Raw genomic sequence first — 57671 nt, forward strand, 5'->3', positions numbered from 1 at the left:
AACTCCGCTATAGATTTCGCCTCTATAGCGTGTTGTGGTCTCTCCAAATCTCCTACCGAATTATTAACTTGTCACCATTATAACACTGTTTATGATTATTTGAAAGCTTTTGTTGCTTCAATTGCTTTTTTCCATCCAGCATATAGCTCTTCGCTTGTTTCCGCTTCCATCGTTGGTTCAAAGCGTTTGTCCATATGCCACTGTTCTTTAATTTCATCTTGGTTTTTCCAATATCCAACCGCAAGACCAGCTAAGTACGCTGCACCTAAAGCTGTCGTTTCGTTGATCACTGGACGCTCTACAGGAACAGCTAAAATATCACTTTGGAACTTCATTAAGAAGTTATTTTTAACTGCTCCACCATCAACGCGTAATGTTTTTAGTTCAATACCTGAATCTGCTTCCATTGCGCATAATACATCTTTCGTTTGGTACGCTAAAGATTCTAGTGTTGCACGAATGAAATGCTCTTTCGTCGTACCGCGCGTTACACCAAACATAGCGCCGCGTACTTCACTATCCCAGTACGGTGTACCTAAACCTACGAATGCTGGTACAACGTATACACCTTCAGTTGATGCAACGCGTGATGCGTACACTTCACTTTCGCTTGCATCTTTAAACATGCGCATTCCGTCACGTAACCACTGAATTGCAGAACCTGCTACGAAAATACTTCCTTCTAATGCATAGTTCACTTTACCATCTATTCCCCATGCAATTGTTGTTAATAGACCATGCTCAGAAGCTACTGCTTTTTCACCTGTGTTCATTAACATGAAACAACCAGTTCCGTACGTGTTCTTCGCCATACCTTCACCGAAACAAGCTTGTCCAAATAATGCTGCTTGCTGGTCACCAGCTACACCTGCAATCGGTATATTTTGACCGAAGAAGTGATAATCAATTGTTTCTCCATATATTTCAGATGATGGACGTACTTCTGGAAGCATGCTCTTTGGCACTGTTAACATGTCTAGAAGCTCATCATCCCACTGTAAGTCGTGAATGTTAAACATTAATGTACGTGATGCATTTGAGTAATCCGTTACGTGCGCTTTACCGCCAGACAATTTCCATACAAGCCACGTATCAATCGTTCCGAATAATAGATCGCCGTTTTCTGCTTTTTCTCTTGCACCTTCAACGTTATCTAAAATCCATTTTACTTTCGTACCAGAGAAGTATGCGTCAATTAAAAGACCTGTTTTTTCGCGAACCATTTCGCTATACCCTTTTTCTTTTAACTCATCACAAATTTCAACTGTTTGACGAGATTGCCATACGATTGCGTTGTAAATTGGTTTTCCAGTCGTTTTATCCCAAACAACCGCTGTTTCACGTTGGTTCGTAATACCGATACCAGCGATTTGTTCTGGTTTTACATCTGCTTCGCTTAAGCAAGTTGCGATAACTGCTAAAATAGATCCCCAAATTTCTTGTGCATTATGCTCTACCCAACCTGGCTTTGGAAAATGTTGTGTAAACTCTTTTTGAGCTGAATGAACAATTTCACCTTTTTTATTGAACAGAATTGCGCGTGAGCTAGTTGTTCCTTGGTCTAAAGAAAGAATATATTTTTTCATATCGGTTTCCCCCTATGCTACTTTTCTACTATTTGTATTGCTTTCACTTTTTTTACTTGTCATATAAGAGATTGCTAGTACAATCACAGTTGCAATAATCACATAAATAAGTGCTGCATTTTGTTTTCCTTCAAATACAACTTGATGGAATAATCCTGCAAGTGATCCACCTAGAATTGGACCAACTACTGGAATCCATGCATACTTCCAGTTCGAACCGCCTTTTCCTGCAATCGGAAGGAAGAAGTGTGCGATACGCGGACCTAAATCACGAGCCGGGTTGATCGCGTATCCTGTCGTTCCACCTAATGATAAACCAATACTTACAATTAAGAAACCTACGATAAATGGATTTAATCCATCTGCAAATTTATTTGCTCCAATTGCTAATATACCAAATACTAAAACGAATGTTCCAATCATTTCACTTAAAAGGTTTGTAAATGTGTTCGGAATTGCTGGGCCTGTTGCAAATACACCTAATTTTGTTCCTGGATCTTCTGTTTCTTTCCAGTGTGGTAAGTAATGTAAATATACAAGAACTGCCCCGATAATTGCCCCAATCATTTGTGCTGCGATATAACCTGGTACGTCACTCCATGGGAACGCTCCCTTAAATGCTAATCCTATCGTTAAAGCCGGATTCAAATGTGCCCCACTAATTGATCCAACTGCATACGCTGCCATAGCAACTGCTAAGCCCCAGCCCATTGTAATAACAATCCAACCAGAATCTTTCGCAAACGATTTCTTTAAACTTACACCAGCGCAAACGCCGCCACCAAGTAAGATTAACAACGCAGTCCCTACTAACTCTCCTAAAAATGCTGACATAGTATCCCTCCACAATCAATTTAAACGCTTCCAAATGTGATAGAGGTAAAATGAATGGCCATTCGTTTTTGTCAAAAGAAAAAGACCCACAGCTTTGCACGCTTCTATATAAATTTATATAGAAACAATGAAATGTGGATCTCTTCTTTTCTCCGTCACGTTTATTAACTTGTCTATAATGTTAACCTTTCATGAAAGCGGTGTCAACAGAATTTTTTCACATTTTCGTCACTTTTTTTGGTAATGTTTCCATAGTTCTTTTTTTGATGTCGTAATTGCTGTCGCACCAGCACTTAAAGCTCTTTCAACATCTTGCACAGTACGAATGAAACCACCCGCTAAAATCGGGACACCAGTACGCTCTTTCACTTCAGCAATCACATCCGTTAGCGCACCAGGAAGCACCTCTATATAATCCGGCTTCGTCTTTTCTAGCAAATTACAGCTCTTTTCCATCGCGCTAGAATCAATTAAAAAGATGCGTTGAATTGAGACGACACCCTTTTGCTTCGCCTTCATAATCACGCTCGCCTTTGTCGACAGTAACCCGTACGGTTTATATTCTTGGCATAAAAACTCCGTCGCATGCCCATCACTTTGTAATCCATGAATCAAATCAACATGTAAAAACACCTTTTTACTATGCTGCTTCGCAAGTGACACAACACTCTTCAATTGACCAACATGAATATCTAAAATAACAATATACTCATACGAACTATGTAATAGCTTCTCCAAATCTTTAATTTGCCTCACTGCCGGCAAAATCTTCTGTTCATGAAATTCCATTCTAAATGTCCCCTTCTTTATGTCATCCTATCCTTTATAGTACACAATTTAAGTGAAAAGAACAGCTAGTGTAGGGGATTTCTTTCAAATCTTTCCTCTATCTATATATTTTCTTCAACTTATCAGAAGCCGTGCCACCTATAACCATTAATATGAGGGGTAAAAAATTCATTACATACGGTGCATCTGCTACAAGTGTGATGCTCGCTCCGGCAAACTTATTTAGCATCCATACAACGATTTTTGTAATAAATAAAAATACGCCCATCATAAATAAACTATCGAAAAACACCTTCCATTTTGGATATGCTAACTGTTTACTATCATTAATTACTTTTTGCGTCAACTCTTCATCACTCCTTAGCAACTCATCAATCGTAATACCGAACAGATCACTTAGATGAATAATAATTTCAATGCTCGGATAGTTCTTTCCCGTCTCCCATTTCGAAACAGATTGTCTACTTACATGAATTTTTTCAGCCAAATCATGTTGCGACCAATTTCGTTTTTCTCGTTCTCGTTTCAAGCGTTCACTAAAAATCATACTGTGTTTATCACCTCTCTACGTCTAGTATGGTCAAATAACTGATGAAGAGTAAAGCGAGTTGTCGTTGCGTTAGCTGTGCAACTTTTACGTTACAGGTTGTAATGGTGCTATGTAGTGTGTATATTTCATATGCTATGCTCCTATAATAATTTCCCGAACAATAATCGTGCTTCTTAACATTGTCGCTTTGTGTCGGTAAGTCGATATATTGAAAAAATCGTTGATATATTTTAGGAAATAAAAAGTGGATAACAAGACGTTATCCACTCTTCTCAAATTATAATAAAACCGAATCTTTATCACTATCCTGATTACCCTCCTTATCATTCTCCAAAAAGAAAATCGTTTTGTTGATTTCTCAACTTATACTAATATGGATAGCGCCAGGGAAATTAATGAAGAAATACAATTAGAACGAACAAAAAACCCTGTAAAATTTATTACAGAGTTTTTTGCTAAGTATTTATTGTTTTGCATAACGAATACGAACATTATCATCCATATGATAAATTTGTAATGTGTTTCCATCATAGTTTTGTAATTTATATATCATACTATCGTTTGTTAACTTTACTTCTTGACCGTCTTTAACTGCTTTTGTTACTTTTAAGGACAACTGGAATGACGGAACATCTACCGCATATGTTCCTGTTAAGTAGTTATCTTTATTCGGATAAGAACCATTCGCATAGGACTCAAATGTTTTATCACCTTTTAGTACTAACGTAGTTTTTATACCACTACCGTAATCAATACCCCAATTACCAATAATCTCAGTACCATCTTTGATGTTCTTCTCCATGTTTCCATAATTAATTCCTAACTCTTCACTTGTACCAACTGTACCTACAAATACCCCCGTTTTAGCTTGGCTTTTATCTGTTTGAGCCTGACTACCCGTAGTTGGGTTTGTCGGTGTAGAAGTACTTGTTGTACTAGTAGATTTTTCTGTGGCTGTATCACCTTTTATTTCGGATCTTAACTTATCGAATGTAGGTTTCCAAATACGTTTTGCTTCCTCTAGTTTTGCATTTGCTTTATTTAAGATTTCCTTATCGGTCTCTAAGCTGAAGCCTTTATCGTTAAATAACTTCTCTATTTCACCGAATGTTTCTCTTAGTTTACCTGTCGCTTTTTCAATCTCTTTTTGTTCTTCTTTATGTTTTTGCGGTGCGTAAATCTTCTCTATCTTATCAAATACTTTATAGATGTCTTTAATACTATCTAATACCTCAGCTTTTGATTTACTTCCATTTCTCAAATCTCTTACAGAAGCATCATAGTAATCAAATCGTCTTAACATATCCTGTTCAATGTCTAATAAATATTGTGCATAATCTTCATCTAAAACTCGAACCTTTTGAACATCTTTACTTTCTTCTTTCGAATTAGTTGATTTTTCTTTCGTTTCAGCAGCCTTAGATTTACTCGTTTCTTCTGTCTTCTCTTCTTTATTTGCCGAATCTTTTACTGTAACACAACCACTTAATAATATGGCAACTGGAACTGCAGCAGCTATTAGTTTTTTCACTTTCATACCTCATACCCCTTTAAGTAATTTATTCTTAGTTAGTTTTGCTACCGATACTCTTCGCTGCTTCTTCAAACAGTTTTGAGCCTTCTTGTGCTTTACTTAATGATTGATGCATTTTACTCTCGTCTTCTTGGTCTAATGCATCAAAGAGAAGTTGAAAACAATCCGCATACAGTTCCATCGATTGCTTTATCTTCGCTTGTTCTCCCTGTAATTCAGGAGGCGCTTGTAGATTCTTCAGTTTCGTTGCAGTTGCCTTTGCTCCACCTAAACTCAGTTGTACTTCACTTTTCTTTTGTTTGTATGATTTTACGTCTGAATCTGCTATTCCTTCAATTAATTTCATTGTATCTTCAATTTGAGTGGCACTGTTTATAATATCTGCCTTGTATCTTTCAACATCTGAACCAGTTACCTTACCAGTTGAAGAATTAGAAGAAGTAGAATTATTTGAAGAAGAACTTTGTTGACTACTTGAGGAACTACTGTTTGTATCTTCACCTTTCGCTACAGATAAGCTATCCTCTTTCTTGCTATCAGTTGACTTACTCTCTTTTTCAGCAGCCTTACTCTCTTTCTCTACCTTTTGCGTTTCTTCTTTCTTTGGTTCGGCTTTCTTACCATCAGTTTCAATTGTAATACAACCACTCAATAACATAACTGGTAACGCTAAACTTACTAATTTCTTTGCTTTCATGATTACTAATACCCCTTTATATGTAAAATTCAGTGCAAACAAGTTAATATACTTAACTAATAAATCCCCCCGAATAATTTATTAGAATCTACTATCCATAGATTTCCTGTATATTCATAATCTTTCCATATATATTATTTTACAGAGAATTACATATTTGGTCAAAGGGATTTATGTAGTCTTCACAGGGAAATTTACTAAACGAAAAGAAATTTTAATCACAAAGAAAAGAAGCTAACAATAAATTGTTAACTTCTCAGCCGAAAGTAAAATATTATCTTTCCTTATCTTCTAATATCTAGGTTGGGATTGAATATTTGTAAGATGAACATCAAACATATCAATTATTTCAAGAAATCTATCAGCTTCACGGAAAACATGGTCTGCTAATAATGGATGAATGATACTCTTTATTTTACATTGCTCAATTAAATCACGTGCTGTTTTCTTAAAATCCCGAAGAGATGTAACCGACACACGATTTTGATCTAAAAATTGATCTAAAAGTGGGACTGTTTGGGATTGTGGTTTCATAGATTCTAAGTCAATTGCTTGATACATCAATTCATCAAAATCATTGCTAAAATTCCGCGCTGTATCTACAAGCTTTCTTTCCGATGGATCAAGAAGATGACCAATAAATTTAGCATGGTCTGCCATAATCCTTAAAAAGAAAACATTTTCTTTAATAATAGCATCAGGAAGAGCATCTAATTTACCTTCATTTAATTGTATTAAACGTTTTCTAAAATAATCAGCTTCCCTACTCGTATGGTCAACTAACAATGGAAAGTTATTTTGTCCTGGCAATTTACATGTGAGAATTAATCCTAAAATTTTTCTTTTAAATCCCCAAATATTAGTTGCGGCTTGTTGTACTTCTGAATTAAATCTTTTTATTTGCTCAGGATCTGTTTCATTTGTATAGGAATGCGCTATTTGTTCGATATGTTCAAACAATCGATAAAATTGATTAGCCTCTTCGATTAGTTGCGTATCCTCACATCTAAACCCTAAGCGAAGAAAAAAAGAATGCTCCTTCATGATTCTAGACCAAAAACGAATTTCATTTAATGAACGCTCAACAAACATTACAGATGTAACACCTGTATCAGGATGTAATGATGTTTCATCCCTATGCATTGTTAATCCCCCCCAGTAAATACTGCGCTAGTTCCATTCTTATGAGTAGAAATATATATAAATACCACTTATAAAAGTCCATGATAAATTTCGTATACATGCTCCCCAAAAAGAAAAAAGGCTATCACCTAGATATAAAGTTCTCCTAGTTGGTAGCCTTTCAAAATGTCTATTAAAGCAGCACCGAATCCTTATCACTATCCTGATTGCGCTTCTCTCGCTCTTCTTCTAAACGCTTCATATACACTTCGCCTTCTTTTTCAATAAACTCATTATCCATTTCTTGCTCTTTTTTTGAAGTATATAAAACCATGTAGCCACTTAATACGATCCCAACGATTACAAGATACACCCACCATGGTAAAGTTTCCACTGTACTTCATTCCTTTCCTTAGACAAGCCTTATTAGTTTCACTGTATGAGGAAAGAAGTGGATTTATGCTTTAAATTTTTATTGTGGATTCTTCGCGAAGAACGCTTGTACATATTCCATAAACTCTATTGGTTCCTGACGAAACGGTGCGTGGTATCCTTTTTCAATGATATGGAACGTACTATTTGCAAATAGCTCATGATACAGTTCACCATTTTTCCAAGAAACGCTCTTATCGTGTCGTCCCCATATAATTAAAGTCGGCACCTTAATTTTGTCTGCTTCCATCGCGATGCGGCGCTCTCTCATTTTCGTCAACTGATCATAATGCTCTTTATCGTCGCGACTATTTTTTACTGCATTTTTATTATAATCTGTAATCTCTGTTACAGTTTGTAAGTCCGTTGATAGCGGCGGCACTTCATAACTTTCTTTTTGCTGGAAAGACTCAATCCCTGTAGAATCCGCTAAAACGAGATGCGTTACTGCATCCGGATATAAATACGCTAAATTTAGAGACATCTCTCCGCCCATCGAATGACCAAGTACTGCGAATTGATCGTACCCGAGTCTCTTCATTAACTTATAATATAAATTCACTTGCGCAGGAAACGAATACTGAAAATCAACCGGCTTCGAAGAACGTCCAAATCCTAAAATATCAACCGCGATAATCGTATGGTCCTTTACAAGTTCCGGATAAATATCACTAAACCCATCTGAAGAACCACCAAACCCGTGAAGCATAAGTAAAGGCGGCTTCCCCTCACCAATTTGCTTAAAATAAATCGTCTGCCCATCAATCTGTGCCATACTCTCTTTCGTATTCAGCTTCATCATAACAGTATTTTTCACTTCTCCAACCTTCGCAATCGGCTTATCAACGAAGTTACATACGATTAACAAAACGAGCACAATACCGCTAATGAAATAAAATTTAAACCGTTTCAACATTCCCGTCTCCTTTCTCTTGTTGCTATTTAAAGTTTTTACATTATTTGGTTGTTTTATGATTAATTTTAATTGTAACCATGATAGTTACAATTATACTAAAAAAATATTACTCATTGCCACTAGTGATGGTTACTTTGTAACTATTATAGTTACATATTTAAAGTAAGTCAATTCTTTTTATGACCAAAAAGAAAAGGGACCTCGTTATGAGGTCCCTTCACTTTATTATTTAATTTAAAAATGGTCAGCGTGTGAGTCTTGCTTGCTAATACCGCCACCGTCACCTTTATTGAAGTTGGCCGGTGCTCCTCCATCGCCTCTATTATCTGCTGGTGCTCCACCAGTATCTCCAATGTTAACGTAGTCTGGTCTTGCTGGTGCTGGAACATCACCGTGCTCCGCTTGTTGTACAAAAGAACTATTTAAACCGACAGATACAATACCAACTAACACTATACCAGTTACAGCCATACCTATTTTTTTAAACATTATTTTAATGCTCCTCTCTCTATCTTCTTCTCTTTTGCCTGTAATGCTTTGTAAAAATAATCACTTGCTTTCATGTAATTAGCATCCTCACGAAACTTTATTGCAAGTTTTTCCACATATTCCTGAGTGTAACTATATAAAGATTCTTTATCAAAATAAGTAATTCCTTTAAGGATAATCTGCTCTAATTCTTTAATAGGAACATTACCATTTACTGCTTTTAAAATACTAAAATGATGTATATACTCTTCATTTTCTAACTCCATACAAATATTTAATCCTCTATCAATTAATTCTTCAGCAATGTTTGTTTCTCCCAGTTTAAAATGTTCCCTAGCTTGTAGGAAAATCGCTTTGAAATGTGCTGGGAATTTCTCTGTTACTTCCGAAAGATGTCGAATAGCTAGTGCAGAAAGGTTTTGACTTGCGTATAGCCATCCTAAATTATGACGTACCCTTAAAAGCAATATAGCGTTATCCTGTTTTTGTAGAATATCTATCGCTGAATTTAGACACTCTTCTGCTTGTTCATATTGCTTTATTTGTATGGCAGTTAGTCCTAAAAGATTTTGAGATAAAGCAATATTCATATCTTGTCCTGATTGTTTTGAAAAAATTTCTTTAGCTTTATTTATATATTTTATTGTATTCATTGGTTGCCTTGTATTGTAGAAAAATGCAGAAAGACGATAACAGAATTCCCCATATTCTAATTCATCAGGAATATATTTTATTAGTGTTTTGGCCTTCTCATAACATCTACTTGCATCATTGTAATTTGATATTAGAGTTGCATGCATTGCCTTAAAAAAATAATAGTAATATGACAAACGATTTTCAGACGTTTTATAAATTTCATCAATTTTATCAATTTTATCAATTTTATCAAAACTATTTTTAGTAATTTGTAAGCCATCCGCCAGCACTTTATATCTAAAATCTAATAAAGAGTAATATAGCCATAAATCCCCATCCTCTTTTACATTAGAAAATTCACTCTCAATATCTTCCTTCATTTCCCTAGCTTTCTCTATATCTTGCTGCAACATTACACGATACCAATCATCTAAAGAATGTTTCATTTGCTCCCGTGTTACTACATCTGCTCCCATACACCCGCATCTCCTTTTCTCCAAACTTACAAAATTAGGATATTTATACAATTATTCAAATTGTATATCACCACCTCTTTTCTATGTATTGAAAAACAATTGTCAGAAAATTTATAATTTAAATGAATTATACCAAATATTTCTATTTGAAAAACTTGAGAAACATTTTTCAGAAAATTTTATAGCCCAAATAAAAAAGCAAGTAGTTCCAGCGATTCGCTAGAACTACCTGCTCTCCTACTTATTATCTCTATTTTACTCTTTAATAAATTCCTTCGTACTTCTCACTGTATCAATCGGACGAACTAATTTTTCGATTTCTTCACGTTTTGGCTCTAGGAATGGAGGTAAAGATAATTTTTCGCCAAGTGTTTCGTATGGCTCATCCCCCATAAATCCTGGGCCGTCTGTTGCAAATTCAAATAAAATTTGCGGTGCAACTCTTGCGTATAATGACTCGAAGAAGTGACGATTTACATAGCCAGATGAAGGAAGCCCTACGCTACCGATTCTCTCAATCCATTCTTCTAGTACAGCACGATCTTCTACGCGGAATGCGGCATGGTGCACTGTACCAAAGCCTTGTTGCGCTTCTGGAAGAACCGTATTATGTTCTACAATGACAGAAGCACCGTTTCCGCCTTCGTTTACTTCAAATAAATAGAATTCTCCTTCTTGAGCAATCTCTTTAAATAATAAAACTTTTTCTAACACTTCTTTGAAGAAACTAAAGTTTGCGATACGAATAAATACAGGTCCTAAGCCAGTAATTGCATATTCTAATGGAACTGGACCGTTTTGCCATGGTGTACCTGATTCGATCCCTTTATCTAATTCATCAGAGATTAATTGATAGTGTTGATCATCGAAATCAACGAAAGAAAGAGTTTTCTTACCAAATTGCTCTTTAATGCCTGTATGTTCTACTTCAAGACGGTCAAAGCGTTTTACCCAATATGCTAACGCTGCATCAGTTGGCACTCGGAATGAAGTTTTTGAAATTTCATTTGTACCGTGTACTCCTTTTGGAATACCTGGGAAGTCAAAGAATGTCATATCTGTTCCTGCACTACCTTTATCATCTGCAAAGAATAAATGATACGTTTGAATATCATCTTGGTTTACTGTTTTTTTAACTAAACGCATTCCTAAAACGTGAGTGAAAAATTCATAGTTCTTTTCTGCACTACTTGTAATTGCTGTAACGTGGTGAATTCCTTTTAATTGGTTCATTTTATATTCCTCCAATGGTTTTTAAATTTATATTTTCTCTTCTATTATTTCTCTTCAATAGGTGCTAATTTCGCTTCAATTTCTGCTCGCTGATTTTCTAAGAACGGCGGTAAATCAAGTTTTTCTCCTAAATGCTCTACATCTCCATCAACTGTAAATCCTGGTCCATCTGTCGCAATTTCAAATAGGATTCCGTTTGATTCGCGGAAGTATAAGCTTTTAAAATAGAAACGGTCGATAATGCCAGAAGAATGGAAACCTTTTTGTATTACCTGTTCTTCCCAGTAAGCAAGCTCTGCATCGTTCTTTACACGAATTGCTAAATGGTGAATGCTACCGCGGCCTGGTTTTTCAGTAGGACCATCCAAATATTTCACAACGATTTCTCCGAAGGCTTCTCCTTTAATGGACTGGAAAATCGCTTCTTCGTCGCTTCGGCTAACTTCTGTATAACCAAATATATCTGTTAATGTACTCGCCAGTTTATCAAGTCTACGCACCGTCATTTCCACTGAACCCATTCCTTGAATTTGATGCTGTGCAGGAACTTCGGATTTCTCCCACGTTTCCCAGTGCTCTACTTTTTCTCCATTTGAAACGAGTAGTACGAGACGAAGACCTTCAGCATCCTCAAATTGTAAAGCAGAACGATTTGCATATGTTGTCATTTCACTATGTTTCACATCAAATTTCTCAAATCGTTCTTTCCAGTAATGTAAGCTTTCCTCTGACGGAACGAGTAATCCAATTCGCGTAATTGCATTCGTACCACGGTACGTTTTCCCTACTAAAGGCATTTCAAAAAATGATAATTCCGTACCTGGACTTCCTGTTTTATCTCCGTAAAATAAGTGATACATAGACGGATCATCTTGGTTTACCGTCATTTTCACACGACGTAACCCAAGCACGTTTTTATAAAAATGGTTATTCTCACTTGCGTTTTTTGTAACCATTGAAATGTGATGATGCCCTTTAATTTCATACATTGTTTATTCCTCTGTTTCATTTTACTAGTCAAGTGATAACTAAAAAATAACATTTCCAACAAATAATATGGTTATTAACTTTTCAATTTATGCTTATTATGTTTTTGTAAATTCATCTTAGTTTTTACTGAATAAGTTACTTCGTTTTTTTAATCGAAAGCAATTGAGTGTATGTTTTTCATATGACTCAATCACTTTCGTTACTATCACTTTACAACTCAAGTGATTAAAAAGCAAGTTATTTATCTCAAATTCGAGATATTTTTTATTGCATAAAATTTTGGACTACAAACACAAGAAATTCTTGGTTTGGAGACATTATAAAATTCATAAGTTGATGGATGTAGGATATCGCCAGCATTAAAAAAACACGCTAAGAGTATGCAAGGTTTTATACAGTTTTTCAGCTAATTCAGTAACAAACAGAAATCTTAAAATCCCCTTCAGGATAGAAATGTATAAAAAAATGTATAGATCCATAGAACGTAAAAAGGAGGTTCCCTTGTGAGAGCAGGCTTCTCCTTTTTCCTTGCTACCGATAATGAGACATTATGTTAACCTCATATGTATAGAATATACAGTTAACTAAAAATGAAAAGTTTACATTTGAAAATGAACAATAAAAAACAGTAGTGTATAAAATCACTACTGATTTTTATTGTTTCTTATAAGTGAATTATTTGTATTCCTGTCTATATAATTTAAACGAATAAATAGCTCCAACGAAGAATACAAAGGCTTCAAATAATATAAAGATTTGACGGAAATTCTCGATATCTTTACCAACTAAAGAAATAAATATGCAATTCATTAGAATTTGAGTAGTAAACATACAAGAAATAATTTTAAAATAAATAGCATTTGTTCTTTCATCTGGTTTACCAATTTTTTTATAAATAATAATAAGTGCAATTACTGAACCCAAAAATAGAAGTGCTGTAAGTCCTACAACGATATTGAAATTGCCTGTACTTTCTAACATCCATTTGTTTAATAGATCAATCATTATTATCTTCCTTTCCTACATAAGAGAATATTTCGTTCTTCTTTTTCACTATAATAAAAAAAGAAAAAGGAAAACATCGAACTTTCTTACAAACATTCGTGTATTCTTACAGTTTTGTCATTTTGTAAATATATTCACCGCCTTGCCTTTCGCTAACTGGCGGTTCAGCTTGGCGAAAGCTAAAAACCCGCCGAAAATAAGAGCCAGCAAATGAAATTTATATTGCCTAATGCTTAAAACTACTTCCTATATCGATAATTATGTAAATAAGCTGCCCATATGGACAGCTTATTGTATTTTTTCTGAAATGCTGGCGCGTTACTCAACTAAAAAGTTGATATGCTCCCATTCTAGTGGCAAGATATGTTTTATTAGTTCTTCGTTACACCCATGCGTACTTCTTAACTATTTCATTTCATTTTCAATAAAAAACAGCCCCACTAAGCTTTTAACACTTAATGAGGCCATTTGATTCACATTATTAATTATGGAACGTCGGCTTATAGAACGAACGATTATCAAGTGCAAAGACACGCTCAGTGTATTCGCCTGGTTTTGTGCGTCCTAATGCACGGTCCATCATGTTCATTTTTGCATCTAAGTTATCGATGTAGTGCAGAATTTCTGCTTCTTTTACTAATGGTGGTTTTGGGCTACCCCATTCTGCTTTTCCGTGGTGAGAAAGCACGATGTGTTGAAGAATTAATACTTCTTCTGCATCGATTTGTAGCTCGTCTGCTGCTTTACCAATTTCGTTCACCATAATTGAAATGTGGCCAAGTAAATTCCCCTCTAACGTATAAGTTGTAGAGATTGGGCCAGATAGCTCAATTACTTTACCAAGATCGTGTAAAATAACGCCCGCATATAGTAAGTCTTTATCTAACGATGGGTATAAAGCCGCAATAGCTTTCGCTAAATCAAGCATCGATACGACATGATAAGCTAGTCCAGATACGAACTCATGATGATTTTTCGTCGCTGCTGGATATTCTAAAAATTCGTTTTGATGCTTATTTAACAAATGTCTTGTTAGACGTTGAATGTTTGGGTTTCTCATTTCAAATATGTATTGCGTAATTTTTTCAACCATATCTTCTTTTTTCACTGGTGCTTTTTCCACGAAATCCGAGATATCTGTTACTTCATTTTCATTCGCAACACGGATTTGTTTCACACGTAATTGAATACGTCCTTTGTAGTTTAAAATATCACCAGCTACTTTAACGATTGTTTCTGCTACATATTGTTTCTCAACTTCTGGCGATACGTCCCATAGCTTCGCTTCAATATCTCCACTTGGATCTTGTAAGATTACTGTTAAAAATGGTTTCCCATTGCTTGCTAAACCTTTTGTCGCTGTTTTAATTAACAAGAAAACATCGACTTGTTCACCAACTTCATATTCTGCAATTTTCTTTTTCATTCGAATTCCTCCACCATATCAATTACTTTTAGTATAGCATACTACAACTCATTTGCTTTACGCTTATGCGTTAATTTTATAATCTGTTTTTCTGTAAAATACGTTAATAAATGCGCATGACATGTAAAGAAGATCACTTGTCTATCTTGCGCAATTTCCTTTATTAGTTCAATTGTGCGATTCGTCCTTACCGCATCAAAATGTACGAAACTATCATCAATAATAAATGGATAATCATGCTCAAACGTTTTCGCTAACGCAAATCGTAACGATAAATATAACTGCTCTGCTGTCGCTTGGCTTAGTTCATGACTGTAAAAACGCATACCGTCGTTACGTTCCACAATAAAAGGTTCCGCCTCTGACGGTGAAAAGATTTTACTATATCGTCCGCCTGTTAAATAGACGAAATACTCTTCTGATTTTTGTAAAATACGAGGAAGATGTACCTCATGATAATATTGCTTCGTTTTCGTTAACACTGTCTTTGCGGCCGCATAAGCAGCCCATTTCTTCACTTGTTCACGCACTTGTGCTTTTTTCATTTCCCATTCGTGCATTAAATCACCGTACGTACTCCCTTCTTCTAAATTCGCGATTTCCATACGATGTTTCGCAATACGCTCTGTCAGTTCTTTTTCCTTTGTAAGACTGTTTTGCATGACTGCAATTTCTTGCTTTAATTTTTCATCATAACCGTCAGCCTCATAATGTTCAGCTAATGATAAACTCGTTAAACGCTGTTCTAACAAATCAATTTGCGGTAATAAACGCCCTACTTGCTTCTCAGCATCTTCACGTTTTTCTGCCAGCTTACCTGCTTCTAAAAACATCTCTTCATCTGTAGAATGTGCAATATGCCATAAACTATCTCGTTCTACTAACAGTTGTTTCAATTGCTCTTGCATGAACTCATACTCTTCTTGCCATTCCGCCAGCTTCTCTTTTCGCTGCTTACAAGTTTGGCGCTTTTCTTTCTCATTTTGCATACGACTTTGTGCCTCGTGCAACTTACTATACTCCGCACTGCCGATAACAGTTTCTAGTTTATGTTCAAATTGCGAAATCATTTCATACAATGAAGATTTCCGAGTGCCTTGTTTCTCTAACTCACGATATAATTGCTGCATTTTTTCCATACGCTCGAACGCCGGTAATATGTGTGCATACGTATAAAATTCAGGGAACATATAGCGCATTTTATACACATTTACTTGTTCGCTAATGCGGAACGTTTCTCTCTCCCATTCCTCATACGATGAAACGACTTTATCATACGCTCGTTCCATTTGCTGTAACTTATACGACTCACGCTCAAATAATTTACGTATCTCTTCATCTTTTTCTAATTGATAACGAACTGACATTGCTTCTTCACTTTGTCTCCCACCAGCACTTTGCTGAAGAGTAAGAAGCTCTTCTTGTAATCCACTTGACGGATCTTTATATAAAACGAGGGCAAGAACAATTCCTACAAAAATAATGACACTAATAAATAAAAGCAGGCGGTTATCTATAAATAAACTCGTGAATAAAACAACTGTGTTAATAAGAAGTAACAGAAGACAAACTCTTTGCCACTGCTTTTTCTTTTGCACTGCCGCTCCTGCTTTTTCCTCATACTTGCGCTTCATTCGCTCTGCGCCCATACCGATAAACGCCGCATCTTGGAATGACTTTTCTTTCTCAACTAGCGTATTTCGTTCTTCATCCGCTAACATTTGTTGCTTAACCTGTTTTATGTTTTCTTCTTGTTCTTCTAATTGCTCCTGTGCTACTTTAAAACGATCGTCAAGCTGTACTTTTTGCGTTTCTAGTTCGCGCGCCTTTTGCACCGTTTGCGTAATTAACTCTTTCGTTGCCAAACTCATATCAAACGAAAGAACTGTTTCTTTTTCAAAAGTAGCACCGATTTGTTGCTCTAGTTCTGCCAGTTCTTCTTTTATATTCGTAATTGTTCCTGTCATACCACGCATTTCTTGGCGTGCATTTTCGTAAGACATATGCTGCATACGAAGTTCTTCTACATAACTTTCTTTTTGTAAAAACGCTTCATCTATTTGAATCGATTCAATTTCCGATTGCACATTCTCTATTTTTTTATGAAGCGAATCAACTTGTAATTGGAGCGGCTCCAGCTTCGCCTTAATCGCTTCATAGCGCGCCATCCCGTTTACAGGAAATTGCCCGCTCTCGTTTTGTAACACTTTCTCATGCGCACGCTTTTCAATAACGAGAGGCTCAAGCGCTGCTAATATTTCATAATCCTGCTTTCGCTTTTCTGCATTCTCTTTTTCCGCACGAACAGAAGCAAGTTTCTCTTCACTTTCTTTTAACTGCTCCACTTGCTTTTCATACGTGCCAATTTTCCCTTGCCACTCTTTCATCTTCTCTTCAAGCTTCTTCATTTCTTGCAGTGATACGTTAATTTCTGGTTTACGACCGCTCGGCTTAAAGCGCTGATCCATTTCTTTCTCTAGCTTTTTATCTAGCTGTAATAACGCATCGCTTCCGACTGCACTTGCCGAAAACAAATAATTTCCGATATCCGCTTCGCCGAGCTGATGAATATTTTGAAGACCGTGCATATCAAATGAAAAGACCGATTCAAATAAACTTTCATTCATCCCGCTTAATATATCGTGTAAAATTTCCTCGCCGCCCGTTTTCCCGTCTTCAAAATAAACGGTCACCTCGCCAGCTGCCGTCTTTGGCAATCGTTCAATTTTCAAAAGGCCGTACTTCTCTGTTTGTACAGTCATCGCACCGCCATACTTGCCGCCTTCTTTCGGCTCATAACGGCGTTGTCCTCTCGTCGGAAAACCGAATAAAATACTTTTCATAAATGAGCGAATTGTCGATTTCCCCGCTTCATTTTCACCGTATAAAACAGTCAGCATTGACAGATCCATTTCCACATTTTCTAATTTTCCGTACCCATAAATATGGAGTTTTTCAATTCTCATTTCTTATCCCTCTCTTGCTGGAATAATTGCTCTAAAATAATATTTTCTGCTTCTTTTTGAATCTCTTTCTTCTCTTCTTCTGTAAAAGATTCAATACTATTACGCGCTACAGGAGATGTCCAAATCGTGCGTAATACGCCGTCCATATTGGTGAAAGCTTCTAACTCTTTTAGCACACTACCGACGAAATGATTTTCCTCTTTCAAACGCTCGATTTCCGCAAAAGAAACCGTCTCATTTTTCCACTTCATCGTATATACAAAATCTTTTCGTTCTTCTCCTGCTGCTAAAATATGAAAAATCTCTTCCACACGCTTTTCATCACGTAAATAAGGAGAAAGTGGTCCCTGCCCTGTAAATACGACAGTTAAAAGCGTTCCTTCCTCTTCTCTTCGGTACTCATTCATCGCACTTGATATAACAGTCATAAGTTCATCAACAGTTTCAATTCCATCAATATTCACTTCTATCTCATCCCACACAACATCCGCCGTATGGAAAAATGAACATTGCGTTCCTTGTTTCGTAAGTTCAATCACGTACGCACCCTTTTCGCCCGTTTCCTTACGATGACGCCCTTGTATATTACCTGGATAAATAATGTACGGCTCTTCAGATAAAATTTCACGTTTATGTATATGACCAAGAGCCCAATAATCAAACTGCTTTTCTTTCAGCTCACGAATTTGAAACGGTGCATAGCGATTATGCTCTGCATCTCCTTCCACACTTCCGTGAAGCATACCAATATGAAAAGGCGCATCACTCATTTTCGTATACTGCGCTGTCATATTATCCGTTACCGCTTGCTGCAAATAACTAAACCCGTAAATAGAAGCGAATAGCTCACCATTTTTATAAAATGATTTCTCTTCTACATAAGGCTCCGTAAACACATGAACATTTTCCGGAAACTCAATTGCTGCCCAGCTTCCCCCTAAATGATCATGGTTACCATGAATAATAAAAACAGGGATATCGTACTGCGACAGTCTCTTCATTTGCTCGCGCACAAACACTTGCGCTCTCAAACTTCTCGTCTCCGCATTATACAAATCCCCGGCTAGTAATACGAAATCAACGCGCTCTTGAATCGCTTTATCAACAATACGTTCGAACGATTCAAACGTACTCTGCTTCATTCTCTCCCAAACAGACTGCGGTACACTCATTTCCATCCCTTTAAACGGACTATCCAAATGCAAATCAGCCGCATGTATAAACTTCACTTGTTTCACAAATAACGATCCTTTCTATATTTCAAAAGTTTCATTTTATCCGCATGAACACAAACAATACATGCTCAATTGGTGAAAACTAGTAATAAGCAGGAAATAAAAAACTCCCCACTCATTAAAGTTTCACTTTATTGTAACACGCAATGTCATATATTTCTTTGCATATTCTAGTGATTTATGCCAAAATAGTTATAAGATTCTGATTTTTATTATTGGAGGGAATTTTCATGGGAGTATACGTTCTAACAGTCTTTGAAAAAGATGGTTCAAAAGCATTAGACGAATCATTCGAGGCGGCAACTGAAAAAGAAGCAAAAGCAAAAGGTGAATCTATTTTACAAGAAAAAGGATTGTATGAAAAAACACATCGCTGTACATCTTCTGCAGGTAAGCTCGTTTTATTCCAGCGCTAAAAAAAGAAGCGTCATCCGCTTCTTTTTACTCTACTATATCTTCGTCACACCACGTAAACACCACATCTAGAATGCGATTACCGATACGTACGCGCTTATTCCATTTTCCTGTTTGGATCTGATGTTGCAATTCTGCTTTCATCTTTTCCGTCCAGTCGTGAATCGTTTCACTACCGTTGTACGGATATACGCTTGGAAACTCTTCCTGCAGTAGATGCAAGCTCTCTGCATCAAAATGAAAATGGAAGAAGTAGTTTGCTGTAAGCGATGGTTCTTGCAATCGTAAAAAATGATCATCAACTTGCTTTCTATTTCTATAGAAAGTAAAGATATTCACTTTACCGCTCGTAATTTGGTCAATTTGAATTTCGTGCTTCTCTATAATCACGTCTTGCCCACCTCGTTATATACTATCCTTAGTATATATGTCTTTTGCAACAAAGTTAACCATTTTCGCGCGAAATTCATTTCCTTCATTATTATCCCGTACCTCCAAGTACAATCAGAACAACTAAAAACAAAGTTGAAGGGGAGCGATCACATGTATTTCGGAAGTAAAGGTTGGTATGTAAAAGAACTTAAAAAATTAGGTATTCGTACTTACGAAGGTAAAAAACTAGAATCATATCGTACGCATGTGTTATCTAGTTTACTTGAGAGAATGAAGAAAGCTTCGGCTTAATAGATGTAGGAAGCGACTGCGGTTGCTTCCTTTTTATATAGTGGATCCTATCTTAACATTCTACCTTTACCGTTATACTCTCTTGATAAAAACCACCCATTATCAACTGCATCTCTATTACCAAATACTCTTCCAGATAATCATTCGTATATATTTTAAATTCTCCATACTTATTAACCCGTCCACTTCCAACAAACGTATCGTCACTTGTTATGACAATTATTGAATGAGGTTCCGCACAGCCCGATACATAATTAGCACCACATTTTACAAAATCTATATTTATTCCCTTATGAATTTTAGTAACCGAATCTATATATTTCTTGTTACGCAAATTATCATCTTGCTCTTCAGCCCTCAAAAGTGCTTGATTCTTGCTAACCTTTTCTGAAGAGAAAGCAACATTCCCCAGCCAATTAAACCTATCAAATATAGTAATAGGTAAAAACATCTAAGTTAACTCCCCCCATTCTTCCAATACGTTCTTCTCATTTTTATGAACTTATAACAATACGTTCAAGGTTGTAATAAAAGAAAACAGCTTTGCTTTTCCATTCAATTTCGCACTGTTAATTTGTATTGAATACATAGAATACTGTTTTTCACCCCAGATACAATGACAACGCTACACAAAATAATCCACGATCCATTAAATGTAAATCCACCTTCAAATGTGTTAGTAATAATTATGTTGCCGATTATTAAAAGAATCCATGAAATGAAATACTGTTTTCCATTTGTAATATATAAAATTCCATCCTCATAACAGACTGTAATTCCCCCACCTTGCCAAACACCAATAGCGAAAGAAAAAAGCATAACTGCCAATAACTCTGCTTGTAAATCTCTAGTCATTGGTTGCGGCGCCGTATAAGTAATAATCCCTATCATCATGAGAAAAGTAATAATATGTATCCAGTTTAATTTTGTTTGTTTGCTTTGCAGCCAAATAAAGAAAATTACTACAGAAATTAAAAACAAAGTTGCCATTTAATTATTCTTCTTCCTTTCCCACATTAAAAACGTCTGTGTAATGCAATTAGAGCGTTCTTAAATCTCTCATACTTTCTAAAGCATAACATGAGAAAGAAATAAAAAAATCGTACAAAAGGGCAAGCCTGTAATGTACGATTGGGCATATATAATGTTTTAAAAATGAATTAATTTCCTTTCAATAGATACAGCTACTGCTTCTGACCTTGAATTAACACCTAATTTATTGTATATATTTGTTAAATACGCTTTTACCGTTCGCTCAGCTATTCCCATATCGAATGCAATTTCTTTATTCTTATTTCCACGCGCAATAGCTTTCAACACAAACAATTCTTTTTCTGTTAAGTTATTTTCTTCAACCATATTAGCATGTATTTCTTTCCTTTTATAATTCACTATCTTTTCCATAATATTGGGTTGTAGTAATATCTCACCTCGAATAGCCGCTTCCAATGTTCGAAACAAATTCTCACGATCCGTATCTTTTAGCAAATATCCTTTTGCTCCTAGCTCAATTCCCTTTAACATTAATTCATCTTCGTTATAAGTAGTTAATATAATAATCGGCGTATGATTTTGTTTTTTATTTAAAGCTTCAATTGTTTCTAAACCACTCATTTTAGGCATATTTAAATCCATTAAAATAACATCAGGTTCCTTTTTTTCTATGAAAGAAAGGGCTTCTTCTCCGTTTGCAGCCTCACCTATAATTTGAAATGAATCACTCGTTTCTATTATTAATTTCAGACCTTCTCTTACAACGAAATGATCATCCACAATTAATACGTTATACTTCATGGCTATCTCCTTCATTATTGATAGGTACTTGAATATACACTTTCGTACCCTTCATCTTTTCACTCAATATATGTATTTCTCCATTCATCAATCGAACACGCTCATTTAAGCCAATTAAGCCGTAATGTCCAGGATTCTTACCGATATCTCCAGTGTCAAAACCAATTCCATTATCTTCAACTTCAATAGTAAGTTTTTCAAGATCATCGATATATTCAACTTTTAAATTTACCTCTGTTGCCTGCGAATGTTTTGCTATATTCGTTAAACATTCACTAATTACATATAAACAATGTTCCTTTACTAAGCTTGAAATATGCGGAGGGCTTTGAATAGTAAATCTCACGTGTATAGACGTAGCCTCAGAAAAACGTTGAACTTCTTCCTCTACTGCTTTATTAAATGAATTGGTAGTATGACGCAAATCATCAATAACCAGCCTTGCATCATGTAAAGTTTGTCTCGCTCTTATCATAGTTTGTTTCATAATCTCTTGAGATCGCACTGTATTCCCTTTTTGCATATGGGCATCTATTGCTTCCAATTGCATAATTAAGCTCGCTACACCTTGCGCTAACGTATCATGTAAATCTCTTGCCATTCGCTGTCTTTCATTAGCTAATGTCAATTCTTCCACTCTCATATATGCAGACTCTAACTCTTGAATATAACTCTGTATACGATTACGTGCATCAAATTGCTGCTTATTAATATAAGAAAAAGGAATAATAATTGCTAACACTAAAAGAAACATAGAAATAAGAATAGCTAATTTATTCACACCATAATTTATACTAATTGCAGTACAAAATATGGCGTACATAAGAGTAAAAACTGCTATTACTTTAAATATATTGTGATAAACATATAGACTTTGGGCAATTAAAATAGGTGTTAATCCAACAAAAATTGCTATCGAAGCATTCGGTACAATAAATGCAGCCAAAAACACAATGAAAAGTTGTACAAAAAAGAAGTATAACAATTGCCTATTCCTTAATGAACTAGCATACCAATGAAAAACAGTATGAATAACAATGACTATTGTAAAGAAGAAACTATCCATTGAGAGAATACTATTACGAAATTCTAAAAGCATTGAAGCTATATATACGAGTGTAATCCATAAAACAATAAACCTTCTTGGAATAAATACCGCTTCCAATACATTTGTATCCAAATCTATATTTGAATTTATTTTTTTCATATTCGACCTCCACCATTATATTATACAAGATACAGCTTACATTTTGATAAAGTGAAGGCTTTTACATACAGTCCGACTCCCACAAATAGCGGGATAAGTCACTTATTCCTCTTCATCCTCATTACCAAATACAAATATGAATTATTGCATATCGAAATGCATTGATGTTTTTGTAAGCGCTTACTATAATGAATTTATAAAGATTTATTACATCTTACTACTAAAGGAGGCAATCATATGGAAATCGCAATGGCAGTTTTAAACTTTGTAGGTGGAGTAATTCCATTAGTTCAAGAGCTTTTAAAAGCATTCATGTAAGGTTATCATTCAGCAATTACTTATAAGAATTATCATACAAATGATCTGTATATCAAAAACAAATTGATACACAGATCATTTGTGTGAGAAAACTTTATACGAGAACTATGTCACCTAGCAGAACAATAATGATACATCTATCTCAAGTTGGAAAAAGACGCTCACAAGGGCGTCTTTTTCTTATATTACTATGTATTCAGGAGAAATCGATTTTATCAAATGGATAAACGATGACTTTCTGTTCCCCTTTATTTTTTGCTAATGAAATAACCACCCAAACCAAAAATACTATAATAAACCCAATCAAACTAAGGGGGAACATTTATCTTGCACGGAAAATACATTCAATTTCATGAGTTTGGTAACCCAAAAGAGGTATTACAAGTTGAATATAAAAATATAGAACCATTACAAGATAATGAAGTTTTCGTTCGTATGTTGGTTAGACCGATTAACCCATCTGACTTAATTCCAATAACCGGAGCGTACGCACATAGAATTCCGTTACCTAACATACCTGGTTATGAAGGTGTTGGTATTGTCGAAGATGTAGGCGCGGGCGTTACTAGAGACTTTATCGGTAAACGTGTTTTACCGTTACACGGAGAAGGTACTTGGCAAGAATATGTGAAGACATCAGCTGATTTTGTAGTCCCTATTCCTGATTCTATAGATGATTTTACAGCGGCACAATTATATATTAATTCTCTTACGGCGTGGGTTACATGTACAGAAACGCTAAACTTACAACGTAATAATGTTTTATTGGTGAATGCTTGTGGATCTGCTATTGGACATCTATTTGCGCAGTTATCACAAATTTTAAACTTCCGATTAATTGCGGTTACAAGAAATAATCAACATACAGAAGAATTACTGTGCCTTGGTGCTGCATATGTAATTGATACTTCCACTGCCCCGCTTTATGAAACCGTTATGGAATTAACAAACGGGATCGGTGCAGACGCCGCAATTGATTCTATCGGGGGACCGGATGGAAATGAATTAGCTTTCTCCTTACGTCCAAACGGGCACTTTTTAACGATCGGTCTTCTATCAGGAATACAAGTGAACTGGGCAGAGATTGTCACGAAAGCAAAAGTGCACGCGAACATATTTCATTTACGACATTGGAATAAAGAAGTGTCACCATATAAATGGCAAGAAACGTTTCGTCACTTAATTCGCTTAGTAGAAAATAAGCAATTACGTTTTATGACGGTACATTCTACATATGATTTAGCTGATGTGAAAAGTGCGGTTGATATCGTGCAGTCTGCTGAGAAAACGAAAGGGAAAGTGTTTTTGACGAGTTATTGACTACAATTGAAGGAGTCTTTTTGATTCGCCATTTAAATAGACTAGATCGTACGTTTAGGAATACCTAATTGTAAGTATCTGGTATAATTATATTAAAAGGTGAAAGGAGACTCTAATATGTGGTTACTTACAGCAATTGCGCCTGTTGTAATAGTCGGAGGGATTGTAGTATATGTGATTGAAAGGCTTAAACATAAATATAACAACGGTAACTTAGGTAAGAAAAAATCAAAAAAAGCTCAAGTTTTATTGGATAGTTTCATACCAATGGGAATGCTTTTAGGGTGTTTAATCGGTATAATTGTCGACATATTTTTCCCGAATTATTCATTGTTTACAATTGGTTTAGGGTCTGGAATAGGCTATTTATTTGGTTATTTCGCCTATGAAATTTATAGTAAGACAGGAGATAATTTTTCATAATCCAAAAAGAATAATCAGGACAGTACATAGTAGTCATATACAATATGTACTGTCCTTTATTTTTGCATCAATGCTATCACCTTGCCTTTCACATCCTATACACCTTTTTTATTGATTTTCCTCTCCTCCCTCTTTTGTATATCCACTTTTTTATTTTCATTGGATCTATACCCATAGTAAAGTAGAGCACATGTAATAACTGAACCTACAATATATCCTAAAAAACATCCTAACCAAAACATAATGTGACTGCCTCCAATGCTTTATAAATTTTATGTAATACAACGCCTTACATGCTCAATCGTTTATTTCTATAAACTATACACCCTCTAAAGTTATTCATACCATTATTTCTCCCCTTACCTCAAATAACAATTTTATTATTTATCATAAAGTTAACACTCTCGTTAAACATATATAAAGATTATTGTATTTCTTACTTTTCTCCTTGAAAACAATATATACTACATTTGAAATAAACGGGTACGTCTGCTTATTATTTAAATTCCCGTGCAATATCCCCTCACGAAATGCTAGGAGCAATCCTAGCATTTTTTACAATAACGTTTGACGAAAAAGTTTTGGCCACTTTAAACATATGTAAATTATAGTTTCTTTTCAACTTTATCACTTAAACGGTTATATCATTTGAGTAAGCTAGTACATTCGCCCTCATCTTATTTTTTCCACTTATAAAAATCCATCCTCTCTTCTTCATTTTAACTTTAATCATGAAACAAAAAAATCCCCTCAAAGCATCAACTTCAAGGGGGAGCCTGTTTTTCATTTACTTATATACGTACAGCTGTACCACTGACAGCAACCATTAACATTCCATCACGAACAACCTCGTAATCTACGTCAATACCAACGATAGCGTTCGCACCTTTTTGTTTTGCAAGTTCTTTCATTTCATCCATTGCGATATCACGAGCTTCTTTTAGCTTGCTTTCGTAAGAACCAGCACGACCACCGACAACATCACGAACGGAAGCGAATAAGTCGCGGACAATATTTGCACCCATAATAGCTTCACCATTTACAATATCAATATACTCAATAATTTCTTTACCTTGAATTCCAGACGTTGTTGTTACAATCATGACTGACACTCTCCTATAACTTATAATTTTTGATTAGCTTTCTTATGTCTTTATTATGACATGGAACAAGCAACTAATCTATTGAATTACCTTACAGGAGTGTGACAATTTTGTAATAATAAAGCGCCTATTCTATTTAACGAATTCTCCTTCCTCAAGTGTGTGAAGGGCGTAGCCCAACGATAGGTGGGAGATGAATTTCGGTTTGGCGTAGCCAAAAGGCTTGTATTGGTCGTGAAATACAGAAGAAATGTATTTGATGATGATATGTCGGACTATGCAAAAGACATTTTTGTCCGACTATCTGAAAACTATAACATCACATTAGTTGAATGGAATCATGATGTAGACCATGTACATATCTTATTCAAGGCACATCCGAATACAGAAATGACAAAGTTCATTAATGCTTATAAAAGTGCAAGTTCTCGACTAATCAAGAGAGACTTTTCACATGTGAGAAAGAAACTTTGGAAAGAAATGTTTTGGTCAAAAAGCTTTTGCTTGATTACTACGGGTGGTTCACCGATAGATGTAGTAAAGAAATATATTGAAAATCAAGGAAAAAGTGAGGTGTAGGAAATGTTAAAATCATACAAATATCGTATCTATCCAAATAAAGAACAACAAATGTTTTTCTCAAAAACATTTGGATGTGTTCGATTTGTATACAACAAGATGCTTGCAGATAGAATCAAATCTTATCAAGAATCACAGGATAAACTTGATAAATCTGTTAAATATCCTACGCCTGCACAATATAAGGCTGAATTTCCATTCCTAAAGGAAGTCGATAGTCTTGCGTTGGCGAATGCTCAAATGAAGGACGTTAAGTTGTGAGTAGTTCACTAAAGCGCTTTAACATTAGGGTACATAAACGATTCTCTATTTTCTTTCCAATCCTTTTCTACTTCTTTAAAAGTTGGTCGCCCTAACTCTTCCTTGTTTTTCTGTTTATGAAACCATTTCTTTACATACTTCTCCCCATTTTGATTTTGAACTGTACAAAGGAAACTATTACTACTATCCTTTAATATTTTTACAATCACGAAAAGACACCTCTTCCCTTTTTAATATCATAATAGAACTTGATCTTTTACTATAAGCCCTTCCTCTCTTATAGTCATACGACTCCTCGGCCGCGCCAAAGTTGTAAGATCAAAAAACGATATTCACTATGTTTACATTTTGCATAATTGATATGTGAAGTAAATATTATTTAAAGAAATCAGAGTTATAAGCATTATGCTTATCAAATATTTTATAGATTTCTAACTTATCATCTAATTTTGCATCTACTAAAATTAATATATTTCCATCGTAAATGTATTCTTCATATTTTTTAGCATGTTCTTCGGGAATTCCTAATCCGATAAATGCTCCTATTAAACTTCCAGCTCCTCCGCCAATACCGGCTCCTCCAATAGCTGCTGCGATAGGTCCCGCTGCTACGATTGGACCCATTCCAGAAACGGCAAGTATACCAAGACCTGTTAATAAACCACCGAGTCCGCCTGCTACTCCTCCTGCCACAAGCCCTGTCGCTGAAAAGATATCCGCTTTATGTGCAGTTTCATGATTCACTTTTTCACCCGATTTTTCTTCCAGATGTTCAATTTCCTTTTGATCCTTTGCAATAGCTGAGATATTATCCGCCGAGTATCCTTTATCATTTAATTCATTAATAACACATGCCGCATCATCAATTGTTCTAAAAACACCTACTATTTTTCTATCTACATTCATAACTATTAACCTCCTAAAGTTTTATATAATGTATCTTTATCTTTCTTCATTTCTGTATACACTAATCTTCTTATTAACATAACCATTTACGAAAAAAGCAAATAATAAAAGGATTACAAGCGAACTACTTAACAAGTAAATTAAATCAAATGTAATATCAATCATCATTTCATTCATGTATACCAGACTCCTTTTTATTTAAAGTAAAAGTATATTTTTATAGACTAGAAATCTTATAATTCATCTTCAGTCAATCTCTTTGTAGTATATGTATACCCTTCGTAACCCTTTCTAAACCTAAAATACTATAATTATATTTTTTCTTATTTATATGTTTAACATTTTTTAAAACGGGTATGTTTATATTGTTATGCTTACTATATGGAAAGGAATATTTCGATGAATGCAATCCAATCTACTACTATTCTTTATAATGAAACACCTACAATAACGCAGATTCATCATTTTTATGCTTTAATGACAACATTTCAAACTAATTTATTTATAAGTAAACATGGAACACTTACTTCTATTAAAAGCTTAAGCACATTAATATCCTTTTTCCTTACTGTAAAAAAGAGAGAACTTGTATTATTTATCTTTGAAGGAATAGATGCAAAAAAAGCTTTAAGAACACTCTTTCCTTCTTAAAATTTTTATTATCCCCCTATTCCCTCGATCGTTACTTTTCATATATGTTTTTATATTTCAAAATGATTTCCTCTATTAAAAAAGAACCCCCTAATACAATAGGGGGATTTCTAGTTTGGCCTTATGAAAACTGATATAATATATATTACGTTTTTCATTCTTTACAATTGAAAACTTTTAATAACCTTGAAGGTAGGAATTTTTAATGAAATCGAAAGCAAAATTTAGTATTCGCTACAAAATTATGGCTGGTTATTTAGTTATCATTTTGTTCTTACTTATTTCTTTCATTATGCTAAACAATGAGATTTCTAGTTTACAAAAATCTCGTAATTTTATTATTGATCACGATTTTAAAGTTCTTAATTTAACGAATCAAGTGGAGAAAGAATTGCTAACAATTGAAAATAAAGCGAAAGGATTTATTACTTCTAATGATGCAAATTACGTTCAATCCCTTAACGCTGTAGAAAAGGATTACGAAAAACATTATCAAGATCTTTTTGCTCTATTAGAGGATAACCCCTCTCAGCAAGAAAAATTAAAACAGATTAATGAAAACATCAATAGTTGGATTAATAAAGAGATTCACCCATTAATTACAAATCACAATAGTAATAACATACAAGCAATCGATACGACTCAAATTCAATCATTACAATCGCAGCTAACTAGCTTCCGTGGTGTAGAGGAGCAACTAACGAAAAAAAGAGCTGCACAATTAGATACTGAAAATAATAAATTAGAGCTTTGGTTATACAGTTTATTGTTCTTACTTTCTTGTATTTCCATTATCGTTTCACTTTATATTTCTAATTCCATTACAAAAACGATTAAAAATGTAATTCAAGCTATTAAATCTATTTCTTCTAAAGAAAAAATTACTGAAAGAATTCATGTAAACACACATGATGAAATAAAAGATCTTGCTCATACAACGAACCATCTACTAGACGAAATATCTAAAAGGGAGTGGTTACAAACCGAGCTTGCAGAATTAATTTTAATGTATCAAGGTGTACCTTCTATTGAGATGTTAGGTAACAAAATTCTTAGTGGAATTATACAAAAAACGCAAACTTCTTGCGGTGCATTCTATGTACGTGAAGAAATTGAAGACACTGTCTACTATGTGAAGAAAGCTTCTTTCGCCGATCAAGGTTCTGATGTTGGAAAACAATCCATTAAAAGGGGGGAAGGCTTCATTGGACAATCCGCTTTAGAAAAGAAAAGTTTTATTCTTCGAGACATACCAGAAGAGTTTCGTTACGTTACTACTGGCTTATTAGAAATACGTCCTCAAAATCTACTAGTAATCCCTATCTTATTTGAAGATGAAGTGATTGCAATAATGGAGTTAGTAAGTGTAACTGAGATTTCAGACTTACATCAAGATTTAATTCAACAAACTGTTGATAATCTAGGTTTAACGATCCATAGTATTATGGGACGTATGCGAATTCAAACTCTTTTACATGAATCACAAGCAATGACAGAAGAGCTGCAAGTTCAATCAGAAGAATTGCAAACGCAAGCTGAAGAACTACAAATGCAAGCCGAAGAATTAAGAACAACGAACGAACAACTAGAGTCTAGAACGGAAGAGGCCGAGCAAAAGACAGCTGACTTACAAATTACTAAATCAGAATTAGAAGAAAAAGCAAGTGAGTTATTACGTAGCTCAAAATACAAATCAGAATTTCTAGCAAATATGTCACATGAATTACGCACACCGTTAAATAGTATTTTACTATTATCTGAAATGTTAAAAGAAAATCATGATAATCATTTATCCGATGATGAAATTGAATTAGCAACCGTTATTCATTCATCAGGGAAAGATTTACTTACTTTAATTAATGACATACTAGATTTATCTAAAGTAGAAGCCGGAAAACTAGATGTGATTTTTGAAGCAACGAACATAAGTGACATGGCAGCAAATATGCATCAAAACTTTTTACATATAGCTGCACAAAAAAATGTTGAATTTATGATTGAAGACAGTAATACGATTCCTGATCTGTTTTATACAGATGCAAAACGGATTGAGCAAATTATTAAAAACTTATTATCCAATGCATTTAAATTCACAGAAAAAGGATCCGTCACTTTACATTTCGATTCGATAGAAACAACTAATTTAAGTCATGATATGCAGTCTATAAGTAAAGATTGGATGACAATTTCAGTAAAAGATACTGGTATTGGTATTGCAAAAGAACAGCATCAACTCATTTTCGAAGCCTTTCAACAGGCAGATGGCGCAACGATTCGAAAATATGGTGGTACAGGCTTAGGGTTATCTATTTGTAAAGAGTTTGCTAGATTATTAGGTGGTTGGATTACGTTAGAGAGTAACGTAGGAGAAGGCAGTACTTTCACCGTATATATCCCTAACCTTCCAAATGGGTTAACTGATATACAAGTATCCAATTTAGAAGTCGCAGCAACGATAGAAGATGTTATTCCTGCTGAAGTTATTGAGGAAACTATCGTGATGCCAGAAACAAATAACGTCTTCCAAGAGAAAACTATTTTAATTGTCGATGATGATCATCGAAATATATTTGCATTACAAAATGCATTAGAAAAACAACATGCCAACATTATTACTGCACAAAACGGCATAGAGTGTTTAGAAATACTTAAAAACAATACAAATATTGACCTTATTTTAATGGATATTATGATGCCGAATATGGACGGTTATGAAACGATGGAACATATCCGAATGAACTTAGGGTTACATGAAGTACCTATTATCGCATTAACTGCTAAAGCAATGCCAAATGATAAAGAAAAATGTTTATCTGCTGGCGCTTCAGATTATATAAGTAAACCATTAAATTTACATCAACTCTATTCGGTAATGAGTGTATGGTTAATAAAATAAGTGAGGTTTAGTTTAAGTGGAAAATAAGTATTATAATCTTGATCCATCCGTAGATATGGATAAGCACACGAACTTAGAAATTGAATTACTATTGGAAGCGGTATTTAAACTATCTGGCTTTGATTTTCGCCAATATGCTCGCACATCTATTTATAGAAGAATTTGTAATAGAATGCAGCTCTCTAATATCCCTACCATTTCAAAATTAATTGAAAAAGTAATTCATGAGGAAGGGTTTTTAGAACAGTTATTAAATGATTTCTCCATTAACGTAACTGAAATGTTCCGTAACCCTGCTTTTTTTAAGGCACTAAGAGAGCATGTGATTCCTGAATTAAAAAAGTATCCTGAAATTAGAATTTGGCACGCTGGATGCGCAACCGGTGAAGAAGTATTATCAATGTCCATCTTACTTCACGAAGAAGGATTAAGTGAAAAAGCTGTTATTTACGCAACAGATATGAATACAAATGTGTTAGAAAAAGCAAAACAAGGCATCCTTCCGTTAAATAAAATGCAAACTTATACGAAAAACTATTTACAAGCTGGCGGTACACAAGCCTTTTCTAACTATTATTCAACAGATAGTCGTTTTGCTTATTTTAATCCATCCCTGTTACAAAACATTATTTTTGCGCAACATAATTTAGTAACCGATCAATCTTTTAACGAATTTCATATTATACTTTGCCGTAACGTTTTAATTTACTTTACGAGTAAACTTCAAAACCAAGTACAGCAACTATTTCATGAAAGTTTAGGCCACAATGGGTTCCTATGTTTAGGAAATAAAGAAACTCTCCGTTTTTCACATATAATGCCGCATTATATCCACTTTAATCCTAACGAACAGATCTATCAAAAAATACAATAAAAAGCGTATGAAATCCTCTGTTTGGATTTCATACGCTTTTTATTTCGCATTCGTTTGTATCATAATTAGGCACATATCATCTGATTGTGTTTTCTTCTGTTCTTCCTTATAAAACCCTTCTATCTCTTCTTCTAAATCTCCCCATTTTCTTTCTGTAAAAGCACGTAATTTCTCTTCAGACTCAAATTCATCATTTGCAATTGCTTCAAGAACACCATCTGTAAATAATACAATTTGAGCGTTCTTCTCAAAAGGTATAACTGTCTTTTTAACTTTTATTTCATCAAAAAATCCTACTGCACAACTCCCGCGATTTAGTTCCACTACATTCGCTTCATCAACTAAAACGTATCCAGAAGGATGTCCTGCATTTACATATTCAATTGTTCTCTTTTCTGTATCAACTACTAAGTATATCGCTGTAAAATAATATGGGATATTGTCATTTTCATTATGTAAAAGGGTCATATATTTATTTAAGTCTTTAATGACAAGTTCTGGATCGATTAAACATTTAATCGATTCACGTAATGCAGACGAGATAAACATACAAACTAATGAAGCAGATACACCATGTCCCATCACATCTAATAATATAATACCGTAGCGGTTTTCATCGATTTTATACCAATAATACATATCTCCAGCTAGTTTGAATGAAGGTAAGTAACTTGCTTCAATTTTTATATGATCTTCTCTTAATGGGCTACTTAATAAGTTTCTTTGTACTTGTGTAGCTAAATCTAATTCATTACGAAGGTTTTCTTCTTGTTCTTTATGCCAATTTAATTCCGATTTCAAGCGTAATGCTACACGCATACGCGCTAACAATTCAACTTTATTTATAGGTTTCGTAATATAATCCATTGCGCCTATATCAAGCGCTTCAGCTAATTTATTCGCATCTTCTAAAGCTGTTACAAAAATAATAGGAATATCTTTACACTTCTCCTCATTTTGTAATCGCCTACAAACTTCAAGTCCGTCAATTTCAGGCATCATAATATCTAATAGTATTAAATCAATTTCATTATGCCTGGAAGAATCTTTTCCAAAATGGATGTATTCGAAAAGCTCTTGTGCAGAATTAAGCGATACAAGATCCTGATATCCGGCTTGTTTTAAAATTTTTTCAATTACAAAGATGTTAACCGGATTATCATCGACAATTAAAATGGACACAAGTTATTTCCCCTTTTCTTATTTAAAATGTAAATCTATTATCATTTTCTATTTTTCTAGTATTGCATACTCAGTTACAAAATGAAAATTTCCTACTCAAACATATTTATACAGCAAAAGAACAAACCCCCTAGAAATGAGAGTTTGTTCTTTCACTCTATAAATTTCCACTATTAATTTAACACCATTGCTTTGTCACTTAAAAGACGATCTAATTCTTCCATATGATTTGTTTCATCTGCGATCATATCTTCTAGCTTTACAACTAACTCTGTCATATTTAATTTCGCTGCCTGTTCTTTTCTCGTTTCATAACGCTTAATTGTTTCATATTCTGATTGTCTAGCGTATTCTAACATTTCTCTAACATCTTCTACTTGTTTCACTGGTAAAGGGATCGTAGTAGGTGTACCACCTAGCGTCTTAATTTTCTCCGCTAAATATAGGGCATGTCCTTGTTCATCACTAATTTCAGATTCAAAGAAAGGTTTTAACACTTGTCTATATATACCAGAAACTGTAGCTGCATTATGGTTATACATAATAATTGCTGAGTATTCTCCTGCTAAATCTTCATTCAATCCTTCGATTAGTTCTTTCACATCGTGTGACATTTTTATATCTCCTCCTATACTTAATAACTACCCATTTTCTCATGTTTTAAACATAATTCTTTTAAATTTTTATGTATCTAAAAACGCTGCTTGCTTCAATTTACTTATCGCTTGTCTTTTAATACGAGAAACGTGCATTTGTGAAATACCTAACCGTTCCCCTGTATCCTTTTGATTTAAATTTTCACCAAATATATAATGAATAACACTCTTTTCCGTATCATTTAATACGTTAAAAATATCCTTTAAAACGAGACGTCTTTCTGTCTCTTCATATCCTTGCTCTACTTCACCTACAGATTCAATTCTCGCTACCGAACTTCCATCAGATGAATTTTCAACTACATCATCTAAGGAAGATACTCGATAATTATTTTTCGCATCCATAATTTCTAGCACTTCCTCTTCGGATAGTCCTAAATGATCCGCAATCTCTATAATCTTCGGTGAACGTTGCAGTTGATCTGTTAGCTCCTCTATCGCAAGTTTAATTTTCCCGCCTAAATCTTTAATTCGCCTTGGAACATGAATACCCCAAGTTTTATCACGTAAATACTTCTTTATTTCACCTACTATCGTAGGTATTGCAAATGGCTCAAAAGCATTCCCTATCGAATAATCATACCTTCTTATTGCGCCTAAGAGCCCTAACATTCCTACTTGTATAATATCCTCATGCATCGGCCCACCTTTTGAATAGCGATATGCAATGGAATATACGAGATTTTTATAATGATTAACCAATCTTTCCTGCGCTTCATCACATTGGTTTTGTTGGAATTCTGCAATTAGTTTAATAACGTCTTCTTTAGTAAGATTTGTAGGTTGAGATTGGATTTCCATCATTCTCCACCTGCTCTCTTTGTATATATTTTGTCATTAAAACTGTCATGCCCTCATCATGCATAATTTGTATATCATCCATTAACGTATTTATTAAATATAAACCTAAACCATTTTCCGGCAAATGTTCTACTGGTTTATTAATATCATACGGACCAACTTTACTTTTTAAGGTGCTAAAATCAAAGCTAACTCCATTATCCGCAACCATAATTTCTAATCGATCTTCATATAGACCAAAGACAATTGTAATTTCTCCAACGTCTTCTTTATATGCATGTTGTACAATGTTTGTACATGCTTCACTAATAGCAATTTTCATATCTTCTATATCGTCATAAGCAAAGCCCATTCGATTCGCAACACCAGCCATTGTTAAACGAATAATAGCCACATATTCTGCTTTTGCAGGAATTTTCATTTCTATCTTTTCAAATTTCTCCATCATCCCTAGTCACCTTCTTTCTACTTTTTCAAAATCTGAATTCAAATTTAATATTTCTGTTAGTCCTGTAATATCAAATAATCTTTTTAGTCTTTTAGATACACCAATAAACTCTAGTTTTCCATCATTTTTCTTAATTGCTTTTAATAGCGCTATAAAAACGCCTAAACCTGTACTATCCATATAATCTACCTTATTAAAATCTACTACTATATAAACTTCTTTCTCACTTGCAATAGGCATTACCTTATTTTTTAAATCTGATGCCGTATACGCATCAATCTCACCATTAAGTTGTACTGTATAACCTAAATCATTTTGCAAAATATTTATTGCCAAATTCATCATTTCCGCCCCCTTATCTCAAACTACTACTATTTAATTACCCATAAAAACTAGTTTTAAACATATTTTTTCATTTTAATTATAAATAAATTTTCTACACCTTTCTCAGCTTAACACTAAAAAAAATACTACCAAATGTTTAAACCTTATAAATTTGTGTATGTATAATGTATAAACATTATTTTTAGGGGGATCTATCTATGGAAGAGCACAACTTTAAAAAGGGAGATTTTGTTCAATTTTCTTATCGACACGATCATGCTACAAAATTAATTGGTTCCATTATTAACATACTAACGAATACAATTGTAGTTGATATAGGCAATAGCGACGACTTATCTCATATAGAACCAAGGCAGGTCGTAAGAATAAATAATTGTAAAAAAGTAACAATGGTTTAATACATATTAGAAAGTATAATTTTAATGAGTGGGGGTTCTTCATCCTCCACTCATTCCTATGTAAAATACATAAAAAAAGCATCCAAATTAGTTTAATTGGATGCTTTTTTATGTATTTTTATCAGTTCATTAACCTTATAGCTATATATAACAAACTTAAGATTATTATTCATTATAATACTTACGCTTTCCGTAGCATTCTAGAAAAGAATGTAACGATTAAAATAAAGACGATTGCACCTAATAAAGCTGGAAGAATAAAGATGCCTCCCCATTCAGGACCCCAATGACCAAATAACGCACTACCTACCCAAGATCCGATTAATCCGGCAATAACATTACCAACTATACCTAAAGGAAAGTCTTTTCCCGTAATCATTCCAGCTAACGCACCAATAAGTCCACCTACAATACACGTAATAATAAGTCCCATAATTAGACCTCCTATATTATTTTTATAATGGATTTATCAAGCTTTGGCGTTTAACCAAAGCTTGATAAACATGTATTATTCTTTGTTATCCAATCCATCACTTATCTTTTGTTTCACTTTTCCGACTTTTTCTTTTACAGTTCCCTTCGTCTTCTCCCACTTCCCTTCATTTTTCAACTCTCTATCTTCTGTAACTTCACCAATTCCTTCTTTTACTTGCCCCTTTTTCTTTTCAACTTTACCAGTAATTTGTTCTTTTAGCCCGCTCTCACTCATATTTCCAATCTCCTTTTCGTAATAGATTTATAGATTTAAAGGATACAAATTTAAATAGAATATGTGCATCTTCTTTCTTGTAACCATTCACCAATTCTTTCTAAATCCTTAACGAATAACAAGATTTTTCCTTCATCCAGTTTTTCTTCATAAAAGTTAGCTTCTTCCTCATTAAGTCCTAACTCTTGCATCTTATTTCTTAACTGATCTCCCGTTTTTTGAAAGACGTTAATAATGCTTGTCCCAAGTCCCTCCTCTTTTATTCCAATTGTATTCACGTCTGCATTGTCTGCGATTCTATCTGTCCTTTCTTTCTCATGTGTTAATACGTAAATATCTTTTTGGTCTATCCCTTTCTTCACTAGATCATTCGCCGCATTCATGACCTCTTTCTCCGTAATAAATTCATATACAAAAGGTTTACTATACTTCGTTTCCATCTTTAACTTCCTCCTCTAAAATGAATTATTTGTTATATTATATGTAGTACACCCATTTTCGAAATGTTAAACATAAAATATGAAAAAAGTTATGTGAATTTTTTCTATCCTAAAACTAGTAGAACAAATCTACTTACAATAACTACCTAAATTAACAGAAAATTGTTATATTTTAAGTTAAGGAGGGATACTATGAAAAAAATCATATCTATATGCGCTCTAACCGCTCTATCTTTCACTTTAATAGGATGTACAAGCACCTCAGCTACAGATAAAGCTTCACAAGCTAAGCAAGAACATACACAAACTACCTTTCAATTAAACTCCGCAAATATTACAGATATTGAAATACTTAGCACGATAAATAACAACGTTTCAAAATCTCAAACAGACAACGAAGAAATGATACAATCTATCGTTTCAGCAGTTCAAAAAGGCACACCTAAAACAATCACACTAGATCAAAAAAAGAGAGAATCAGCACATTCTACTATTACCGTTACATATAAAGATGACGCAAAAGAAGAGTTTCTTGTGTGGGTTGATAATAAAGAGCAAGTTACGATTGCTAAAGATGAGAAGAAAGATAAAGTTGAAGGTGTGACAATGAACATTAAAGACGCGAAAATGATGAAGGATTTTTTAAAAAAATTCTAATATAATTGATGTAAAAAAAGAGTAGGATTACATCCTACTCTTTTTTAATCCTGTCCAATAAATAAACTTTTATAAAATCTATTTAAGGTCTAATTTTGCTAAATCATGTTGTAAAACATTATTTCCTTCTTGTGGATTAAATACTATTGCACTAAGACCAAAAACATTAGTAACAACATCTCTATCTTTCGAACGAATGATTCTTACTTCATAAGCAAAAAGCCTTGGAGGAAGAGCTACTGAACGAAAAGTAACATATCGATTAGGTGCTAATGTTTGTGTTGAAGGGTCTACTAATGGTAACAATACCGGCGAACCCGATGACCAATCAAACATTTCAACAGTTACTGTATGAGTATCATCTGGATCAACATTCATAGCTTCCACCGTAAGAAACAACGTAGCGGAATGTCTACGTAATATACCCGTTGACAAAGTTTCATTGTGATGTTTATAACATTTTCCAGGAGGATGACCATAGCCATAACTCATATCAATTCCCCCCTTTCATTTACAATTAAGGACAAACATTCCTTATAATATATAATGCTATTATTATTTTTAGTGAAAGGTATAAAAGCGGATTTCTATCTGTATGTTTGGATATTTTGTTTTTCATTTATTCGCCCTTAAAGAATCATATAGATTCTCCTGTTTTGCCTTTGAACTCCTTCTAAGAATAAATCTATTTTGAAAAGGACCTGCTCCATTTATTCGTAAAAGCATAAAGTAAATGGAATCCGTTAAAACACATGAGTGAACCTTTGTTTTCCCTCTCCTATTTAAAGGAGGAACTGTTATGGGATTTGGTGGTAGTTGTGGCGGCTGTGGCTTCGCTGGAGGATTTGCTTTATTAGTTGTATTGTTTATTCTATTAATCATCGTTGGAGCGGCTTGCTTCTGCTAAAAAACTATCGAAAAGACACTCATGTGAGTGTCTTTTCTTCATATGTAAAAAAAGCCCGCCTATTTCCGTAGGCGGGCCTTATCTTTATTACACAATAAGAAAGTATACTCTCTTTTCCTCTGAATTTTTATGTAATTATACATATTCACGACAATGCATGTAGTAAATTCTAAATTGTAGGCATGCTCTATAAAATTGCTTCTTTTAAAAGAAGCAATTTTTATTAACTTTAGTTATATAGAGTCACCATACATAAAAAGTAAAAAAGAGGAGTAAAACTTCACTCCTCTTTTTTACTTTTGGATTTTAACACTCATTAGATCGCTACTAGAATTTTGCTTCTCTACGCTTATCTCTATTTTAAGATTGTTTTTATTTATATCAAATTTACCTGTGCGTGTATTAGAAGTCACTATGTTATCAATCTCTGTACTCAAATTTAAGTTTGGATTTATCATAGTGATCCACTTTTTCCCTAAATCTATTAACGCATTCTTACCTTGACCTCTATCAATTACAAAATTAACGGTAAAGTTACTTTCATTATCGCCTTCTACAGTGAAATTCCCATTAAATTCTGGAATCCCTTCTAATACCGGAGAGAATAACACGACCTCTGAACGTGGACCGCCTATCGCTATATATTTTAGCTCCGCATTATGTTTTGCGTTAATTCCAGTAATAAGATTTTGTGCTTCCTTAGATATAGATTTTTTTAATACCGAAGAGCTATCCATCCAACCTTCATAATAATAAATGAGCTCGTCTGCTAACTCTTGCGGGATAACAGTAGGCTTTGACTCAGGCTCTATTTCTGGTTTTTCAAATTTAATAATTGCATTGTATAAAAATTGTGCATACTGCTCACGAGTTACAATTTTGTAAGGTTCAAACATATTATCGCCCGTGCCAGCAGCAATTTTATTTTCTTGTAATGCGCTAATAGCATTTGTTGCCCAGTAATTTTTATTTACATCTTTGAAAGTGGTAGTAGATGTCGATTTTAAATGAAAGGCATTTGTTAATACAGCAGCCAATTGTTCACGTGTTAAAATACGATCTGGACCAAATTTCCCATCGCCAAATCCACTTATAATACCAGCCTTACTAAGAGTTAAAATTTCTTTTTCAAACATATGATTTTTCACATCAGTGTAAGGGTTTGGTAAGTTAGGTTCATCCGCTGGCTTCAAGTAGGCATATAACATTCTTGCTACTTGTCCACGTGTAATACTATCACCAAAACCAAATATTCCATTTCCATAACCGGATACAATATTTTTCTCTTGTAAATCCATAATCGCTTTATAAGACCAGTGATGTTCAGGAACATCTTTAAATCCTATCGTGTTTTCTGCTTGCACATTTGTTAGAGGAGTTAGTGTTGTTGATGCAATAACTGTCCCTGCCAAAATTAATTGTTTAAAATTCATAATTGAATCCCCTTATCCTTAAAATAAAATGTTCATAAAGAATATTGCACACATCTTTTTCCATATTAACATATAAAAACCTTAATTTTAGGTTTATTTTGGATATTTTAAGTATATTATTCCATTTAATATTGTTCGCAAAATAAAAATCATAATAACTTGTTTCCAATGCGCATTCTTTCCCTTTATCCATTTTAAAAAGATACCATTTACGAACTCAAAAAATCCCATCAAAGCGTCAGCTTTAAGGGGATTTCTCCTATCATCTTCTCTCTTCATACAACCGATTTGCTTTATAAGAGCAAACAAAATACATACATGTCACAACAGGGATAAACGTCCAAAACAGTCCTCTCATTAATGCAAATGGCGTTTCAAATAAGAATGACCATAGAAATGATACGCCTTGCTTATCCCATAATCCTGGCGTCAAGTATAGTTCTTTCGGATTTACAAATGCTTCTACATTAATCGTATTATTATACATAAATAGAAATAATATCGGCAAATAACAGATCGCTAATTCTAAAAAGGTTTTAGATAGACGTTTATACTTCCCTGCTCGTGACATTTGATCTGAAAAAATGTCATCTTCACTTTCTTCATTTATCTTTTTAAAATAGTACGTACCTGACCACCGATTACCAGCTATATGCTCCCAGCCACTATCTTCAAATAATGTGCAGTAATTAATAAATTCACTTTTTCTACTAAATACTCTATGGTCTATTCTAATCGTCGCATCTTCCGGCTCTGTATATCTAAATGTATAACCAAATGTATTGCTTTCTAGTTGATAGCCTTTCCAAGCCATCTCTTCTAACCATTTTTCCTCTTTCTCAAAGTCTAAAAAGAATTTCAATCTCCACATCATCGTTTCCCCCTAACTATACGTGTAATAAACTCTTTGTAACCTCAATAATGTGTTGCATTCTCATAAAGTCTAAGTGCAATACTTCTTTCCCACGTTCCGTAATGACATACACTTTTCTTCGTTTATCTTCACTTTTTACCGATTCTATTAACCCTTGTTTTAATAAATTTTCAACCGCACCATACAATGTACCCGCTGCGATTTTTACTTGATGATTACTCAGTTCCTCCACCTTTTGCATAATTAAATATCCATGAGCTGGCTCTAATAAAGCTAAAAGAACGTAATACGTTGTTTCCGTTAATGGTAAATTTTTATCTCTATTCATAAAGACCTCCAATGTAACGATAAGTATATAGCTAAACTATATAGTTGAACTGTATAGTTTAATTTTATACAGTTAGACTGTATATGTCAAATGCAGGAATGACTTTATACCCCATAACAAAAACGCTACCTTTTTAAAAGATAGCGTTTTTGTATTATCCTTGCTTATTCTTCGCTTTCATTTGCTCTTCATAAACAAACTTTGCGGTCATAAAATCGTTAGGAAAATCTCCCAATGCCTTCTTCATCACGTTCAATTCTTCTTGTGATTTGATCTCTACTCCGTTTAAGAAATCAAATGCTTTTGATTGTTCATCCGCAACAAAGTTTTGCGTCATATAGTCATCTTGGAAGTCTTGCTTCGCTTTTTCTTTCACTTTGTTCATTGCATCTGTTTTATTTATACTTTTCACAGGGTTTGCGAATGCGCCTGTAGGTTGTTCTGGTTTCGGCTCTTCTTTCGTTTCCGGCTGTGGAGCTGGGGCTGGTTGTTGCTTAGGTTGTTCTTGTTGAACTGGCTGTTGTACTACTTCTTGCTCTTTTTTCGCTAATTCATCTTTTAACTTCTTAACTTGCGCATCAAGAGATTTTTTTTCAGTTTCTAATACACTCATATCACTTTTTAACTTTTGCATTTCTTCATAATGTTCATCTACTAATTTATTGTATTCTTTCTCAGTGTACATTTTTTCACTAGTTGATGTCGTTTTTCCCTTCGCAATAACTACATTAATAATTACAAGTAACACTATGATTCCTATTAACGCAGCTAAAATCTTCTTTTTGTTCATTATTAATCCTCCAAAATGTAAAATTACCAAAGTCATCATAACAGATGCAGCTACGTTCCTTTGTCATATTTTGTCGAACTAAAATAATAAAAAAGCATCTGAAACAGATGCTTTTTCTCATTCTCACTACATAAACGTAATCGTCACTAAAGAATATCCTTCTTTTGCATTATACGGCTCAGCTTTATAAGAAACACGGTTCGCCCCTTGCGGATAACCAATCTCTCCAATTACTTTTTTCACATCTTGCAATGCGCCATCCATTGATTGTTTATAAAGGATTTCAATCTTTGGTGACTTTGCGTTATAACGTTGCTGCATTTTATTTTTGAATTCATTATAGTTGTTTGCAATGTATTCATTTCCTAAATAATTTAACTTTGTATCTTTTAAAATTTGCTGATATGCAGGGTTTTTCGTACTACCTGCCGCAATTTTATTTGTTAATGTACTATAATAATTTGTTGTAGCTTGCGGATAGTCACTTCTGTTCCACTCATGATTTCTTGCAATTTGTTCATCTGATAAGTTGAAATAGGAATACGTAACGCGGCCTTGTTCATCTGGCACAGGATCATCGAATGTTGTATCAAGGTGATACCATTTGTTTTCGATTTTCACTAAATTCCAAGCATGAGGCTGACCGTCTCCAGTTCCTACTACAAAATGATTCTCAATACCTGCTTCTTTTAATAATTGATAGGTTAATAGTGCGTAACCTTGGCAAACCGCAGAACGATTTACGAGTGCTTCATATGCGGTGTAAGCTTTATAAGACGTATCGTAAGAAATATGCTTTACGACATAATCATGAATCGCCTTCACTTTTTCATGATCATCCATTCCAACTTGAGTAATAGAAGAAACAATTGCCTTTGCTTGCTTCATTACATATTCCGTTTGTTCTTTCGTTTCACGATATGTAATCTTTAACGTAAACGTATAATTTCCAGGTGATCCAGAAATTCCATATGAAACATTCGATCTATTATAATTTGTATACTCATTTTTACTTGCGACTTCTTTATAGGCGTTGAAAAGTGTCTTCATTACTTCTTCCTGATTACCATTTTTCGTTTTATATGGAAGTGTAATATTCGTTTCGTACGCATTAATACGCTTTTGCACTTCATCTTTAAATGCTGCTAATAATGCTGTATCTCCTGTATCTTGCACCGCAACTTCAGGCTTTTTATATTTCAAAGTATTATATAAAAACTGTGCATACTGTTCACGTTTTACTGTGCTAGTTGGTTCAAATTTCCCTTCGCCTGTACCAGAAGCAATCCCGTTTGATTGCACCGCACTAATTGCATTTTCACCCCAATAACCGCTTGGAACATCATTAAATGTATGCTTTTGTTTCGCAGAAAGATGGAAAGCATTTGTAAGAATTTGTGCCATTTCTGCGCGATTCACAGGAGCTTTCGGTCTAAAATTCCCTTTCTCATCCCCTTTAAATACCCCTGCATTCGTTAACATTAAAATTTCCTCAGGAAACATCGTAGAGTTTTGATTAATATCGCCATAAGGATTATTAAACTTAGATCCATCCTTTAATACATAAAGAGCATTATTGCTACTAAACGTTCCGCCTTGTTTATTCGGTAGCATAACTCGATACACTAAAGCAGCAACTTGCTCCCTCGTCGCAACATCTCCAAAACCAAATATCCCATTTCCATAACCGGAAATAATATTTTTACTCGCTAAATCTTTAATCGCTGGATACGACCAATGCGATGTAGGCACATCAGAAAAAATACCCGCCTCAGCAGCTCTCACATCACTGCCATTTGTATACAATAAAGCACCACCAATAAGTGATAATGATGTAATTGATTTTAATAGTTTTGTGTACATAAGTCCTTCTCCCAATACGTTCTCTATTTTATATTTTGTCGAAAAATCTAAAAGAATATGACAAACCATATTATACTATTAAAATTTTTTGAAGGATATATTAAGTTTTGAAATATGCAAAAACTCATATTATTATATTTTTCCGTATTAATATTATGTTGTTTTATTTATGGATATGTATAGGTAGTAACTCGTTATAACTCCCCTCATGGTAATCTCTAATTTTATATTGGAATTCTTTAAAATAATTCTTCTTTATTTCTTAATATAAGGAGTCTTGGATTTTCATTAACACTCCTGTAATATTATTAACAAAGAGTAAGGTAAGAGTTACTCTTTGCCATTTTAGAAGAGGTTCTGTTGGAGACAACAGAACCTTTTTTCATATAGAGGTAGTTTTATTAAATTTTTCACCACTAACTATAAAAAACATCTTATAATCATAATGTAACAAATTAATGCATTTAGGGTAACTTCCAGTTACACTAGAACTTATTCTTTTCATTCTTATAGTAATCAGTGCTGTTGGCTATTTAATAAAAGAATACCGACTATCATAATCTAATTTATAAAACATGAATTCCTTCGAATAAAACTCAATATTATGTCCATAATGTTGATAGGCTGTATGCCAACATTCATTTAGTTTTCTCTGTATCTCCTTGTATTGAGCAGTTAGCCATTGCTAGCTGCTCTTTTATATGTAACCTTATTAGACAAGTTTTCATATAATGTAGTCATTCCTTTCTTATAAAGTGAAACTTTAATCATTGAGGGTTTTGTTCATCCCCCAATGATTATCAGCCCTCACCAATAGGGCTTTTACGGGCAGCCCGCCCCCTACCTAACTTCTTTGCTTCCGTTGAATGTTAAGGTGGAGGTCTTACTGCCCGCAAATAGCGGGATAAATTAAACCCGTCACTTGGATTATAAAAATTGAATTATATCCTATAATTTTTTCAGAAATCATCCATATTTTATTTCTAAAAAAGTGCTTTACTTTACTGAAAGGTGGTTGCGGAAAGAACCGCCTTTTTATTTATGGCAAAATAAGATTTCTATTAAGCCTCATTACAAAGTATGTTATTACTGGTACAAGCTGGTATAATAAATACAGATTAAACATTGAAAGGAAATATGACAATGAAAAGATATTTTAACTTCATTTCACTTTTCTTAACTGTACTTGTAATAATTAATCTTACAAATATACATACAAAGTACCAATTCTTTATAGGTTCATCTATAGCATTATGTTTAACTATTATTTCTACAAATGAAATTATAAAATTCCTTGCTACTAGTAGCTTATTAGTTTACGGATTTGCAGCTCTTACTCTTTTAAGTATTGCTTGTTAACTTTCAATGTCGCTTTTTATTAAAATAGCGTTTTTATTTAATTTCATTACAATACTATAGAGGCACATACGATTTTTTCTTTTTTTATGGGTTCTTACGTAATAGTAAGAACCCTTTTTTCATGCCAATCACGATTTGTTCATGCTTTCAATAAATTTATGGAACATTCATATGTTACGTTTGATAAATCCTTTTTTTAAAAAATCATATTCATTCTGTCAAAAAGCCCTAGTTCTCCTAGGGCCTTTTGCGTTCAAATAATGAGTTATATCTTTTTTCAATGAATTTAGGTATTTAACATGGTAAAATAATATTCGTATGGGATTCCAATACATATTATTAAAATTAAGATGGTTCAAGTCGCAGGAAGGCACCTTTGGGTGTCTTTTTTGTACATATTAAAATCCTCACCACCTTATGAAAACGGTAAGCCCTTTACAACAAACAATAATTGCAACTACATTACTTTTACATTACATTAAGGTTAAGGAATATTCTTTTACTAATAAAGTGCTAGATAGTAGGTGAAAAAATGGAATTTAACGATTTGGGTATTACCATTAAAGAACTTAGAATGAAAAAAAATATATCACAATCCGAATTATGTCATGGAATATGTTCACAAAGTCAAATTAGCAAGATTGAAAAAGGTATGATTTATCCATCTAGTATATTGTTATATCAATTATCAGAAAGACTTGGTATTGATCCAAATAATATATTTGCACTAACTCAAAACAAAAGATTAAAATATGTAGAAAATGTAAAATATGTAATAAAAGATTGCTTAAAGCAAAAACAATATAAAGAACTTTATGAAATAGTTAAAAAAGAGAAAAACTTAAATAATTTTCAAACAAAAGAAGAGAAACAGTTTCTAATATGGCACGAAGCAATTGCTATATTTATGGTGGATAAAACAATAAAAACTGCTTTAGATCTTTTAAATAATGCATTAAAACTAACTTTAACTAATTGTGATTTTTTATCAGAAAGAGAAATAGATATTATGCAAACAATGGCTATATTTTATGCGGAAAATAAAAATTATGAAAAAGGTATTAATATATTAAGAAGATGTTTAACTAATTTTAATAAGTTAGATTTTCCTAGAGATAAAGAAATTAAATTAAAAATCATATTAAATTTAGCAAAATGTTTAGACTCCACATTTCAACATGAAGAGGCAATAAAATACCTTGATAAGGGTATAAAATTAGCAATTAATCTAAATACTTTATACCTATTAGGTGAACTATTCTATTTAAAAGGTCAGTATTTATTAAAGATTAAACAACATAATGTAGAAGATGTTGTTTATAACTGGAAAAAAGCATTATTTATATTTGAACTAACAGAAAAAGAATATTATACAAAAATGCTACCAGATGAACTTATTGAAATACAAAATAAAAAACAATCATAATTTCGTACAAGCTACTTACAAAACCCACAGGAAAAATCCCTGTATTTTTAAAATTAAAGTGGTTCAAGTCACAGGAAGGCACCTTTGGGTGTCTTTTTTTGTGGAGAATCAGTTTAAAAACTAAAAATAAAAGAACCTCAATAAATGAGGTTCAAAAAATCTACTATTTTAAATTACCTTCGTAAAAAGCAACTCCATTTTGAACATGTTTTAAATACCACGTAATCGTCCCGCCACAAACATTTTCATTAAAACTATTAGCATATACTCCATTTGAGTAATAAAGAGTTCTTTTAAATTTACCATTAGAATACTCATAAGGAATTGAGCATGTTGCTTGCTTCGGAGAGCTCACAGCTTTTTGCGTATCAGCCGAAGTTGCCCCAATTCCTCCTGTTAATGCAATACCAGTTGCCAATAGCCCTACTACTAATTTCTTGAACATAATAAATCCCCCTTTAATAGTTTTTATAGCTTACAACTTAAATGTATCACTTTTGTAATTTTTGTAAATATATTGAATATGTAGAAATATTTATTTAATTCTTAGTAATATTGGGATTTTATTTTATCAAATGGAAAATAGAGGAGTTTAGAAAAGTATGTAACAATGCATAATAAATCAATCAGATATTATGATATACTCACAAAGAGCTGATACAAAATTTCTTTAGATTGGAAAACTAAAGTCTTATCTACCTAAAAGGAAGGCGCCTAATGGCGTCTTTTCTTTTAGGGAAAGGAATAAATTTTACCAGGATATATATGAAAATAAATCATCTAATTATAAAATAAAAAACGCTCATTTGAGCGTTTCATCTATATACCTAATAATTACTTTTTCTTCACTGATAACTCTTCTTCAGTAATAATCCCTTGATCCAACAACTCTTTATACTTCAATATTCCATCAGCCCCACGGCTCTCCATGCGTATATTGTATAACGTTTGTTGTATTAACCTTTGATTGGTCTGTTGGAGCATTTACTCCATTTAATAGTATGACCGTAATTATTAATCCAATTGAACTGCTTATGATTCTTTTCATTTTAAAGCCCCTTTCTGAAAACCTTTTTCTTTTTCTTTATATCCTAAATAGAAGTATTCACTAGATTTTATTGAATTTCCTTCTTCATGATATTTAACCGCTAACTTTTCAGCATATTCCTGGACATATTGCCATAAACCTACTTCATTAAAGAAAGAAATTCCTTTAGAAATAGCTAATTCTAATTCTTCAGCAGAAACATTCTCATTCATTCCCTTTAGAATGGTAAAATGATGTTCATATTCTTTTTGTTCTAGTTCATTACAGATTACTAAACCTTTTTCAATTAAAGAGGCTGCAAGCTTTGTTTTCCCTAACTTTAAATTCTCTCTAGCTTCCAAAAAAATCGCTCTAAAGTGATTCGGGATTTTTTGTGATACTTCTGATAAATAACGAAGTGCTAAATCAGATAGGTTTTGCTCTGCATACATAACCCCTAAACTATGTCTAACTCGTAACATTAACTCCTCTTCATTCTGCTTTTTCAAAATATCCAGAGACGACATAAAATAAACTTCTGCCTGTTCAAATTCATTTAGCTTTACACATGCTAAACCCAGAACATTGTCACATGCTGCGACCTTCCTACTATATCCGTACAGCCCTTCAAATATATTTCTTGCTCTAGTTGCATATTGAATAACTAAAATAGGCTGGCAAACATGATAATAGTAGCTAGATAGCTTAAAGTTAAATTCTGCTTTTTCGATTGGATCCTGAATATTTTCCAACAAAGATTCTGCTATTCCATAATGCTTTTCAGCCACTTTAAAATCACCGTTTACCGTAGCATGAGAAGCCTTAAAGAAATGGTAATAATATAATAGAGATTCATCTGATGGCGCTTCATCTAACTTCATTTTTCTTAGATCATTCTTAGATATGTCAGATTGATGGGGATAAAACTCTGCACTCAACATTTTAAATCTAAAATCTAAAAGTGAATAAAACTCTGTATTCTTTTGATCTTCTTCCATACTATTAACTTTTGTATCAATACTTTGTTTTAATTCCTTTGCCTTAACGAAATTCTGTGAACGAATTTCTCGATACCAATCATGTAAAAGTAAAGTGATTTCTTCCTTTTTTATTACGTGTACACTCATATAGCCCCTTCTCCTTTGTCTATAGATTACTAACATAATAACAAAAATCAGCTGATAAAACATTTAATTTTCAGAATATTATAGTTTCAAAAAAATTTCTCAATACAATTTCACCATTTTAGCTCTTTAAACTTAAAATTTTTTCTGTTCCTTATTCATTTCTATATAAAAAATAACACTTTATTATTGGTAATGGTGAAATATGAAAGTCTATCCCTTCATAAGTTTTATATTCATAGGATTAAATTCTGCCGCATAGCTCGAATCAGAAAGTGTTTTCCAAAATTCTTCTCTAAAATCGTCAAAAGATTTGAATTCTCTTCCTACTAATTTTTCTCAAACTTTTTGCGGAATACCCGTTGGTTTTTACCCTTCACTAAGGCCTCGTCCTAAACTGATTATTACACGGTTCACTTGACTACAATCTGCCTCTATCTCATCGAACTCAAGTAACTTTCTCCACATAAACACATGGACTCAACAAATCACTTCTAAAATTTATAAAAAGAAAAGACCTTTTATTTTAGTTAAAAGGTCTTTCTTTAAATATATTTATTAAGATTTATATTTTTTGACTGTATAGGGAATAGTTACAATGTATAAATCTATAGCATAGATTGTAACCCAAATACCTTTACCTTCAGCCGCTAGCTTTTCATTTAATTGTGATAAATGCTCTGAAACTTTTCTTTTACCCCATTTTCTAGGAAACCATTGAAAAACCTTAGGAACATTATGTTTTTTGTTATACCATACGTTCAATCTCCAAAAAATCAAGAAAAACGAGACAATCACTACAGTACAAAAAATATCAAAATATGAAATTCCTAAAATCATATAATATATTCTCCATTTTCATTAAAGCTCAGATAATTTTTTTCTTATATAAAATCAGAGAAAGGATAGCAACCTCCCGCCCTAACAATATATAGTTATATGCAGCTTATCACACAATTCTATTAGAGGAAATATCATCGAAATACCCTCAAATTATATCTATCTAAAAACAAAATATAGACTTATTCAATTTTACGATACATTTATATGTTACGTTGGATAAGTCCTTTTATAAGTCGTTTTTTTAATGTAGATACCATTATTTCAATACAATAGAAGCGATTATTGAAATATATATAGGCATAAGAAGATCCCCCCTAGTTTAAGCTAGAGGGGATCTTCTTATGCCTATTTCAAACTACTCACAATCTCCGCAAATATCACTTCAAACGCATGCACACCTGCATCTGGATATCCTAAACTTGGTCATATGACCACGATTACTTTAACAAAGGTTTTCACTAGAACCTTCTATACTATTTAACTAACTCTACTTGCTTTTCTAATTCTCTTCCAAGGAATGTAGCAAGCTCAAGCATACCAAATTGATTTGCTACAGACTCTGCGCCAGAATTATAGTTTGTGTTTGTATTAATATCATACGTATAAATTGTTCCATCCGAACTGCGAATAAATTCAATACCAGCAACGGTAATTTCATTTTCTTCCAAAAACTCTTTGTATTGTTCAATAATTGGCTCTTGGAAGTCCGATATAATTTCAAATTTTGTTGATGACTCTTTCTTACTCTCTTCTCCTACTGGGCAAAAAGCATCTTGAATCGAACACGCATCTGCTGGACAAAGTTCAAATCCTTCTGATGTATCTACTTTAACTGCATATACAAACTGACCGCCTACAAACTCACAACGTGTAATATATGGTTCTGGCGCTTCAATATATTGCTGGATTAAAGTAATTCCATCAATGGGTTCTTCAAACGTCGGACCATCCAAATATTGTTCTAAAGCATCAATGGAATGAAACAGTTGAACACCAAGGCCTTTACCTGCACGGTTATGCTTTGTAATAAACGGTACTTCCCCTAAATCCTTTGCTGCTTTTACTATATGATCACGGCCAACAGCACCAATTGTTTTCGACACTTGTATCCCAAATTTTCTTAATGCTGCATATTGATTTAATTTACTTACTTCAAGGCGTAATGCACGAGACCCATTAAATACTGTTCGCCCGTATCCCTCTAACCAAGCAAGAACCCCTTCAGTCAATTCAGGTGCATATCGATGCCCTCTCGTATGTGAAGAAGCACTCATGCGGCTATAAAAAACACCTTGGGGAGGTTCTTGTTCTAATGAAAGTGTTCCTTCATTTAAAAGCCATTCCTCATACGGTAACTCCAGTTCTTCCAACCTTTTCACTAAATGATCCGTCCATTCCTTATTCTCATGTAATATGTAAATTTTACTCATTTGTAATCAATTCCTTTCTTTTTGCTTCAACTAATGGCATTACTTTTTCAGAAAATCGTTTCATCTCTTCAAGCTGTGGCGAAAATTGTAAAAGTAATAACGTAACACCCCCTTTTTCAAAAGCAAGTATCCTTTCTGCAATTTGTTCTGGTGTTCCGATTAAATTAGGACGTAACCCGCGATTAGATACGGAATAATCATTGAGCTTCACTTGCTGTTCCAAATGCGATTTACTAATAAAGTCTTGATAACCCGCATAACCTAAAGCATCGTCTTTCACATCCGTTATGCGTCTCCATTCCTCTAATGCCTCTTCTTCTGTATCACGACAAATAACGTAAGCCGCAAGCCCGAATGACTGCAATGGCTCCTCTGTAACTTTCTTTCTACGATTCTTCATATCTTCTATTTTCACAGATACTTCTTCCACTGTTCCCCCGTGCATTACATATGCATCCGCGTGGTTGACAATGACCTCTTTTCCTCGCTCACTCTCACCACCTGCATAAAGCTTAATGCCTTGTTTCTGCACAGGTTTTGGACTTAAATGTGTATGATGAAGCTCATAAAACTTCCCTTTATAAGAAAACTCTTCTTCTTTCCAAAGCTCTTTCAAAACTGTTACAAATTCCTCTGTGCGATCATATCTTTCATCATGTGCAGTAAATACCCCGCCGTACTGTCTCGCTTCTTCTTCCCACCATGCCGAAACTACATTCAATGTAAAACGACCATTACTTAATTGATCAATATTTGCTGCCATTTTCGCTGTAACTGCTGGATTGTGGAAACCAGGTCTTACAGCTGTCATAATTTCTAATTTATCCGTCACTGCTGCAAGTGCTGCCGCAGTTGTCCACGCTTCTAAACTTGGTGCCGAAACACCTTTTATATCATTTAAATTTAATTCTGCAATAAGTGTTGTTGAAAAACCTAATTGTTCTGCTGCTTGCGCTGTTTGTTTTGCATACTCAAACGTAGGCGGCATAGATTCATCATCTACATTTCGAAGCCATCCCCCAAAAATCGGCAACCAAAAACCGTACTCCACTACCTATTCCCCCTTTAACTTTTAACCATAAAAAAAGCTACTCTTATCGAAATAAGAGTAGCCTTCTTGACTAAGTGAACCTCTCTTATCTTTCAGGTGTTTTTCACCTGCAGGATTTGGCACCTTTCGTCTAAAACGAGGTTGCCGAAGTTTCATAGGGCCCGTCCCTCCACTTCTCAGCATAAGAATTGTTTGATTTCCATTTATTATAATCATCAGAATAATAAAAATCAATCCTTTAATACTTATTTTTCCGATATACATTAAATGATATATGAAAAATCATATTGTTATAGAGATTTATAAGGGTATTGTGTTGTTTTACTTACGAATATATAAAGGGGTATGTTGTATCATGTCGAAAACATCATGTATAACCAAGTTGCTTTACTTCTATCTTAAAAACACAGCAAATGAGGTGTTAGTAGCATGAAAAATAAACGATGCGAGAATTGTGGTTCTACTACATTTAAAGAAGGAAGAGTTGGATCTGCTTATCATGCATATGTTTGTGAAGATGATTCTAGTAGGCTCTTTTCAGTGGGGAAACGTTCCAAACTATTAACTACATTTTGTTTAGAATGTGGTGAGGTGAAATCATTTAGAGTGGAGAAGCCGGAAATATTTAAAGAATAAAATAATACTAATTACATATTATGAAGATGGTTATTAATGATGGTAACGTTCAAGCATTTCGCCTACCTTTAGAATTGGAATATTGGGTACTTTCATCTATAGGTGCTGCTTCACTAGGAAAAATCTGTTCCTCTGTAAAGTTGCTTTCGGAATAATAGACACGAAATTTCATGTTAAATGCAAATAAACAAGGAACCCATTAGTCGGTTCCTTGTTTATTTAGCTAAAGCAGACTTCTTTGGAGAACCCAAATAAAAGTTAAATCGAATCCTATTTAACATTTCCCTTCAAATATATGACAGTAAAGAATACATCATCACGGTGTCAGCAAGCAAAAGTGTATTCTGCATTTCTAAAAACAGTAGATGGCAGATTGTGACCTGCTGAATCTGCTAAGAAAGAATATACAAGAACATCCTTAACATCATCTTTATTCCCACTAATGATAACATCAAGAAAATCTTCTATTTGGAATTCTGGAGTAAACAATACAATCTTAGTCGTTCTGTTTGGTTCTAAAGAAACAAAAGTACGAGAAATTTCAACTAATTCATTTTGAGTTGGGAAAGAAATGTTTCGACTTCTCTTAACAGTTACCGTTACATTACTAGTATGACAGCGTGAATCATTGTTTAACATAATGTTGAGAGCAGTTGGAATAATCCCATTTTCAGAAACTGGAACTCGAAACACTCCAGTAGATTTATGAGCCATATAATCACATCCTTTCAAAATAAAATATATTTACAATATATTAGATGCAAGAAACGTTCATTTTGATAGGGACAAATTATATGATTAATATATTTATAATAACCCTCGGTATTACTAAGACAATGATTTACAAGATTAACAAATATCGTGAGACCCAATCGAATGTATAGTAAAAGTAAAAGAATAAGGTGTCTAAAAGATTCCCTATTTTGAGCCAATAATGAGACATTATGTTAATCTTATATGTATAGTTGCACAAAATTGAGAAACTTAAGGAGACAGATTAATTTTATGAGAAAATCATTCATATTACTTACTTTAATTCTAGTATTAGTCAGTTTTACGGCTGCTTGCACACAAGATAAAAAAGATAGTGCCGTTGAAAATGGTCCAATAGAAGAACCAACCGCAAAAAATGAAAATGAAGAATTAATAAATTTTGAAGAAAAAGAAGATATGACCCGCTTGGAACAAGGTATTTTATTAGTTGGTGAGAGTGTTAAGGGAGGCTATTACTTGACCGCCGTTCAAAATGCATATTTAAATGCTAGTAACGATTCCGTCGTTGTTAATGTCTCTGTAAAAAATGTACGAGGTCAAACGATTGGACTATCAGAATTAAAATATAACTTAAAAGATGAAAAAGCCGGAAAGGCCTATGAAGGAAAGGTGCTTGATCAAAACCCTTCTGGTATACAAGTTACACCAAATGAAACGGTAGAATTGAAAATAGCTTTTGAAGTACCAAGTATCGCAGATGAATATATGTTTTATATTGAAAGCTCTTTAGATCCTCTAGGAGCACGCTGGAAAATCGATAAGTTGCAATCACAAAAAAACTAAGTCTCAAATAAGCAAAAAACAATGAAAAATTTGATATAGATACAAATGAATAATATATAAACATAAAACCATCGATTTAATGAATCGTTGGTTTTTTTCAAAAAATGCCCCATTAAAAACTAGGAGACAAAAAAGAACTAATCCCTAGAAGAGATTAGCTCAATACATCAAAAGCTATTATAGTACATAGTTTTATGAGCAAACGTTATATAATGTTGTATGGGATACATAACCTGTCATCCCTTTATATGTAACTTTTAACCACTGTTTAGAATTACTGTAATGACCTTGAACATATTCACCAGTTACCCATGTTCCAGTAATTTTCGCACCATCATTAAATGTATGTAAGACAGGTGATCCAACAGTGTAACCACTGCGCATCTTTGCACCATATACACCTACCGTACCTCCCTTTGCACAAGCTGCTACTACAGTTTTATTTTCAGTAGTATTCGTAGCCGCAAAAGCAGAGCCGTTAAATGTAAACAAAGTAAACATAAAAGCTGTTAATAAAGTACAAATAGATAAGCGACGTAACAAAATAAATTCCCCCTTTTTTATAATATATTGCTTCATAAATGATTATCTTAAATATTCTAACTATTTTCAATATATTAATGTTGAGAAATATTAGTTGTAGTTTTGAAATAAGATTTTATCAAAAATATTAACAAACTCATATTTTACAGAGAGAGCACCGAAAGAAATGTTCTACATATCAACTATAAAAATCCCCTCCACCACAAGGCAGAGGGGATCTTCACATTCCTATTTCAAACTACCCGCAATCTCCGTAAAGATAACTCCAAGCGCATGCGCACCTGCATCTGGATATCCTAAGCTTCTTTCACCAACTGTACCGGCGCGGCCCATGCGAGCTACGATTTCTTTCGTGTACTCTGCTCCTTTTTCACTATGTTTAAAATATCTGAACACATAAATTCATTTACTTTTTACGAAAATAAAATTGTATTTTTTAGAATTTCAATGTTAATCAATTTGAAACTTTATGAGTTAATTAAATGTGATATTTAAAGAAGGAATTTGTGATGAAGTACTCACATGATGGAATTAATGTTAAAAAACAAAAAAACTCTAACTAATTCGTCATGGCGATTTAGTTAGAGTTTTTTTGTTTGAAGTATTCACGAGTATCTACCCTTATCTTTTCAGGTAAAACAATATCAAGTTCTTTATCTAACCATGCAAGAGTCTTTTTACGAAGAAACTCACGCATGTGTTCTTCTGCTTCAAGCATTACTAAGTTAATTGTACAAGAAGAATTGCTAGGCTCACAAGAATTACAAGCGTCGTCTCGATATAGTAGACCATTTTGTACAATATTTTTACATTGAAAAATAGGTTTTGGGCCTTCGACGGCTTCTATTACATCCCAAAAAGAAATATCTTCTGGAGACTTAGCTAACCTGTATCCTCCTTTTACACCTGGGACAGAATTCACAATGTCAGCTTTAGATAATTTACCGAAAACTTTTGAAAGAAATGTTTCAGAAAGTCCTTGAAACTCTGCCAAATCTTTTATTCCAACACTTTCCTTGGAAGGAGCATTGATTAAATAAACTAGGCAATGCAAGGCATATTCAACCCCAACACTATATTGCATATACAAATCACCTGCTTTTTATTTTAAGGGTTATCAAATTGTATCTTAGGACCATTTAGAATTTTAGTCAAATAAAAAAAGGCTCTTTTAGAATAGTATGTATTTCATTTGACAAAAATAATTTCAGAGATTATATTAAAGACAATGTTAATCGACGATTAACATTGTCGACAATTAAAACGTAAAAACTTTTAAAAAGGGGAAATACAAATGAACAAAACACTTATTATAAACGCACATCCGAAAGTGGATGATACATCATCAGTCAGCATTAAGGTTCTTAACCACTTTTTAGTATCTTATAAAGAATTAATTCCTAATAATGAAACGATTGAACAGATTAATTTATACGATGATGTAGTACCAATGATAGATAAAACTGTTTTAAGTGCATGGGAAAAACAAGGAACTGAACAAGAGTTAACTGGTGAAGAACAAAAAGTAACGGAGCGTATGTCCGAAATTTTACAACAATTTAAAAGTGCAAATACGTATGTTATCGTATTACCTTTGCACAATTTTAATATTCCATCAAAGTTAAAAGATTACATGGACAATATTATGATTGCACGTGAAACATTTAAATATACTGAAACCGGATCAGTAGGACTACTTAAAGATGGAAGAAGAATGCTTGTTATACAAGCAAGTGGAGGAATCTATACAAATGATGATTGGTATACAGAAGTGGAATACTCTCATAAATATCTAAAAGCAATGTTTAACTTCCTTGGTATTGAAGATTATCAAATCGTTCGTGCACAAGGAACAGCATTACTAGATCCAAATGAAGTATTACAAAATGCCTATAAAGAAGTTGAAGAGGCTGCTTCTAGATTGGCTAACAAATAAAAGTTTTCACTGGAAGAATGATGGTTATCAATAAAGATCCCCTCCACCATAAGGCAGAGGGGATCTTCTAATTCCTATTTCAAACTACCCGCAATCTCCGTAAAGATAACTCCAAGTGCATGCGCACCTGCATCAGGATATCCTAAGCTTCTTTCGCCAACTGTACCAGCGCGGCCCATGCGAGCTACGATTTCTTTCGTGTACTCTGCTCCTTTAACCGCTGCTTCTGCACCTTTTTTAAAGGCAGTTTTCATGTCTACTTCGTTTGAAGCGCTGTCTAACCAAGAATCTACACATGGAGCAAGTGCGTCAACAAGTGTTTTATCACCAACTACCGCTCCTCTACCGAATGATCTTTCACCGATAGATTGTATACCTTGCAGTGCCGCTTGTAACATTTCAGCGAATTCTTTCACTGTTAACTCACATTTTTCGCCAGCTGCTTTACTAGCTGCGCGGAATGCACCGCCCCAAATTGGACCAGATGCGCCGCCGCAATGTTCCATAATAATCATCGAACAACCGTCAAGGAATGATCCGATCGTTACGTTCTCTTGATCTA

General features: G+C 33.8%; 67 protein-coding genes, 3 pseudogenes and 1 riboswitch (1 of these 71 running past the window's edge). Of the genes and pseudogenes, 18 read left to right on the forward strand and 52 right to left on the reverse strand.

The window, feature by feature from the left end; all coding sequences use genetic code 11:
* Positions 1-95 precede the first annotated feature (95 nt).
* The 17 genes from glpK to MNO09_RS25750 all read right to left on the reverse strand — a co-directional run bounded on the left by glpK (position 96) and on the right by MNO09_RS25750 (position 18919).
* Complete coding sequence (gene glpK / locus MNO09_RS25670) at positions 96-1586, reverse strand: glycerol kinase GlpK (RefSeq protein WP_000759997.1); 1491 nt, start codon at positions 1584-1586, stop codon at positions 96-98.
* A gap of 12 nt (positions 1587-1598) precedes the next feature.
* On the reverse strand, positions 1599-2420 hold the full coding sequence (gene glpF / locus MNO09_RS25675; RefSeq protein WP_001272205.1) for a glycerol uptake facilitator protein GlpF: 822 nt from the start codon (positions 2418-2420) through the stop codon (positions 1599-1601).
* Positions 2421-2648: 228 nt separating this feature from the next.
* On the reverse strand, positions 2649-3209 hold the full coding sequence (glpP, locus tag MNO09_RS25680) for a glycerol uptake operon antiterminator GlpP (RefSeq protein WP_000394296.1): 561 nt from the start codon (positions 3207-3209) through the stop codon (positions 2649-2651).
* Positions 3210-3306: 97 nt separating this feature from the next.
* A complete protein-coding gene (locus MNO09_RS25685; RefSeq protein WP_000577676.1) occupies positions 3307-3756 on the reverse strand; it encodes a helix-turn-helix domain-containing protein in 450 nt (149 codons plus the stop codon).
* 466 nt (positions 3757-4222) lie between these two features.
* On the reverse strand, positions 4223-5296 hold the full coding sequence (locus tag MNO09_RS25690) for a DUF3994 domain-containing protein (RefSeq protein ID WP_000865191.1): 1074 nt from the start codon (positions 5294-5296) through the stop codon (positions 4223-4225).
* A 28-nt stretch (positions 5297-5324) separates the two neighbouring features.
* Complete coding sequence (locus tag MNO09_RS25695; protein ID WP_000644839.1) at positions 5325-5990, reverse strand: DUF7018 domain-containing (lipo)protein; 666 nt, start codon at positions 5988-5990, stop codon at positions 5325-5327.
* 291 nt (positions 5991-6281) lie between these two features.
* Positions 6282-7133 carry a DUF2935 domain-containing protein gene (locus tag MNO09_RS25700; protein WP_000554485.1) on the reverse strand — a complete coding sequence of 284 codons (852 nt, stop codon included), beginning with the start codon at positions 7131-7133 and terminating at the stop codon, positions 6282-6284.
* A 172-nt stretch (positions 7134-7305) separates the two neighbouring features.
* A complete protein-coding gene (locus MNO09_RS25705; protein ID WP_000449229.1) occupies positions 7306-7506 on the reverse strand; it encodes a sporulation YhaL family protein in 201 nt (66 codons plus the stop codon).
* Between the two features lie 78 nt (positions 7507-7584).
* A complete protein-coding gene (locus MNO09_RS25710; protein WP_033657829.1) occupies positions 7585-8457 on the reverse strand; it encodes an alpha/beta fold hydrolase in 873 nt (290 codons plus the stop codon).
* Between the two features lie 237 nt (positions 8458-8694).
* Positions 8695-8949 carry a Phr family secreted Rap phosphatase inhibitor gene (locus MNO09_RS25715; protein ID WP_000473353.1) on the reverse strand — a complete coding sequence of 85 codons (255 nt, stop codon included), beginning with the start codon at positions 8947-8949 and terminating at the stop codon, positions 8695-8697.
* A complete protein-coding gene (locus MNO09_RS25720) occupies positions 8949-10061 on the reverse strand; it encodes a response regulator aspartate phosphatase (RefSeq protein WP_097860117.1) in 1113 nt (370 codons plus the stop codon). The genes MNO09_RS25715 and MNO09_RS25720 overlap by 1 nt, the downstream gene beginning before the upstream one ends.
* A gap of 255 nt (positions 10062-10316) precedes the next feature.
* Positions 10317-11294: a ring-cleaving dioxygenase gene (locus MNO09_RS25725; protein WP_001072539.1), complete on the reverse strand. Its 978-nt coding sequence runs from the start codon at positions 11292-11294 to the stop codon at positions 10317-10319.
* A gap of 44 nt (positions 11295-11338) precedes the next feature.
* The gene (locus tag MNO09_RS25730; protein ID WP_000272998.1) at positions 11339-12283 is read right to left on the reverse strand and encodes a ring-cleaving dioxygenase; all 945 of its coding nucleotides are present in this window, start codon (positions 12281-12283) and stop codon (positions 11339-11341) included.
* Between the two features lie 676 nt (positions 12284-12959).
* On the reverse strand, positions 12960-13289 hold the full coding sequence (locus MNO09_RS25735) for a hypothetical protein (RefSeq protein WP_000566281.1): 330 nt from the start codon (positions 13287-13289) through the stop codon (positions 12960-12962).
* Between the two features lie 481 nt (positions 13290-13770).
* Positions 13771-14715 (reverse strand): 3'-5' exoribonuclease YhaM, encoded by a 945-nt coding sequence (gene yhaM, locus MNO09_RS25740; protein ID WP_000726645.1) that lies wholly within the window; start codon positions 14713-14715, stop codon positions 13771-13773.
* A gap of 41 nt (positions 14716-14756) precedes the next feature.
* On the reverse strand, positions 14757-17681 hold the full coding sequence (locus tag MNO09_RS25745) for an ATP-binding protein (RefSeq protein ID WP_088106927.1): 2925 nt from the start codon (positions 17679-17681) through the stop codon (positions 14757-14759).
* Positions 17678-18919 carry a metallophosphoesterase family protein gene (locus MNO09_RS25750; protein WP_000815732.1) on the reverse strand — a complete coding sequence of 414 codons (1242 nt, stop codon included), beginning with the start codon at positions 18917-18919 and terminating at the stop codon, positions 17678-17680. The genes MNO09_RS25745 and MNO09_RS25750 overlap by 4 nt, the downstream gene beginning before the upstream one ends.
* A 227-nt stretch (positions 18920-19146) precedes the next feature.
* Here MNO09_RS25750 and MNO09_RS25755 point away from each other — a divergent pair, with 227 nt between their 5' ends.
* Positions 19147-19332 (forward strand): YhzD family protein, encoded by a 186-nt coding sequence (locus tag MNO09_RS25755; protein WP_000539551.1) that lies wholly within the window; start codon positions 19147-19149, stop codon positions 19330-19332.
* 25 nt (positions 19333-19357) lie between these two features.
* On the opposite strand, the gene MNO09_RS25760 is transcribed toward MNO09_RS25755, so the two are convergent.
* The gene (locus tag MNO09_RS25760; protein ID WP_000582797.1) at positions 19358-19720 is read right to left on the reverse strand and encodes a hypothetical protein; all 363 of its coding nucleotides are present in this window, start codon (positions 19718-19720) and stop codon (positions 19358-19360) included.
* A 153-nt stretch (positions 19721-19873) separates the two neighbouring features.
* Between MNO09_RS25760 and MNO09_RS25765 the strand changes: the two genes are divergently transcribed.
* Complete coding sequence (locus MNO09_RS25765) at positions 19874-20014, forward strand: YflJ family protein (RefSeq protein WP_000273536.1); 141 nt, start codon at positions 19874-19876, stop codon at positions 20012-20014.
* A 52-nt stretch (positions 20015-20066) separates the two neighbouring features.
* Here the strand turns inward: MNO09_RS25765 and MNO09_RS25770 are convergent, their stop codons facing one another.
* From MNO09_RS25770 to MNO09_RS25785, 4 genes are all read right to left on the reverse strand, one after another.
* Complete coding sequence (locus MNO09_RS25770) at positions 20067-20465, reverse strand: hypothetical protein (protein ID WP_000479663.1); 399 nt, start codon at positions 20463-20465, stop codon at positions 20067-20069.
* Positions 20466-20569: 104 nt separating this feature from the next.
* Positions 20570-21004, reverse strand: coding sequence for a hypothetical protein (locus MNO09_RS25775; protein WP_078182894.1), 435 nt, complete (start codon positions 21002-21004; stop codon positions 20570-20572).
* Positions 21005-21163: 159 nt separating this feature from the next.
* Positions 21164-21808 (reverse strand): response regulator, encoded by a 645-nt coding sequence (locus tag MNO09_RS25780; RefSeq protein ID WP_000876837.1) that lies wholly within the window; start codon positions 21806-21808, stop codon positions 21164-21166.
* A complete protein-coding gene (locus MNO09_RS25785) occupies positions 21798-23015 on the reverse strand; it encodes a sensor histidine kinase (RefSeq protein ID WP_000723585.1) in 1218 nt (405 codons plus the stop codon). Before MNO09_RS25785 ends, MNO09_RS25780 begins: the two co-directional genes overlap by 11 nt.
* 136 nt (positions 23016-23151) lie before the next feature.
* On the opposite strand from MNO09_RS25785, the pseudogene MNO09_RS25790 reads away from it, so the two are divergent.
* From MNO09_RS25790 to MNO09_RS25800, 3 genes and pseudogenes are all read left to right on the forward strand, one after another.
* A pseudogene (locus MNO09_RS25790) lies at positions 23152-23333 on the forward strand (hypothetical protein).
* A gap of 324 nt (positions 23334-23657) precedes the next feature.
* Positions 23658-24653 carry a zinc-dependent alcohol dehydrogenase family protein gene (locus tag MNO09_RS25795; RefSeq protein WP_088106926.1) on the forward strand — a complete coding sequence of 332 codons (996 nt, stop codon included), beginning with the start codon at positions 23658-23660 and terminating at the stop codon, positions 24651-24653.
* A 117-nt stretch (positions 24654-24770) separates the two neighbouring features.
* Entirely contained in the window at positions 24771-25076 is a 306-nt protein-coding gene (locus MNO09_RS25800; protein ID WP_000266574.1) for a hypothetical protein, read from the forward strand.
* A 791-nt stretch (positions 25077-25867) separates the two neighbouring features.
* Here the strand turns inward: MNO09_RS25800 and MNO09_RS25805 are convergent.
* Positions 25868-26179 carry a YbjQ family protein gene (locus tag MNO09_RS25805; RefSeq protein ID WP_000637510.1) on the reverse strand — a complete coding sequence of 104 codons (312 nt, stop codon included), beginning with the start codon at positions 26177-26179 and terminating at the stop codon, positions 25868-25870.
* Between the two features lie 186 nt (positions 26180-26365).
* On the opposite strand from MNO09_RS25805, the gene tnpA reads away from it, so the two are divergent.
* Positions 26366-26758 carry an IS200/IS605 family transposase gene (gene tnpA, locus MNO09_RS25810; protein ID WP_078182892.1) on the forward strand — a complete coding sequence of 131 codons (393 nt, stop codon included), beginning with the start codon at positions 26366-26368 and terminating at the stop codon, positions 26756-26758.
* A gap of 3 nt (positions 26759-26761) precedes the next feature.
* Positions 26762-27001: pseudogene (locus MNO09_RS25815) on the forward strand (helix-turn-helix domain-containing protein); the annotation flags it as partial.
* Positions 27002-27027: 26 nt separating this feature from the next.
* On the opposite strand, the gene MNO09_RS25820 reads toward MNO09_RS25815, so the two are convergent.
* The 3 genes from MNO09_RS25820 to MNO09_RS25830 form a co-directional block, all read right to left on the reverse strand.
* Positions 27028-27228, reverse strand: coding sequence for a DUF4028 family protein (locus tag MNO09_RS25820; RefSeq protein WP_002186515.1), 201 nt, complete (start codon positions 27226-27228; stop codon positions 27028-27030).
* A gap of 166 nt (positions 27229-27394) precedes the next feature.
* Positions 27395-27925, reverse strand: a complete 531-nt coding sequence (locus MNO09_RS25825; RefSeq protein ID WP_001100080.1) for a general stress protein — start codon at positions 27923-27925, stop codon at positions 27395-27397.
* Positions 27926-27961: 36 nt separating this feature from the next.
* On the reverse strand, positions 27962-28102 hold the full coding sequence (locus tag MNO09_RS25830; protein WP_001004564.1) for a hypothetical protein: 141 nt from the start codon (positions 28100-28102) through the stop codon (positions 27962-27964).
* 222 nt (positions 28103-28324) lie between these two features.
* On the opposite strand from MNO09_RS25830, the gene MNO09_RS25835 reads away from it, so the two are divergent.
* The 3 genes from MNO09_RS25835 to MNO09_RS25845 all read left to right on the forward strand — a co-directional run bounded on the left by MNO09_RS25835 (position 28325) and on the right by MNO09_RS25845 (position 32346).
* The gene (locus tag MNO09_RS25835) at positions 28325-28576 is read left to right on the forward strand and encodes a hypothetical protein (protein WP_000991707.1); all 252 of its coding nucleotides are present in this window, start codon (positions 28325-28327) and stop codon (positions 28574-28576) included.
* A gap of 205 nt (positions 28577-28781) precedes the next feature.
* Entirely contained in the window at positions 28782-31472 is a 2691-nt protein-coding gene (locus MNO09_RS25840; RefSeq protein WP_000836700.1) for an ATP-binding protein, read from the forward strand.
* Between the two features lie 16 nt (positions 31473-31488).
* A complete protein-coding gene (locus MNO09_RS25845) occupies positions 31489-32346 on the forward strand; it encodes a CheR family methyltransferase (RefSeq protein ID WP_000429061.1) in 858 nt (285 codons plus the stop codon).
* Positions 32347-32385: 39 nt separating this feature from the next.
* Here the strand turns inward: MNO09_RS25845 and MNO09_RS25850 are convergent, their stop codons facing one another.
* The 5 genes from MNO09_RS25850 to rsbV all read right to left on the reverse strand — a co-directional run bounded on the left by MNO09_RS25850 (position 32386) and on the right by rsbV (position 35778).
* Complete coding sequence (locus MNO09_RS25850; protein WP_000025530.1) at positions 32386-33528, reverse strand: fused response regulator/phosphatase; 1143 nt, start codon at positions 33526-33528, stop codon at positions 32386-32388.
* A 173-nt stretch (positions 33529-33701) separates the two neighbouring features.
* A complete protein-coding gene (locus tag MNO09_RS25855) occupies positions 33702-34142 on the reverse strand; it encodes a ferritin-like domain-containing protein (protein ID WP_000017757.1) in 441 nt (146 codons plus the stop codon).
* Positions 34143-34211: 69 nt separating this feature from the next.
* Positions 34212-34988, reverse strand: coding sequence for an RNA polymerase sigma factor SigB (gene sigB, locus MNO09_RS25860; protein WP_002096821.1), 777 nt, complete (start codon positions 34986-34988; stop codon positions 34212-34214).
* Positions 34951-35433, reverse strand: coding sequence for an anti-sigma B factor RsbW (rsbW, locus tag MNO09_RS25865; protein WP_000970215.1), 483 nt, complete (start codon positions 35431-35433; stop codon positions 34951-34953). Before rsbW ends, sigB begins: the two co-directional genes overlap by 38 nt.
* A 6-nt stretch (positions 35434-35439) precedes the next feature.
* Complete coding sequence (rsbV, locus tag MNO09_RS25870; protein ID WP_002011067.1) at positions 35440-35778, reverse strand: anti sigma b factor antagonist RsbV; 339 nt, start codon at positions 35776-35778, stop codon at positions 35440-35442.
* A 197-nt stretch (positions 35779-35975) separates the two neighbouring features.
* Here rsbV and MNO09_RS25875 point away from each other — a divergent pair, with 197 nt between their 5' ends.
* Positions 35976-36176 (forward strand): methyltransferase, encoded by a 201-nt coding sequence (locus MNO09_RS25875; protein ID WP_000390988.1) that lies wholly within the window; start codon positions 35976-35978, stop codon positions 36174-36176.
* 181 nt (positions 36177-36357) lie between these two features.
* Here MNO09_RS25875 and MNO09_RS25880 read toward each other — a convergent pair whose 3' ends face one another.
* The 3 genes from MNO09_RS25880 to MNO09_RS25890 all read right to left on the reverse strand — a co-directional run bounded on the left by MNO09_RS25880 (position 36358) and on the right by MNO09_RS25890 (position 37325).
* Entirely contained in the window at positions 36358-36609 is a 252-nt protein-coding gene (locus tag MNO09_RS25880) for a GlsB/YeaQ/YmgE family stress response membrane protein (protein ID WP_000522902.1), read from the reverse strand.
* Positions 36610-36684: 75 nt separating this feature from the next.
* Entirely contained in the window at positions 36685-36885 is a 201-nt protein-coding gene (locus MNO09_RS25885) for a CsbD family protein (RefSeq protein WP_000004264.1), read from the reverse strand.
* 50 nt (positions 36886-36935) lie between these two features.
* Entirely contained in the window at positions 36936-37325 is a 390-nt protein-coding gene (locus MNO09_RS25890; protein WP_000448807.1) for a YflT domain-containing protein, read from the reverse strand.
* A 192-nt stretch (positions 37326-37517) separates the two neighbouring features.
* Here MNO09_RS25890 and MNO09_RS25895 point away from each other — a divergent pair, with 192 nt between their 5' ends.
* Positions 37518-37982: a hypothetical protein gene (locus tag MNO09_RS25895; protein WP_000720854.1), complete on the forward strand. Its 465-nt coding sequence runs from the start codon at positions 37518-37520 to the stop codon at positions 37980-37982.
* 78 nt (positions 37983-38060) lie between these two features.
* Here the strand turns inward: MNO09_RS25895 and MNO09_RS25900 are convergent, their stop codons facing one another.
* The gene (locus MNO09_RS25900) at positions 38061-38474 is read right to left on the reverse strand and encodes a hypothetical protein (RefSeq protein ID WP_000120202.1); all 414 of its coding nucleotides are present in this window, start codon (positions 38472-38474) and stop codon (positions 38061-38063) included.
* A gap of 307 nt (positions 38475-38781) precedes the next feature.
* Between MNO09_RS25900 and MNO09_RS25905 the strand changes: the two genes are divergently transcribed.
* A complete protein-coding gene (locus tag MNO09_RS25905; protein ID WP_000505670.1) occupies positions 38782-38889 on the forward strand; it encodes a YjcZ family sporulation protein in 108 nt (35 codons plus the stop codon).
* A 293-nt stretch (positions 38890-39182) separates the two neighbouring features.
* Here MNO09_RS25905 and MNO09_RS25910 read toward each other — a convergent pair whose 3' ends face one another.
* The 5 genes from MNO09_RS25910 to MNO09_RS25930 form a co-directional block, all read right to left on the reverse strand.
* Positions 39183-40322, reverse strand: a complete 1140-nt coding sequence (locus MNO09_RS25910; protein ID WP_241950065.1) for an S-layer homology domain-containing protein — start codon at positions 40320-40322, stop codon at positions 39183-39185.
* 262 nt (positions 40323-40584) lie between these two features.
* A complete protein-coding gene (locus MNO09_RS25915; protein WP_002108737.1) occupies positions 40585-41196 on the reverse strand; it encodes a DUF2812 domain-containing protein in 612 nt (203 codons plus the stop codon).
* A 13-nt stretch (positions 41197-41209) separates the two neighbouring features.
* Positions 41210-41524, reverse strand: coding sequence for a PadR family transcriptional regulator (locus tag MNO09_RS25920; protein ID WP_001078066.1), 315 nt, complete (start codon positions 41522-41524; stop codon positions 41210-41212).
* 154 nt (positions 41525-41678) lie between these two features.
* Positions 41679-42314 carry a hypothetical protein gene (locus MNO09_RS25925; RefSeq protein WP_001035219.1) on the reverse strand — a complete coding sequence of 212 codons (636 nt, stop codon included), beginning with the start codon at positions 42312-42314 and terminating at the stop codon, positions 41679-41681.
* Between the two features lie 126 nt (positions 42315-42440).
* The gene (locus tag MNO09_RS25930) at positions 42441-44177 is read right to left on the reverse strand and encodes an S-layer homology domain-containing protein (RefSeq protein WP_000288194.1); all 1737 of its coding nucleotides are present in this window, start codon (positions 44175-44177) and stop codon (positions 42441-42443) included.
* Positions 44178-45320: 1143 nt separating this feature from the next.
* Between MNO09_RS25930 and MNO09_RS25935 the strand changes: the two genes are divergently transcribed.
* Complete coding sequence (locus MNO09_RS25935) at positions 45321-45536, forward strand: hypothetical protein (protein ID WP_002096823.1); 216 nt, start codon at positions 45321-45323, stop codon at positions 45534-45536.
* Between the two features lie 532 nt (positions 45537-46068).
* Positions 46069-46962: a helix-turn-helix domain-containing protein gene (locus MNO09_RS25940; protein WP_000395489.1), complete on the forward strand. Its 894-nt coding sequence runs from the start codon at positions 46069-46071 to the stop codon at positions 46960-46962.
* A gap of 163 nt (positions 46963-47125) precedes the next feature.
* On the opposite strand, the gene MNO09_RS25945 is transcribed toward MNO09_RS25940, so the two are convergent.
* The 7 genes and pseudogenes from MNO09_RS25945 to MNO09_RS25975 all read right to left on the reverse strand — a co-directional run bounded on the left by MNO09_RS25945 (position 47126) and on the right by MNO09_RS25975 (position 52437).
* Complete coding sequence (locus MNO09_RS25945) at positions 47126-47407, reverse strand: LCI fold-containing protein (RefSeq protein ID WP_000473840.1); 282 nt, start codon at positions 47405-47407, stop codon at positions 47126-47128.
* A 465-nt stretch (positions 47408-47872) separates the two neighbouring features.
* Complete coding sequence (locus MNO09_RS25950; protein WP_000821340.1) at positions 47873-48010, reverse strand: Phr family secreted Rap phosphatase inhibitor; 138 nt, start codon at positions 48008-48010, stop codon at positions 47873-47875.
* Positions 48007-49116, reverse strand: a complete 1110-nt coding sequence (locus tag MNO09_RS25955) for a response regulator aspartate phosphatase (RefSeq protein WP_000110736.1) — start codon at positions 49114-49116, stop codon at positions 48007-48009. The genes MNO09_RS25950 and MNO09_RS25955 overlap by 4 nt, the downstream gene beginning before the upstream one ends.
* 210 nt (positions 49117-49326) lie before the next feature.
* Positions 49327-49395: pseudogene (locus MNO09_RS31095) on the reverse strand (hypothetical protein); the annotation flags it as partial.
* Positions 49396-49671: 276 nt separating this feature from the next.
* Positions 49672-49953 (reverse strand): hypothetical protein, encoded by a 282-nt coding sequence (locus tag MNO09_RS25965; RefSeq protein WP_000600375.1) that lies wholly within the window; start codon positions 49951-49953, stop codon positions 49672-49674.
* 476 nt (positions 49954-50429) lie between these two features.
* Entirely contained in the window at positions 50430-51386 is a 957-nt protein-coding gene (locus MNO09_RS25970) for an ATP-grasp domain-containing protein (protein ID WP_241950066.1), read from the reverse strand.
* Entirely contained in the window at positions 51379-52437 is a 1059-nt protein-coding gene (locus MNO09_RS25975) for an LLM class flavin-dependent oxidoreductase (RefSeq protein WP_000455639.1), read from the reverse strand. Before MNO09_RS25975 ends, MNO09_RS25970 begins: the two co-directional genes overlap by 8 nt.
* 82 nt (positions 52438-52519) lie before the next feature.
* A riboswitch (SAM riboswitch) is annotated at positions 52520-52625 on the reverse strand.
* A 241-nt stretch (positions 52626-52866) separates the two neighbouring features.
* Here MNO09_RS25975 and MNO09_RS25980 point away from each other — a divergent pair.
* Positions 52867-53073 (forward strand): hypothetical protein, encoded by a 207-nt coding sequence (locus tag MNO09_RS25980; RefSeq protein WP_000792084.1) that lies wholly within the window; start codon positions 52867-52869, stop codon positions 53071-53073.
* Positions 53074-53397: 324 nt separating this feature from the next.
* On the opposite strand, the gene MNO09_RS25985 is transcribed toward MNO09_RS25980, so the two are convergent.
* Positions 53398-53787 carry a hypothetical protein gene (locus MNO09_RS25985; protein WP_000940657.1) on the reverse strand — a complete coding sequence of 130 codons (390 nt, stop codon included), beginning with the start codon at positions 53785-53787 and terminating at the stop codon, positions 53398-53400.
* 291 nt (positions 53788-54078) lie between these two features.
* Here MNO09_RS25985 and MNO09_RS25990 point away from each other — a divergent pair, with 291 nt between their 5' ends.
* Entirely contained in the window at positions 54079-54630 is a 552-nt protein-coding gene (locus MNO09_RS25990; RefSeq protein ID WP_001231979.1) for a DUF4352 domain-containing protein, read from the forward strand.
* Positions 54631-54822: 192 nt separating this feature from the next.
* Here MNO09_RS25990 and MNO09_RS25995 read toward each other — a convergent pair whose 3' ends face one another.
* The 3 genes from MNO09_RS25995 to MNO09_RS26005 all read right to left on the reverse strand — a co-directional run bounded on the left by MNO09_RS25995 (position 54823) and on the right by MNO09_RS26005 (position 56257).
* Entirely contained in the window at positions 54823-55173 is a 351-nt protein-coding gene (locus MNO09_RS25995; protein WP_000946188.1) for an SH3 domain-containing protein, read from the reverse strand.
* A 228-nt stretch (positions 55174-55401) separates the two neighbouring features.
* Positions 55402-55569, reverse strand: a complete 168-nt coding sequence (locus tag MNO09_RS26000) for a DAK2 domain-containing protein (RefSeq protein ID WP_033659150.1) — start codon at positions 55567-55569, stop codon at positions 55402-55404.
* Between the two features lie 181 nt (positions 55570-55750).
* Positions 55751-56257 carry an RrF2 family transcriptional regulator gene (locus MNO09_RS26005; RefSeq protein WP_001200329.1) on the reverse strand — a complete coding sequence of 169 codons (507 nt, stop codon included), beginning with the start codon at positions 56255-56257 and terminating at the stop codon, positions 55751-55753.
* 210 nt (positions 56258-56467) lie between these two features.
* On the opposite strand from MNO09_RS26005, the gene MNO09_RS26010 reads away from it, so the two are divergent.
* The gene (locus MNO09_RS26010) at positions 56468-57109 is read left to right on the forward strand and encodes an FMN-dependent NADH-azoreductase (RefSeq protein ID WP_001044360.1); all 642 of its coding nucleotides are present in this window, start codon (positions 56468-56470) and stop codon (positions 57107-57109) included.
* A 74-nt stretch (positions 57110-57183) separates the two neighbouring features.
* Here the strand turns inward: MNO09_RS26010 and dhaK are convergent, their stop codons facing one another.
* Positions 57184-57671 carry the 3' portion of a dihydroxyacetone kinase subunit DhaK gene (gene dhaK, locus MNO09_RS26015; RefSeq protein ID WP_088106925.1) on the reverse strand. It continues 1264 nt past the right edge of the window, so 488 of the gene's 1752 nt are visible here — the last part of the coding sequence; its start codon lies beyond the right edge, outside the window — the gene reads right to left on this strand; its stop codon occupies positions 57184-57186.

The sequence above is a fragment of the Bacillus sp. N5-665 genome (assembly GCF_022637375.2).
Taxonomy (GTDB): domain Bacteria; phylum Bacillota; class Bacilli; order Bacillales; family Bacillaceae_G; genus Bacillus_A; species Bacillus_A wiedmannii.

Bases quoted from the DNA above. Each gene is read 5' to 3' on its own strand.
- glpK (WP_000759997.1), bottom strand. From the start codon at position 1,586: ATGAAAAAATATATTCTTTCTTTAGACCAAGGAACAACTAGCTCACGC.
- glpF (WP_001272205.1), bottom strand. From the start codon at position 2,420: ATGTCAGCATTTTTAGGAGAGTTAGTAGGGACTGCGTTGTTAATCTTA.
- glpP (WP_000394296.1), bottom strand. From the start codon at position 3,209: ATGGAATTTCATGAACAGAAGATTTTGCCGGCAGTGAGGCAAATTAAA.
- MNO09_RS25685 (WP_000577676.1), bottom strand. From the start codon at position 3,756: ATGATTTTTAGTGAACGCTTGAAACGAGAACGAGAAAAACGAAATTGG.
- MNO09_RS25690 (WP_000865191.1), bottom strand. From the start codon at position 5,296: ATGAAAGTGAAAAAACTAATAGCTGCTGCAGTTCCAGTTGCCATATTA.
- MNO09_RS25695 (WP_000644839.1), bottom strand. From the start codon at position 5,990: ATGAAAGCAAAGAAATTAGTAAGTTTAGCGTTACCAGTTATGTTATTG.
- MNO09_RS25700 (WP_000554485.1), bottom strand. From the start codon at position 7,133: ATGCATAGGGATGAAACATCATTACATCCTGATACAGGTGTTACATCT.
- MNO09_RS25715 (WP_000473353.1), bottom strand. From the start codon at position 8,949: ATGTTTAAAAAAATAGGTATGGCTGTAACTGGTATAGTGTTAGTTGGT.
- MNO09_RS25720 (WP_097860117.1), bottom strand. From the start codon at position 10,061: ATGGGAGCAGATGTAGTAACACGGGAGCAAATGAAACATTCTTTAGAT.
- MNO09_RS25725 (WP_001072539.1), bottom strand. From the start codon at position 11,294: ATGAACCAATTAAAAGGAATTCACCACGTTACAGCAATTACAAGTAGT.
- MNO09_RS25730 (WP_000272998.1), bottom strand. From the start codon at position 12,283: ATGTATGAAATTAAAGGGCATCATCACATTTCAATGGTTACAAAAAAC.
- MNO09_RS25735 (WP_000566281.1), bottom strand. From the start codon at position 13,289: ATGATTGATCTATTAAACAAATGGATGTTAGAAAGTACAGGCAATTTC.
- yhaM (WP_000726645.1), bottom strand. From the start codon at position 14,715: ATGAAAAAGAAAATTGCAGAATATGAAGTTGGTGAACAAGTCGATGTT.
- MNO09_RS25745 (WP_088106927.1), bottom strand. From the start codon at position 17,681: ATGAGAATTGAAAAACTCCATATTTATGGGTACGGAAAATTAGAAAAT.
- MNO09_RS25755 (WP_000539551.1), top strand. From the start codon at position 19,147: ATGGGAGTATACGTTCTAACAGTCTTTGAAAAAGATGGTTCAAAAGCA.
- MNO09_RS25765 (WP_000273536.1), top strand. From the start codon at position 19,874: ATGTATTTCGGAAGTAAAGGTTGGTATGTAAAAGAACTTAAAAAATTA.
- MNO09_RS25770 (WP_000479663.1), bottom strand. From the start codon at position 20,465: ATGTTTTTACCTATTACTATATTTGATAGGTTTAATTGGCTGGGGAAT.
- MNO09_RS25775 (WP_078182894.1), bottom strand. From the start codon at position 21,004: ATGGCAACTTTGTTTTTAATTTCTGTAGTAATTTTCTTTATTTGGCTG.
- MNO09_RS25780 (WP_000876837.1), bottom strand. From the start codon at position 21,808: ATGAAGTATAACGTATTAATTGTGGATGATCATTTCGTTGTAAGAGAA.
- MNO09_RS25785 (WP_000723585.1), bottom strand. From the start codon at position 23,015: ATGAAAAAAATAAATTCAAATATAGATTTGGATACAAATGTATTGGAA.
- MNO09_RS25800 (WP_000266574.1), top strand. From the start codon at position 24,771: ATGTGGTTACTTACAGCAATTGCGCCTGTTGTAATAGTCGGAGGGATT.
- MNO09_RS25805 (WP_000637510.1), bottom strand. From the start codon at position 26,179: ATGATTGTAACAACAACGTCTGGAATTCAAGGTAAAGAAATTATTGAG.
- MNO09_RS25825 (WP_001100080.1), bottom strand. From the start codon at position 27,925: ATGAATGTAGATAGAAAAATAGTAGGTGTTTTTAGAACAATTGATGAT.
- MNO09_RS25830 (WP_001004564.1), bottom strand. From the start codon at position 28,102: ATGAATGAAATGATGATTGATATTACATTTGATTTAATTTACTTGTTA.
- MNO09_RS25835 (WP_000991707.1), top strand. From the start codon at position 28,325: ATGAATGCAATCCAATCTACTACTATTCTTTATAATGAAACACCTACA.
- MNO09_RS25840 (WP_000836700.1), top strand. From the start codon at position 28,782: ATGAAATCGAAAGCAAAATTTAGTATTCGCTACAAAATTATGGCTGGT.
- MNO09_RS25855 (WP_000017757.1), bottom strand. From the start codon at position 34,142: ATGTCACACGATGTGAAAGAACTAATCGAAGGATTGAATGAAGATTTA.
- sigB (WP_002096821.1), bottom strand. From the start codon at position 34,988: ATGATGGAAATCCAATCTCAACCTACAAATCTTACTAAAGAAGACGTT.
- rsbW (WP_000970215.1), bottom strand. From the start codon at position 35,433: ATGATGGAGAAATTTGAAAAGATAGAAATGAAAATTCCTGCAAAAGCA.
- rsbV (WP_002011067.1), bottom strand. From the start codon at position 35,778: ATGATGAATTTGGCAATAAATATTTTGCAAAATGATTTAGGTTATACA.
- MNO09_RS25875 (WP_000390988.1), top strand. From the start codon at position 35,976: ATGGAAGAGCACAACTTTAAAAAGGGAGATTTTGTTCAATTTTCTTAT.
- MNO09_RS25880 (WP_000522902.1), bottom strand. From the start codon at position 36,609: ATGGGACTTATTATTACGTGTATTGTAGGTGGACTTATTGGTGCGTTA.
- MNO09_RS25885 (WP_000004264.1), bottom strand. From the start codon at position 36,885: ATGAGTGAGAGCGGGCTAAAAGAACAAATTACTGGTAAAGTTGAAAAG.
- MNO09_RS25890 (WP_000448807.1), bottom strand. From the start codon at position 37,325: ATGGAAACGAAGTATAGTAAACCTTTTGTATATGAATTTATTACGGAG.
- MNO09_RS25895 (WP_000720854.1), top strand. From the start codon at position 37,518: ATGAAAAAAATCATATCTATATGCGCTCTAACCGCTCTATCTTTCACT.
- MNO09_RS25900 (WP_000120202.1), bottom strand. From the start codon at position 38,474: ATGAGTTATGGCTATGGTCATCCTCCTGGAAAATGTTATAAACATCAC.
- MNO09_RS25905 (WP_000505670.1), top strand. From the start codon at position 38,782: ATGGGATTTGGTGGTAGTTGTGGCGGCTGTGGCTTCGCTGGAGGATTT.
- MNO09_RS25910 (WP_241950065.1), bottom strand. From the start codon at position 40,322: ATGAATTTTAAACAATTAATTTTGGCAGGGACAGTTATTGCATCAACA.
- MNO09_RS25915 (WP_002108737.1), bottom strand. From the start codon at position 41,196: ATGATGTGGAGATTGAAATTCTTTTTAGACTTTGAGAAAGAGGAAAAA.
- MNO09_RS25920 (WP_001078066.1), bottom strand. From the start codon at position 41,524: ATGAATAGAGATAAAAATTTACCATTAACGGAAACAACGTATTACGTT.
- MNO09_RS25925 (WP_001035219.1), bottom strand. From the start codon at position 42,314: ATGAACAAAAAGAAGATTTTAGCTGCGTTAATAGGAATCATAGTGTTA.
- MNO09_RS25930 (WP_000288194.1), bottom strand. From the start codon at position 44,177: ATGTACACAAAACTATTAAAATCAATTACATCATTATCACTTATTGGT.
- MNO09_RS25935 (WP_002096823.1), top strand. From the start codon at position 45,321: ATGAAAAGATATTTTAACTTCATTTCACTTTTCTTAACTGTACTTGTA.
- MNO09_RS25940 (WP_000395489.1), top strand. From the start codon at position 46,069: ATGGAATTTAACGATTTGGGTATTACCATTAAAGAACTTAGAATGAAA.
- MNO09_RS25945 (WP_000473840.1), bottom strand. From the start codon at position 47,407: ATGTTCAAGAAATTAGTAGTAGGGCTATTGGCAACTGGTATTGCATTA.
- MNO09_RS25950 (WP_000821340.1), bottom strand. From the start codon at position 48,010: ATGAAAAGAATCATAAGCAGTTCAATTGGATTAATAATTACGGTCATA.
- MNO09_RS25955 (WP_000110736.1), bottom strand. From the start codon at position 49,116: ATGAGTGTACACGTAATAAAAAAGGAAGAAATCACTTTACTTTTACAT.
- MNO09_RS25965 (WP_000600375.1), bottom strand. From the start codon at position 49,953: ATGATTTTAGGAATTTCATATTTTGATATTTTTTGTACTGTAGTGATT.
- MNO09_RS25970 (WP_241950066.1), bottom strand. From the start codon at position 51,386: ATGAGTAAAATTTACATATTACATGAGAATAAGGAATGGACGGATCAT.
- MNO09_RS25980 (WP_000792084.1), top strand. From the start codon at position 52,867: ATGAAAAATAAACGATGCGAGAATTGTGGTTCTACTACATTTAAAGAA.
- MNO09_RS25985 (WP_000940657.1), bottom strand. From the start codon at position 53,787: ATGGCTCATAAATCTACTGGAGTGTTTCGAGTTCCAGTTTCTGAAAAT.
- MNO09_RS25990 (WP_001231979.1), top strand. From the start codon at position 54,079: ATGAGAAAATCATTCATATTACTTACTTTAATTCTAGTATTAGTCAGT.
- MNO09_RS26005 (WP_001200329.1), bottom strand. From the start codon at position 56,257: ATGCAATATAGTGTTGGGGTTGAATATGCCTTGCATTGCCTAGTTTAT.
- MNO09_RS26010 (WP_001044360.1), top strand. From the start codon at position 56,468: ATGAACAAAACACTTATTATAAACGCACATCCGAAAGTGGATGATACA.